Genomic DNA, 55,713 nt, shown 5'->3' with positions numbered 1-55,713 from the left:
GCCGACTGTGATCGGCGTGGTGCTGCTGAGCTTCTTCCTGCTGCAGGCCGTGCCGGGCGACGCCGCCGACGTGATCGCGGCCGAGTCCGGCTCGGCCACCGAGGCCAGCATGGCGGCGCTGCGCAGCCACTTCGGGCTGGACCAGCCGGTGCTGCAGCAGCTGGGCACCTACCTGCGCGACCTGGCCACGCTCAACCTGGGCGTGTCGCCGCGCTACAACCTGCCTGTGTCCGAGCAGATCTTCAGCCGCCTGGGCAACACCGTGCTGCTGATGGGCAGCGCGCTGGCCTGCGCGCTGGCGGCCGGCATCGCGTTGGGCGCGGTCATGGCCAGCTTCGCCGGCCGCTGGCTCGATCGCGTGCTGTCGCTGGCGGCGCTGCTGCTGTATTCCACGCCCGGTTTCTGGCTGGGGCTGATGGCCATCATCCTGCTGTCGGTCAAGCTGGGCTGGCTGCCGCCCGGCGGCGTGTCCACCATCGGCTCGGGCGCCACCGGCTGGGCCCATGCGCTGGACGTGGCGCGCCACCTGGTGCTGCCGACGCTGGCGCTGACCGGCTTCTACGTCGCCATCTTCGCCCGCCTGACGCGCGCCTCGATGCTGGAGGTGAACCGCCAGGACTTCGTGCGCACCGCCCACGCCAAGGGCCTGACGCCGCGCGCGGTGGCGCTGCGCCACGTGCTGCGCAACGCGCTCATCCCGGTCACCACCGTGGCCGGCCTGAACGTCGGCACGCTGCTGGGCGGCGCCGTGGTGGTGGAGACGGTGTTCAGCTGGCCCGGCCTGGGCCGGCTGGCTTACGAATCCGTGATGGCGCGCGACTACGTGGTGCTGCTGGGCATTCTGGTGCTGTCGTCGCTGCTGGTGATCGTGGCCAATATCGTCGTCGACCTGCTGCAGACCCTGCTCGACCCGCGCATCCGCGTGCGCTGACCTTTTTTTCCGATTCGCCATGACCGCTCAATCCGCTTCCGCGCCGGCGCCCGCCGCCCCCCTGCCCCGACTGCGCCGCGGCGCGCCGGGCCGCCTGCTGGCCAACCCGGCTGCCGTGGCCGGCGCGTTGCTGCTGCTCCTGATCCTGCTGGCCGCGCTGACCGCGCCCTGGGTCTTTCCGCACGACCCGCTCGACATGATGGGGCCGCCCATCCTGTGGCCCGGACAGGACCACGAGTTCTGGCTGGGCACCGACACCATGGGCCGTGACGTGGCCGCCGGCCTGGCCCATGGCGCGCGCGTGTCGCTGACGGTGGGCGTCACCGCGGCATTGTTGAGCCTGGTGATCGGCATCGCCATCGGCGCGGCGGCCGGTTATTTCGGCGGCTGGGTCGACGTGGCGCTGATGCGCGTGACCGAGCTGCTGCAGACCATTCCCGCCTTCTTGCTGGTGGTGGTCATCGTGGCGATCGCGCGGCCCTCGGTGACCGTGATCGCGTTGTCGATCGGCGTGGCCTCCTGGCCGGTGGTGGCACGGCTGGTACGGGCCGAATTCCGCACCCTGCGCGAATCCGAATTCGTGCAGGCGGCGCGCAGCCTGGGCTTCAGCCATGCCCGCATCGCGCTGCGCGAGATCCTGCCGAACGCGCTGCCGCCGGTGATCGTGACGACCTCGGTGTTGGTGGCCAACGCCATCCTGATGGAATCGGCGCTGTCCTTCATGAACATGGGCGATCCCAACGCCGTGTCGTGGGGCAGCATGATCGGCGACGCCCGCGAGATGCTGCGCACCGCCTGGTACCTGGCGGCGCTGCCGGGCGTGTCCATCATCCTGACGGTGCTGTCGCTGAACCTGCTGGGCGACGCGCTGAACGACGCGTTCAACCCCCGGCTGTCGCGCTGAAGCCCGGCCGGCCTGCCGCTCCCATGCGGCAGGAAACGGAAGTAGACAAACTTTTCTAGAACATTTATTCTAGATCGGCCTTTTGTCGACTTCCTTTTCTTCATGACCTCCAACCCACCCGCCGGCGCCAAGCCGACCAGCGCCGAACTCGACGTATTGCAGGCGCTCTGGGAAACCGGCCCCGCCACCGTCAAGCAGGTCCACGCCGCGATGGCGGCCGGGCGCGACAGCCTGACCTACGCCAACGTGCTGCGGCTGATGCAGATCATGCACGGCAAGGGCCTGCTCACGCGCGATGAAAGCGAACGTTCGCACGTCTATGCCGCCGCCCAGAGCCAGAAGGCGACGCAGGGCGGGCTGGTCAAGGACCTGATCGGCAAGGCGTTCGCCGGCTCGGGCAAGGCGCTGGTGCTGGCCGCCCTGCGCGAAGGCCACGTCAGCAAGAAAGAGCGCGCGGAAATCGAAGCCCTGCTGCGCGACGGCAAGCTGTGACCGACTTCCTGCTCGCCACGGCCTGGACCCTCGGCGGCAGCCTGCCGGCGGTGGCCTGGAAAATCCTGTGCCTGCACGCCGCCACGCTGGCGCTGCTGGCGCTGACGCGTCCCGGCGATGCCCGGCTGCGCTATGCGCTGCTGGCCGCGGCGTTGTTCGCCGGCGTGGGCATCGGCGTGACCGACGTGGCGTTGGCCTGGCGCGGCCTGCCGGCGCCTCTGCCCGCCGCGGCCGCGTCAGCGGCGGATGCGGCCGCCACGGCCTGGCCGCTGTGGCTGGCGCTGGCCTGGCTGGCCGGCAGCGCGCTCGCGGCGCTGCGGGTGCTGCTGGGACTGGGCTGGCTGCGCGGCGTGCTGCGCGCCAGCGAACCCTGGAACGATCCCGCCTGGCAGGTGCGCGTGGCGGACATGGCGCGCCGCCTGCGGCTGTCGCGCACGGTCGGCCTGCGGGTGGTGCGCCACCTGTCCACGCCGGTCACCGCCGGCTGGCTCAAGCCGGTGATCCTGGTGCCGGCCTCGCTCGTCACCGGCATGCCAGCGGACCTGCTGGCCGCGCTGCTGGCGCATGAGCTGGCCCACGTGCGGCGCCACGACTATCTGGTCAACCTGCTGCAGCATGCGGCCGAGGTGCTGCTGTTCTTCCATCCGTCGATCTGGTGGCTGTCGCGCCGCCTGCGGATCGAACGCGAACGCATCGCCGACCAGATGGCCGCGGCCCTGATCGGTGGCCCCATGCCGCTGGCGCGCGCGCTGCACGCCCTGGAAAACGCCGGCGCTGGCGCGCCGGTGCCGGTGGCGCCCGGCGCCCGCGACGGTGAATTGCTCGACCGCATCCGCCGCCTGGTGCGCCCCGATACGCTGCGCGCCCGGCGCGCGGTGGCCCTGCCGGTGCTGGCGCTGTCCTGCGCGCTGGCGGGCTTCGGCGCCTGGTCGGCGCTGACGGCCGGACCGCCGCAGCCGCTCTCCGCCCAGGAAACGCAACGCCTGCTGGCGCGGCTGCCGGGCGTCCAGGCGCTGATCGAGGCCAGCGGCGCCGCGCACGTGCTGTTGCTGGACAGCCGCTCGGGCGCCACGCTGCTTGGCCGCGCCGAACACGACGCCGTGCCGATCGCCTCGCTGACCAAACTGATGACCGCCATGGTGGTGCTGGACGCGGCGCCCGACCTGTCGCGCCCCATCCGCATCGACGAGCGCGATGCGCGCGCCACCGCCACCGGCGCCGCGTCGCCGCTGCCGGTCGGCGCCAGCGTGACGCTGGACACGCTGCTCAAGCTGGCGCTGATGGCGTCGGACAACCGCGCCGCCCACGCGCTGGCGCGCACCTACCCGGGCGGCGAGGCGGCCTTCGCCCAGGCCCTGCAACGCAAAACCGTCGCGCTGCGCCTGGAACACACCTCGCTGGAAGAACCGACCGGCCTGTCGAATGCCAATCGCGCCAGCGCCGCCGACATCGGCCGCATCGTCGGCGCGGCGGCGGCCTATCCGCAGATCGCCCGCGACACCACCGCGCTCGCCGAAACGGTCGACACGGCCGGCAACCAGCTCCGCTACCACAACACCAATCCGCTGGTCGGCGCGCAGGGCTGGGACATCCGCCTGTCCAAGACCGGCACCTCGACCGATGCCGGGCGCTGCCTGGCCATGCGCATCCACATCGACGACCGCGACCTGACGCTGGTCCTGCTCAACGGCCACCCCGATCGCGCCTGAGCGTCCTTCCCCGTTTTTCCCCACCACGCTTCATCGATCATGACCGTTCGCCTCTTTTCGACCGCTCTCGGCGCGGCCCTTTCCCTGTCCGCGCTGGCCGGCGCCCCCGCCCAGGCGGCCGTCCTGTGCACCGTGGTGGCCGACGCCGCCAACGGCCGCATCGTGTACCAGCAGGGCACGCAACAAGCCTGCGCCGCGCGCTACACGCCGGCCTCGACCTTCAAGCTGCCCATCGCCCTGATGGGCGCGGACGCCGGCATCCTGACAGGCCCGCACGCGCCGGTCTGGAACTACCAGCCCGGCTACCCCGACTGGGGCGGCGACGCCTGGCGCCAGCCCACGGATCCGGCGCGCTGGATCAAGTATTCGGTGGTCTGGTATTCGCAGCTGACCGCCCGGGCGCTGGGGCAGGAGCGCTTCCAGCGCTATGCCTCGGCCTTCCATTACGGCAACGAGGACGTCTCGGGCGAACCCGGCAAGCACAACGGCCTGGACGGCGCATGGATCAACTCGTCGCTGCGGATTTCTCCGTTGGAACAACTGGCGTTCTTGCGCAAGCTGGTCAACCGGCAATTGCCGGTCAAGGCGGCGGCCTACGACCTGGCCGAGAACCTGTTCGAGGTCGGCGAAGCCGGCGGCTGGCACCTGTATGGCAAGACCGGCACCGGCTCGCCTGGCAGCAACGGCGTCTACACGGCGGCCAACGCCTACGGCTGGTTCGTCGGCTGGGCGCGCAAGGACGGCCGCCAGCTGGTGTTCGCCCGCCTGGTGCAGGACGAGCAGGCCACCAAGCCCAACGCCGGCCTGCGCGCCCGCGACGACCTGATGCGCGACTGGCCCGCCATGGCCGACGCGCCGCGCAAATAAGGCGGCGCCGACCATGAACGCCGAGACGCGCGATGACGGCATCGACACCCTGCGCGGACTGTCGATCCTGCTGGTGCTGCTGCACCACTTCAATATCGCCTATCCGCTGCGCGACACGTTGCTGGCCGGCCTGCCCGGCTGGCCGCTGCCGCAGGCCATCGCGCGCAACGGCAACTACGGCGTGACGATCTTCTTCGTGATCTCGGGGTTTCTGATCACCCGCAACGCGCTCGAGCGCTGGGGCCGGCTGGACGCCATCCGGCCGGCGTCGTTCTGGCTGCTGCGCCTGGCGCGGATCCTGCCCACGCTGGCGCTGACGCTGCTGGCGGTCGACGCGCTGGCGCTGGCCGGCCTGCCGCTGTTCGGCAACCGCGCGGACAGCGGGGTCTCGCTCTGGACCACCAACGCCGCTGCGCTCGGCGCGTGGATGAACGTGCTGGTCATCCGCGCGGGCTGGATCAACTATGCCCTGGGCGTGATGTGGTCGCTGTCGGTCGAGATGGCCTTCTACCTGCTGTTTCCGCTGGCCTGCGCGTGGCTGCGGCGCGACGCGCGGCTGCTGGCGCTGGCGGCACTGCTGATCGTGGCCGGCCCGCTCTACCGCCTTGCCAGCCAGGGCGACGGCGAAGCGTACCTCTATGGCTATCTCGCCTGTTTCGACGCCATCGCCATCGGCTGCTGCGCGGCGATGCTGTCGCGGCGGCGGCCCTGGCCGGCGCTGCAAGGCCCGCTGGTGCGGCCGCTGGCGGCCATCACCATGGCCACGCTGTACCTGGCCTGGCCGATCAGCCAGAGCAACGTGCTGGGCGTCAGCGCGATGGCGCTGGGAACGGCGCTGCTGCTGCTCGGGGGAACAACGGCGCAACAGGCGCCGCCCGGGCTGGCGCGCCGCCTGTTGCGGCGCTGCGGCCGCGACTGCTACGAGATCTACCTGCTGCACCTGCTGGTGCTTGGGCTGCTGCGCGCCTGGCTGCCGCCGGCGCAATTCACCGGAGACGAGAGGCTCGGCCTGCTGCTGGCCTATTTCATCGGCGCGTGCCTGCTGGGCGCGTGGGTGGCGCGCGGCTATTCCACGCCGTTGAACCGTGCGCTACGACGAAGGTTCGGGGTGGAGCGCGGCGGGCCGCGCTAGCCAATGGCGCGCGCAGGATCAGCTACCGATGAGAAAAAACCCCCAATGATTCAATAATCGTTGTATTATCGAATCATGAATGAAGATCATGTCGTCTCCGCCCTCGGCGCCCTCGCCCATCCGCAACGCTTGCGCACCTTCCGCGCGCTGGTCGTGGCCGGCCTGCCCGGCCTCACGCCCAGCGTGCTGGCCGAGCAGCTCGGCGTGGCCCGCAACGCGCTCTCCTTCCACTTGAAGGAGCTGGCCCACGCAGGCCTGGTGACGGTCGAACAACAGGGCCGCAACCTGATCTACCGCGCCGACTACGCCCGCATGAACGGCCTGCTCGGCTATCTCACCGAACACTGCTGCCAGGGCGAACCCTGCGAAGTGAACGCCCCCGGCGCCTGCACCACCTGCTGAACTGGAGTTATCCCCATGTCATCCCGCCCCTTCAACGTGCTGTTCCTCTGCACGGGCAACTCGGCCCGCTCGATCCTGGCAGAGGGGCTGCTCAACGGCCTGGCCGGCGACCGCTTCCGCGCGTATTCCGCCGGCAGCACGCCCAAGGGCGAGGTCCATCCGCTCGCGCTGGCCACGCTCGTCTCGTATTCGCTGCCGGTCGACGGCTACCGCAGCAAAAGCTGGGATGAATTCGCCGCGCCCGACGCGCCGCGGATGGATTTCATCATCACGGTCTGCGACAACGCCGCCGGCGAGGTCTGCCCCTTCTGGCCCGGACATCCGTTGACCGCGCACTGGGGCGTGCCGGACCCGGCCGGCCATGCAGGCAACGAGGCGGAGCGCGCCAAGGCGTTCCATGACGCGGCGCGCATGCTCAAGCGCCGCATCGAACTGTTCCTGTCGCTGCCGCACGACAAGCTCGACGCCCTGTCGTTGCAGGCCGAACTGCGCGGCATCGGCAATACGCGGGAGTAGACCGATGACGTCGCAAACGCAGTCGGCGCCCGCCTCGCGGCGCGCGCCCGGGTTGAGCCTGTTCGAACGCTATCTCACGCTGTGGGTCCTGCTCTGCATCGTGCTGGGCATCACGCTGGGCCAATTGCTGCCCGCGCCGTTCCAGGCCATCGGACGGCTCGAGTTCGCGCGGGTCAACCTGCCGGTGGGCCTGCTGATCTGGGTGATGATCATCCCCATGCTGTTGAAGGTCGACTTCGCGGCGATGGGCCAGGTCGGCCGCCATTGGCGCGGCATCGGCGTGACGCTGTTCATCAACTGGGCGGTCAAGCCGTTCTCGATGGCCTTCCTGGGCTGGCTGTTCATCCGCCAGGTGTTCGCGCCCTGGCTGCCGGCCGAGCAGCTGGACAGCTACATCGCCGGCCTGATCCTGCTGGCCGCGGCGCCCTGCACCGCGATGGTGTTCGTCTGGAGCCGGCTCACCGGCGGCGACGCCCTGTTCACGCTGTCGCAGGTGGCGCTCAACGACGCCATCATGGTGTTCGCCTTCGCCCCCGTGGTGGGCCTGCTGCTGGGCCTGTCGTCCATCACCGTGCCGTGGGACACGTTGCTGGTATCGGTGGGGCTGTACATCGTGATTCCCGTGATCCTGGCGCAACTGTGGCGCCGCGCGCTGCTGCGCCGCGGGGCGGCCGTCTTCGATGCCGCGCTGGCGCGGATCGGCCCATTCTCCATGGCGGCGCTGCTGCTGACGCTGGTGCTGCTGTTCGCCTTCCAGGGCCAGGCGATCCTCGGCCAACCGCTGGTGATCGCCATGCTGGCGGTGCCGATCCTGATCCAGGTGCTGTTCAACTCGGGACTCGCGTACTGGCTAAACCGCAAGGTCGGCGAGCGCCACAGCATCGCCTGCCCGTCGGCCCTGATCGGCGCCTCCAATTTCTTCGAACTGGCCGTGGCCGCGGCCATCAGCCTGTTCGGCTTCCAGTCGGGCGCGGCGCTGGCCACGGTGGTGGGCGTGCTGATCGAGGTGCCGGTGATGCTGCTGGTGGTGCGGGTCGTCAACCGCAGCAAGGGCTGGTACGACGCCGGCCTGGCGCGCCATTGACCCGCCCCTTTTCACTCGGAGACATTGCTTGACCGACCTGACCAACCTCGATGCCGCCCTGTTCGCGCGGCCGGACGCCGCCGCGCTGTTCGACCCCGTCCGCGCGCGCCATGCGCCGCGCTTCCTGCTGTTGTACGGCTCGCTGCGCGAACGCTCCTACAGCCGGCTGGCCGCCGAGGAAGCCGCGCGCCTGCTGCAAGCCCTGGGTGGCGAGACGCGGCTCTTCGATCCGACCGGCCTGCCGCTGGTCGACGCCCCCGGCAGCGCCGACCATCCGAAGGTCCGCGAGCTGCAGGCGCTGGTGCAATGGGCCGAGGGCATGGTGTGGAGTTCGCCGGAGCGCCACGGCGCCATGACCGGACTGATGAAGACGCAGATCGACTGGATTCCGCTGTCGGTGGGCGCGGTGCGCCCGACGCAGGGCAAGACGCTGGCCGTCATGCAAGTATCCGGCGGCTCGCAGTCCTTCAACGCCGTCAACCAGATGCGGATCCTGGGACGCTGGATGCGCATGCTGACCATTCCCAACCAGTCGTCGGTGGCCAAGGCGCACCAGGAATTCGACGACGCCGGCCGCATGAAGCCGTCGCCCTACTACGACCGCATCGTCGACGTGATCGAGGAATTGATGAAGTTCACGCTGCTCACGCGCGACGTGGCCCCGTACCTGACCGACCGCTACAGCGAACGCAAGGGAAGCGCCCGGGCGTTGTCGACGTGGAACGAATCGCGCGCCAGGGCCGAATAGAATGACGGCATCCTTGCCGCCACTCGCCCCCATGACGCAACCGCCCGAACCCTACCTGCCCCGCCACATCGAACCGCTTGGCACCTGGCGCCTTGCCGGCCATGCCATCAAGGCTTATGGCATCCATCACGCGCCGGCGCAGGCGGCCCCGCTGCTCACGGACGCCATCGCCACGGCCGCGCGCGCCGCGGTCGGCGCGGCGCTGGAAGAACAGGCGCAAGACCCGCGCGGCCATGGCCTCGGCTTCTGCATGGTGCACGTGGGCCAGGAAGCCGTCTGGCTGCTGGTCGATTGGTGGATCACCGGCGGCATCGTGTGCCAGCGCATGCTGTCGGCGCCCCTGGCCCGGCCCGAAGCCTTCACGCCGGTCACCGCCCCGGCGCTGGCCTGCGTCTGGGAGCTGGTGGTGACCGCCCACGAGCGCGATGCCTGGGTGCGGCACATGCTGACGGCGCGGCCCGATGCGCCGGCGTATCTCGCGGACGCGCTTCCGCCGGGCCGCTATTGAACCGTCCCCAACCTGGGTGAACGGGCCGGGATTCCCGCCCCAAGCGTCCAAATGTAATATTCCCGCCAAGGCCGGGAATAAACCCGACCGTCAGTCGTCTTACGGCAACCCTGTACCCGTGAAAGGCTTGTTTCCCCATGACTGGCGGCTTTACCGACGATGATCTGCGCGAGGTGCTGCCGCGGCTGCGCCGCTTCGCGCTGTCGCTGACCCACGACGTGGCCAACGCCGACGACCTGGTGCAGTCGTGCATGGAGCGCGCGCTGTCGCGGGCCGGCGGCCGGCGCGCCGACGGCGATCTGCGCGCCTGGCTGTTCTCGATCCTGTACCGGTGCTTCCTGGACAGCCAGCGGCGCGGCAAGCGCTATGCCCGCATCCTCGACTTCTTCAGCGGCGCGCCCGAGCCGGTGGCGCCGTCGGCCGAGGACGTGGCCCTGGCGCGCGCCGCGCTGGGCGACCTGGCGCGCCTGTCCACCGACCAGCAGAGCCTGCTGCTGCTGGTGTCGGTGGAAGGCCTGGGTTACCAGGAAGCCGCCGACGTGCTCGATATTCCCATTGGTACGGTAATGTCCCGGCTGTCCCGCGCGCGCAAGGCGCTGCGCGATATCACGGAAGGCCACGTGGCCGCCAAGCCTGCCCTGCGATTGATGAAATGACCATGCCGACTCCCAGCGATCAAGAACTGCATGCCTACGCCGATGGCCAGCTGGACGCCGACCGCCGCCGCGAGGTCGAGCGCTACCTGGCCGACCACCCCGACGCCGCCCGCGAGGTCGACGCGATCCGCCAGCAGACCGACGGCCTGCGCCGCCAGCACGCCGACCTGGGCCGTTTCGTGGCGCCGCCGCGGCTGGACCCGGCGCAGATCCGCCTGGCCCAGGCGGCCCGCCGGCGCCGCGCCATGGCGCTGGCCGCCTCGCTGGTGCTGATGCTGGGCCTGGGCAGCGTGGGCGGCTGGCAGGTCCGCGACGCCGCCATCCGCGCCAACTACCTGCCCATGGCCGACGCGGTGCAGGCCTACCGCATGTTCGCCTCGGACGCGGCGCCGTCGATGGTCGACTTCCGTTCCAGCCAGCCGGCCGAGCTGCAGGCCTGGCTGAACCGGCACTTCGTGCAGCCGGCGCCGTTGCCCGACTTCAACGCTTTCGGCTTCCAGCCGGTGGGCGGACGCCTGATGTCATCGGAGTACGGGCCGGCGGCGATGGTGCTGTACCAGAACCCGGCGGGCGAGTCGGTGCTGTACTACGTGCGCCCGCCCGGCGGCGTGGTCAATTTCGGCGACGGCAAGCGGCGCGACGGCGACCTGACGGCGCAGTACTGGAAACAGGGGCGCTACTTCTACGGCGTGGTCAGTCCGAGCGATACGCCGGCCGCGCGCGCGGTGCAGCAGGCGGTGGCGCCGGACGCCTGAGTCAGCCCGACCAAGCCAGCCAGCCCAGACCGCCGCGCAAGGCCCGACATCCAGCCGCCCCGAACCGGGCGGCTTTTTTTTCATCTCGCGGGAATAAGCCCGCGGCCCGTTCGTCTTACGGCGGACAGGCAGACGCCGGCGACATCGCGCCGGACGCCCCTGGCCTGCATGCCCCTTACCGACCGAGAACCGAAGGACATCCCATGAAGATCAAGCACACTCTCATCGCCGCCGCGCTCGCCCTGGCCGGCGCCGGCCTCGCCCACACCGCGTCGGCCGCCGACGCCGCTCCCATCCGCAACGTCGTGCTGGTGCATGGCGCCTACGCCGACGGCTCGAGCTGGTCGGCCGTGATCGAGCGCTTGCAGAAGGCCGGCCTGCACGTGACCTCGGTGCAGAATCCGCTGACGTCGCTGGCCGACGATGCCGCCGCCACGCAGCGCGCCCTGGCGCTGCAGGACGGCCCGACGATCCTGGTGGGCCATTCGTGGGCCGGCACGGTGATCAGCCAGGCCGGCAACGATCCCAAGGTGGCCGGGCTGGTGTACGTGGCGGCGCGCGCGCCCGACGCCGGTGAAGACTACGGCGCGCTGGCCGCAAAGTTCCCCACGCCGCCGGCCAGCGCCGGTCTGGTCAAGTCCGGCGGCTTCGCGCAATTGAATGAACAGGCCTTCCTGCATGATTTCGCCGGCGACCTCGACCCGGTGCAGGCGCGCGTGCTGTATGCCGAACAGGGCCGGATCTCGGACACGCTGTTCGCCTCGCGCACCACCGAGGCGGCATGGCGCCACAAGCCCACCTGGTACGCGGTCTCGACCAACGACCGCACCACCTCGCCCGAGCTGGAGCGCTTCCTGGCCAAGCGCATGAACGCCCACACCATCGAGCTGGCGTCGGGCCACCTGTCGCTGCTGTCGCATCCCGACGAGATCACCAACCTGATCCTGCAGGCCGCCGGCCGCAAGGGGTGATCCGGCAAGCCCGGCCGCCTTGTGCCGGGCCGCCGCGCGCCGCTCACGGCGCCGGAGGGGCCGCGTCAACGCGGCCCGAACACCTCGGCCAGCTTGGCGGCCTGCGGCATGCCGTTGTACTTCTTGATCGCCCCGGTGTCGTCGCGCACGACGATGCCGGGCGTGCCGCGAAAGCCCAGCGACACCATCAACGCCTGGTTGTCGTCGAGTATCTTGCCGATATTGTCGGGCACGCTCTTGGCCGGGGTGATGCCGCCATTGTTGAACTTGTGCTCGTTCTCGATCAGCGCCGCGGACGGATCGGCCGCGCCCAGGATGGCCGCGGCCTTGGCCGGGCTGTCCTGCCGGATCACGCCCACCAGCACGTGCCGCAGCTGCACCTTGCCGGAGTCCACCCACGGCCGCGCCGCTTCCCAGAACTTGTGGCAATAGGGGCAGTTGGCGTCGCTGAAGGTATAGATGATGCGCGGCGCATCCTTCTTGCCGTCCAGCACCCAGGTCGATTTCTCGAGCTGCGCCCAGGCCTGGTCGCCCATGGGCTTGCTGACCAGCGCTTCCAGCTTGGCGTCGTCCAGCGGCTTGCCCTCGGCGTCCAGGCGGGCGCCGACAATGGCGTTGCCGTCGCGGGTGACGTAGATCGCCACGGGCTGGTCGCCCGCCACGCCGGCGAAGGCGCGCAGGTCGCCGCCAACCTTGAACTCTTCCACCACGCGCAGCCCGCGCCCCTCCAGCGCCTTCAGCACGGCGGGCCGGTCCGGGCCCTGGGCGTGGCTACCGGCGGCCGCCAGCAAGGCGACGACGGCGAAGAGGAAGCGGCTGGGCGCATGCGATCGAATCATGGGGACTCCTGGTTTCTGCTGAAATGGGGCGACGGGCGCGGCCGCCGCCAGCACACAAGGGTTGAATGATACCCACAGCCCTGTCATTTCATCGTACAGAGGCCAGGGCGACGCTACGGCAGCAGCCCGGCCTGCTGCAGACGCCAGCGCGGAATCTCGTATTCATACGAAGCGGCGGCCAGCGTGTCGTATTGCTTGAACCAGGGACCGACATGCCGATCGATGTCGGCCGGCAGCGTGGCCAGCCAGCCCGCCAGGTCGGCGGGCGAGCACAGCTCGACCACCGCGCCGCTGCCCAATGTGGCCTCGGCCACCAGGCCCTGACCCGGCACCAGGCAGGCGCGGCGGTAAAGCCGCCCCTTGTTCCACACGTCGGCCGGCACATAGACCGGCCACTCACGCTCGCAGGGAACCGACACGTACAGCCCCAGCGATACCAGTTGGCGGTTCTCGAACGAATCGCGGTAACGCAGCAGTTCCACGCCCTGCTCCACGCCGTCGGCCAGCGCCCGCCACAGGCAACGCTTGCGCCGCGTCTTCCAGCCCGCGAACGCCGGCTGCGCTCGCAGGGTTTGCATGAACGCCTGCTCGATCGGTTCGAAATCTATCGGCACGCACGACTCCCGTGTTTTTGTTTCGGCGAAACATTCAACACGGTTATGCCACGAGCGGAGCGGCAATTCAAGACGAACGCAACCGGATTTCCGCGCCGCGCGATCACCGGCTCCGCAGATACCCGTCGCGCGTCTGCGGCAGCTTCATGCCCAGGATCGAGGACGCCACCTGGGTCCGCAGGATCTGCGCGGTGCCGCCGGCGATGGTGAACATGCGGGCGTCGCGCACGTGGCGCTCCATCGGCAGGTCGCGGCCATAGCCCGACGAGCCATGCAACTGCAACGCGTCGTTGGTCACCCGTTGCGCCGTCTCGGCGGCCACGATCTTGGCCTGCGCGGCCAGCGAAAGGTCGGGAAAGCCGAAGGTCGCCGGCGTGCCGCTGTTGGCGGCGGCGTGCAGCATGTGGCGCGCGCAATTGAGCTGGATGGCCATGTCCGAGATCATCCATTGCAGCCCCTGGAATTCCGCGATGGGACGGCCGAACTGGTGGCGCTGCCTGACGTAGTCCACCGCTTCCTCGAATGCGCCCTGCGCGATGCCGAGCGCCACGGTGCCGGCGCCGACGCGCTGCGCGTTGTAGGCCTGCATCAGGCCGGCGAAACCGCGCTTGAGGCCCTCGGGCGGCACCACCAGCATCGATTTGGCCACCTTCAGGTCGGTGAAGCGGAGGTAGGTCTCGGGGATGCCCCTGACCCCCATCGCATAGGACCGCTTGGTGACCTCCAGCCCGTCGCGGGCGTCGGCATCATCCTTGATGTGGATGAAGGCGCCAATGCCCAGGTCGACGCCCTCCTCGATCACGCGGGCGAAGATCAGGTGCAGGCGCGACACGCCGCCGCCGGTGATCCAGTACTTCTCGCCGTTGATGAGGTAGTCGTCGCCGTGGCGCACGGCGCGCGTGGTCATCTCGCTGGCGGCGCTGCCCGCCTGCGGCTCCGAGATGCAGATGGCCGGCTTGTCGCCCGCCAGCACGCAGGCCGCGGCGCGCCGCTTCTGCTCGTCGGTGCCGTACTGCATGATGGCGCCGATCGCGCCCATGTTGGCCTCGACCGTGATGCGGCCCATGGTGGCGCAGGCTTTGGCCATCTCCTCGACCACGATGATCGTGTCCTGGTGGCTGCGGCCCTGCCCGCCGTATTCACGCGGGATGGTCATGCCCATGAAGCCGTGCCCGCACAGCTGCCGCACGTTGTTCCACGGATATTGCTCGCTCAGGTCGGTCTGGGCCGCGGTCGGCCTGAACACCTGCTGCGCCAGCTCGCGGGCGCGCTGCCGCAACGCCAACTGTTCCTTCGTTAGTACCACCATGATGACTCCTTGCCACCCTTGAAAAGAAATTTGCCGCGGCACGGACGGTCAGCGCCGCTTGATCCCGGCCGTCAGCCCACCTTGATGTTGGCGCCGCTGGCGACCTGCGCCCAACGCTCGACTTCCGTGCGCGTCAATTGCGCCAGTTCGGCCGGCGAGCCGCCGCCGGCATCCGCGCCCAGCTCCACCCAGCGGGTGACGAACGCCGGGTTGGAGAAGGCCTCGTTGATCGCCTTGTTCAAGGCCGCGACCATGGCCTCGGGCGTCTTGGGCGGCGCGTAGATGCCGTACCAGCTTGTGGCGTCGTAGTTGCGCGCGCCGCTTTCGGCGATGGTCGGCACGTCGGGCAGGCTGGGCGAGCGCTGCGACGAAGTCACCGCGATCGCCCGCACGCTGCCGGCGCGGATGTGCTGGATGGCCGACGGCATCGTCTCGAACATCATGTGCACGTTGCCGGCGATGATGTCGACGATGGCGGGCGCCGAGCCGCGGTACGGCACGTGCATCATCTGCGTGCCCGTGACGCTCTTGAAGTACTCGGCCATGAGATGCTGCATGGTGCCGGCGCCAGGCGTGGCGTAGCTGTACTTTTCCGGGTTGGCCTTGAGCAGCGCCACCAGTTCCGCCACATTGCTGGCGGGCAGGTCCTTGTTGACGATGAGCGCGTGGTTGACGCGCCCCAGGAAGCCCACCGCGGTCATGTCGCGGATGTCGTAGCCCAGCCGTGGATAGACCGACTGCGCGATCGCGTGGTGCACCGCGCCGAACAGGATGGTGTAGCCATCCGGACGCGCCTTGGCCACCGCGTCCGCGCCCAGCGTGCCGCCGGCGCCGCCACGGTTCTCGACGATCACCGATTGGCCCAGCCCGGCCCGCATGGGCTCGGCCAGCTGCCGCGAGAGGATATCCACGGTGCCGCCCGGCGCGTAGGGCGCGACCAGGCGTATCGTCTGCGCGGGATATCCGCTGGCGGCAAGGGCGCGCCCGAACGGCGCGGCGGCGGCAAGCAACAACAACTGTCTCCTGTCCATCTCTGTCTCCTGGTGGACCGGCCCTCGAAGCGGGGCCTGGTTTCTGCTGCAATGGATCTGTGTGGCCGGCGCTCAGGCGGCCCGCTGCGCCCCGTCTCCGTCCCAGTCGCGCAGGATCTCGTCGACGTGCTCGTCCAGTCGCGGCGGCGGACGCCGGTACGACACCGGCGTGGCCGACAGCTTGAGCGGATTCGCCAGCAGGTTCACCGCGCCGTCGCGGGCCCATTCGCAGTCCATCCGCAGATGGGCGCCGCGGGCCCGCACATGGGGATCGTCGAACACGTCGCGCAGGTTGTTGACCGGCCCGCAGGGCACGTTCACCGCCTCCAGGCTGCGCAGCCAGCTGCCGCGCGGCCGGGTGCGCAGCGCCGCCTGCACCCGTTCGCAGACCGCCTCGCGGTGCTGGATGCGGGCGACGTTGGTGCAAAAGCGGCTGTCGCGCGCCACGTCCTCGATCTGCGCCACTTCGCAGAAGCGGCGGAACTGCGCGTCGTTGCCCACCGCCAGGATCATCGGCTCGTCGGCCGTCTCGAACACCTGGTAGGGCACGATATTGGGATGGCCGTTGGCCAGGCGCGCGGGCAGCTTGCCGCTCGCCAGGTAATTGGTGCCCGCGTTCACCAGCCAGGCGATCTGGCTGTCCAGCAGCGAGATGTCGATATGCTGCCCCTGGCCGGTCGCATCGCGGTGGCGCAGCGCGGCCAGGATGCCGACGGCGGCGTACATGCCCGTCATGACGTCGGCGATGCCGACGCCGACCTTCATCGGCGTGCCGTCGGCCTCGCCCGTCAGGCTCATGATGCCGCCCATGCCCTGGATCAGGAAGTCGTAGCCGGCGCGCGTGGCGTAGGGTCCGGTCTGGCCGAAGCCGGTCACCGAGCAGTACACCAGGCGCGGGTAGCGCTCGCGCAGCGCGGCATAGTCCAGGCCGTGGCGGGCCAGCCCGCCGACCTTGTAGTTCTCCACCAGCACGTCGGCCCGCGCCAGCAGGCGGTGCAGCCGCGCGCGCCCGTCGTCGCTGGCGATGTCGATGGCGATCGAACGCTTGTTGCGGTTGGCGCTGAGGTAGTAGGCGCTTTCGTCCGTCTCACGACCGTCTTTGCCGACGATGTAGGGCGGTCCCCATTTGCGCGTATCATCGCCCTCCCCGGGCTTCTCGACCTTGACCACGTCGGCACCCAGGTCGCCCAGCAGCTGGGTGGCGCCGGGACCGGCCAGGATGCGCGAAAGATCGAGGATGCGCACGCCATCGAGCGCGCCGGGGGTCAACGACTGCATGCCTGTCTCCATGAATGATGTCGGGGCAGTCTAGAATTCACCTCGCTCACCTTCAATTGAGATTTTTTTCAAGAGCCGCACATGAAAAACGCATTGATGGCCACGCACCTGCGACTGGTCGGCATGGCCGCGCTGTGGGGCGCGTCGTGGTCGTGGGGCAAGGTGGTGGCCCAATCGATGGCGCCGCTGGCCGCGGCCAGCCTGCGCTTTCTGTTCGCCAGCGTGGTGCTGTTGCTGTGGATGCACCGGGCCTCGGCATTGCGCGACCTGCGCAAGCTGAGCGGCCGCCAGTGGTTCGGTCTGACCGCCGCCGCCCTGGCCGGCGTGTTCGGCTATTCGAGCTTTTTCATGCTGAGCCTGCAGCTGGTGCCGGCCGGCAAGGCCGCCATCGTGGTGACGCTGAATCCCGGCGCCACGCTGCTGCTGGCCGCCATCCTGTTCCGCGAGCACCTGAACCCGGCCATCCTGGCCGGCATGGTGCTGTCGGCCATCGGCGCCTACATCGCCATCAGCGGCGGCTCGAGCGCCGCCCTGCCGGGCACGCTCGGCATCGGTGAACTGCTGCTGCTCGGCTGCGTCGCCTGCTGGGTCGCCTACACCCTGATCGGCCGGCTGGTGCTCAAGGGCGTGGACGCGTTGACCACCACCACGGTCACCACCGTGATCGGCGCGCTGCTGCTGTTGCTCGCCAGCCTCGGCTTCGAAGGCCCCGCCGCCTGGCAGGCGCTCGGCAATGCGCCGCTGAACGCCTGGGGCAGCCTGGCCGCCCTGGCCTTCGGCGCCACCGCCATCGCCTACGCCTGGTACTTCGAGGGCGTGAAGGCGCTGGGCGCCGGCGCGGCCTCCGGCTACATCACGCTGGTGCCGGTGTTCGGCGTGCTGTTCTCCAGCCTGTGGCTGGACGAGGCGACCAGCCCGAGCCTGTTCCTGGGCGCGGCCCTGGCCATTTCCGGCATGGCGCTGATGCACCTGGGCCGGCGCCGCGCGGAGCGGCGCAGCCGGCAGCAGGCGTCCGCCGGCAAGACCTGAGTCCGGCCGCCGTCACGACGCCAGCAGACGCGCCAGCACGTCCTCGCACAACGCCAGCTGCGCCAGCGTGATGAACTCGTCGGCGGTATGGGCCTGGGCGATATCGCCCGGCCCGCACACCACGGTGGGGATGCCCGCGGCCTGGTAGAGCCCGGCCTCGGTGGTGAACGCCACGTGGCTGCCGCGCGCGGCCCCGGCCCGGAACAGGCGTTCGACGATCGCATCCTCGGCAGCCGTGGGCAGCAGCGCCGGCACCGCCGTGCGCCGCGACACCTCGACCCGCGATGACGCCACCCTGGCGCGCATGCGGCGCTGCAGATCGGCGGCATGCGCGTGGATCGGCGCCAGCACCGCGTCCGGATCCGCCGACGGCAGGAAGCGCAAGTCGAAATCGAACTCCGCGCGTTCCGGGATGACGTTGGTGGCCTGGCCGGCCTGCACCCGGCACACCGCCAGGGTCGAATACGGCACGTAGAAATCCGCGTCTCCTTCGCCCTGCGCCAGCTGGTCCGCCTGGCGCGCGATCTCCGCCACCAGGGCGCACGCCACTTCCGCCGCGTTCACGCCGGTGCCGCTCAGGGACGAATGCTCGGCGCGGCCGACCACGGCGCAGCGCAGGGCGTGGCGGCCCTTATGGGCCCGCACCACGCGCATCCCGGTCGGCTCCCCGACGACGCAGGCCTCGGGCCGGATGCCGAAGACATGCAGGTCTTCCAGCAGGCTGCGCACGCCGACGCAGCCGATCTCCTCGTCGAAGGTGAACGCCACGTGCACCGGCCGCCGCAGCGCCTTGCGGTCCAGGCGCTCCAGCGCCGCCAGCACGCAGGCCAGGAAGCCCTTCATGTCGCACACGCCGCGGCCGAACAACCGGTCGCCTTCGCGCGTCAGCGTGAACGGCGGCCGCGACCATTCCTGGCCGGCCACCGGCACCACGTCGGTATGGCCCGACAGCAGCACGCCGCCGACGTCGCCGCCCAGGCTGGCGTACAGGTTGGCGCGCTGGCGGTCGGGACTGTAGGTGTAGCGGATGGCGAAGCCCATGCCCCGCAGCGCGCCATCCACCCGGCGCAGCAGGTCCAGGTTGGACGCAGCGCCGGATACCGTTTCACAGGCCACCAGGTGCGCCAGCCAGGACAGCGCGGCGGCGCTGCAATCGCGGATCGGGGATTCCATCAGGCCTCCAGAGAAATGCCGGCCTTGCGGGCGACGGCGAGCCACTTTTCCAGCTCGGCGCCGATCTGCCGCGAAAACTCGGCCGGCGCATTGGCGCGCGGCACCGCGCCCAGTTCGGCGATCCGCGCCGCCACCTCGGAGCGGCCCAGCGCCGCGGTCACGGCGCCCTGCAGCCGCGCCACCTGCGCCGGCGCCATGCCGGCCGGCCCGACCAGGCCGAACCAGGCTGGGTCGTTCAGCACCGGGATGCCCGCCTGCGCGAAGGTGGGCACGTCCGGCAATTGCGCCACCCGTCCCGGCCATGCCACCGCCAACCCGCGCAGCCGTCCGGCCTGCACGTGCGGCAGCGAGGCCGGCAGGTTGTCGCACAGCACCGTCACGTGACCGGCGATGGCGTCCTGCAGCGCCGGCCCCGCGCCCCGGTACGGCACGTGCCGCAGGCGCGCGCCCGTCGCCTGCACGAACAGTTCGCCCATCATGTGCCCGAGCGAACCGACGCCGGGCGAGCCGAACATCAGGTCCTGGTCCGGCCGCCTGGCCAGGGCAATGAACGCCGCCATGTCGCCGGCCGGCACCCTGGGGTTGATCGAGATGATGTTGGGCACGTCGGCCAGGTTGGAGATCGGCGAGAAATCGCGCAGCGGGTGGTAGCCCGGGCGGGCCATGACGGCCGGCTGGATCGCATGGGTGCTGACGGTGGCCACGCCCAGCGTCAGCCCGTCCGGCGCCGACCGCGACACGTAGAGCGTGCCCACCGCGCCGCCCGCTCCCGCCTTGTTCTCGACGATGACGGTGTCGCCCAGGCTCTCGGCCATCGCCTGGGCCACCAGGCGCGGGATGAGATCCGCCGAGCCGCCGGGCGCGAACGGCACGATGATCCGGATGACCCGGTCCTGGCCCGCCCGCACCGCCGGCGCGACGGCCATCGAGACCGCGCACGCCTTGATGAAACTGCGACGCTTCATGGTTGTTTCCCCTTGTGGTTATGAAAAGGCCCCTCGCGAAAGGGGCCTGGTCGTCAAAGCGTGGGTCAGATGCGCCCGTCGTAGGCCTGTCTCGGAATGCGGCACGAGATCAGCGAGAAACGCGAGGACGCCAGCGATTCGCGGATCGCGGCGGCCAGTTCGACGCGGCTCCTGACGTCGAAGCCGAGGCCGCCCATGGCGCGCGCCACTTCGGCGAAATCGGTGCCGTCGAAATCGACGCCCAGGTTGGGCTGGCCGTTGGCGCGCTGCTTGATCTCGATCAGCGAAAGCGACTCGTCGGCGAACACGAACACGATCACCGGCGCCTGCGCGTCGCGCGCCGTCGCCAGTTCGCCCAGCGTCATCTCCAGGCAGGCATCGCCGGTGAACACGGCGACCGGCCGCGCGGGATCGGCCAGCTTGGCGCCGATGCCCAGCGGCAGCGAGCAGCCCATGGTGCACAGGGCCGACGACTGCATCAGCGAGCGCGGCTCGTGGCATTGCCAGACCTGCGACAGCAGGATGCGATGGGCGCCGCTGTCAACCGACGCCACGGTGTTCTCGGGCAGCTCGGCGCGCGCCACGTCGACGATCGCGGCGGGGCCCCATTCCTCGTCGGCGCGGTAGATGGCGGCGATGGCGCGCTTGAGGTCGGCGACGCCGGCCGCCGTCCACAGCGACTGCCCGGCGAGCCCGGCGCCGAGCGCGGCCAGGCTGTGGCGGATGTCGCCCACGAACGTCAGCGCCGACTGGTGCATGTAGTGGGTATTGCGCGTCGCCGACACCTCGATCACGCGCGCGTCGTCGGGCCAGATGTTGCGCCAGCCGACGCGCATCTCGATCGGGTCGTAGCCGGCCAGCACGATGACGTCGGCGTCGCGGATGAGCGGCAGCACGATCTTGTCGGCCTGCGGCGACAGGCCCATGCCGCCGATGACCATGTCGTCGCGCTCGTCGACGATGCCCTTGCCCTTGTAGGTCGTGATGAGCGGAATCTTCAGGTCGTGCACCAGCGCCCGGATCTCGTCCTCGGCATGATGGTGCAACGCCTCGACGCCGGCGATGATCACCGGCCGGCGGGCGGCCTGGAGCCAGGCGCGCGCCTGCTCGAACGCGTCGGTCGCGGCCGGCGCCACCGGCGCCGGCGCCGCGCGCCGCGCGCCCCGGGCCGGCGCGGCTTCCTGGATGGCCACCGAGATCGGCACGTCGATGTGCACCGGCCCCGGCGGATCGTCCATGGCGATGGCCAGCGCCTTGTCGATGATGGCCTCGGCGGCGCCCGCCGTCATGCGCAGCGACGCCTTGGTGATCGGCCGCATCAGCGCCGCGTGGTCGAACACCTGGTGCGTGTAGGTGGCGGCCTCGTCCTCGTCGACGCAGCCGGTGATGAACAGCATCGGCACGCGGTCCTGCAGGGCGTTGGCCACCACGTTGACGGCGTTGGCGACGCCCGGCCCGAGCGTGGCGACCAGCACGCCGGGCGCGCCCGACCGATGGAACACCCCTTCGGCCATGAAGCCGCCGGCGTTCTCGTGCTTGACCAGCGTGAACTTGACGCCGGCATCGTCCAGCCCGCGCATGACCGACAGCACCTCGCCGCCGGGAATGCCGAACGCGTGGCGGCAGCCGGCCTCATGGAGACGGCGGCCGATGACTTGGGAAACGGTAGACATGATGATTCCTGAATGAGGGTGTTGATCTGGAAGCGAAGCGGCCGTTCGGGGCCGCGGAGTCCGCCGCGCGATGAGGGATCAGCCGAGGTTGTTCAAGGCATGCGCCATGCGCTCGGCGGCAATGCGCAGGTTGTCGTCGGAGGTGGCGTACGAGAGCCGCAGGAAGCCCGGCATGCCGAAGCCCGAACCCGGCACCACGGCCACGCCGTTGTCGAGCAGATAGGCGGCCAGCGCCACGTCATCGGCCAGGCGCTGGCCGGCCGGCGTCGCGCGGCCGAGATAGGCGCGGGCATCTGGAAACAGGTAGAACGCGCCTTCCGGCTTCGGGGTTTGCAGCCCGTCGATGCGCGCGAACGCGCCGAGCAGGAAGTCGCGCCGCCGCTGGAAGACGGCGCAGCGCCGCCGCACCTCGTCCTGCGGGCCGTTCAGCGCCGCCACCGCCGCCGCCTGCGAAACGGACGAGGTGTGCGAATTGATCTGCATCTGCACCTTGGTCATCGCCTCGATCAGCGGCCGCGGACCGCAGGCGTAACCCACGCGCCAGCCGGTCATGGCGTAGGCCTTGGAGACGCCATTGACGGTCAGGATGCGGTCGGCCAGGTCCGGCGCCACCTGCGCCAGCGTATGGAACGCGCGGCCGTCGTACAGGATGTGCTCGTAGATGTCGTCAACCAGGATGAAGAAGCGCTGGTTGGCGTGGCGGCGGATGACCTCGGCGAACTCGGCCAGTTGCGCCCGGCCATAGGCGGTGCCGCTCGGGTTGCTGGGCGAGTTCAGCACCAGCCACCTGGTCCTGGCGGTGATCGCCGCGTCCAGGTCGGCGGCGCGCAGCGCGTAGCCCGTTTCCGGCGTGGTCATGATCGGCCGGAACACGCCGCCGTTCATCGCCACGATGTCGTGGTACGAGGCCCAGTAAGGCGCTGGCATGATGACTTCGTCGCCCGCCGCCAGCGTGGCCAGGAAGGCCTGGTAGATGACCTGCTTGCCGCCGCAGCCCACGCTGATCGCGGCGGGCGAGCAGTCGATGCCGTTGTCGCGCCGGAACTTGGCGACGATGGCCTCGCGCAAGGCGCTGGTGCCGTTGATCGGCGTGTAGCGGGTCTGGCCGGCGTGGATCGCCTGGATGGCCGCCTCGCCGATATGGGCGGGCGTGGGAAAGTCGGGCTCGCCCAGCGTCATGTCGATGACGCTGTGGCCTTGCTGGATGGCCTGGCGGGTCTTCTCCGCCATGACCTGGATGGGGGAAAGACGCAAGGCGGAAATGATGGGAGCGAACATGGGCGGGATCCTGAATGAGTGGAATCAGTCTAGAATTCACATGATTCAATCTCAATTGAATTTGAATTCAATATGAATCCTTCGCTCGGCCCCAACGCGCCCACGCTGCGCCAGCTGGAATTGCTGCTGTCCCTGGCCGGCGCCGACGGCATCGCCAGCGCCGGCGCCAAGATCGGCATGACCGCATCGGCCACCAGCCACGCGCTACGCGCGCTGGAATCGACGCTGGGCGTGATGCTGATCGACCGCAACGCGCCGCAGCTCGAACTGAGCCACGCCGGGCAGCAGATCCTGCCGCACGTGCGCGACCTGTTCGCGGCGCTGCAGCTGATCCAGGCCACCGCCAATGCCAGCGAGGGCCTGAAAAGCGGCGTGCTCAAGATCGGTTCGTTCGGCCTGAGTTCATCGCTGCGGCTGCTGCCGCCGCTGCTGCAGCAATTCCGCAAGCGCTATCCCGGCATCGACCTGCGCGTGTTCGAAAAGGCCGATGCCGACATCGAGCAGGACCTGATCGAGCGCCGCCTGGAGATCGGCGTGGTCACGCTGCCCAAGCCGCAGTTCGACACCCTGGCCATCGCCCACGACGAGCTGGTCGCGGTGGTGCCCATCGATCACGAGCTGGCCGGGTTGGACACGATCGAGGTCAGGCGGCTGGCGCAGTTTCCCTTCATCCTGACCCATGCCGGCTCGCAGGGCCTGGTGGCCAAGATGTTCAGCCGCGCTGACGTCTCCCTGAAAGTGACGCACGAACTGTCGCAGATGCTCTCGATCCTCGACTTCGTCGCGCGCGGCGAAGGCATCTCGGTGGTGGCGGCGCTGGCCTTGCCCGCGAAATATGACGGGGTGGTCTACAAGCCGCTGACGCCGCTGACCTCGCGCCGGGTCGGACTGGCGTGCCTGAATGAAGAACGGCTCTCGCCGGCGGCCGCGGCGTTCTGGAAGCTGGCCAAGTCGCTGGCCCGCAAGCGCGCCGCCTGACGCGGCCGCGCCCGCCTACATCACCGGAAACGTCAGGCCCGGCGCGGCGTCGCGCACCATCGCCCAGAACGCGTGGGCGGCCGGCGACAGTTTCCTTTCGTTCAGACAGGCCAGGCCGATGCGGCGCTTGGCGACCGGACTGATCTTGCGGTAGACCAGGCCGTCATAGCGCTGCGGCAGCACCAGCGACGCCAGCACCGAAATGCCCTGGCCGCGCCTGACGAATTCCAGGATAGACATGATCTGCGACAGGTCGTGCGCGATCCGCGGCGCGATGCCCGCGCGCTCGAACATGCGCGTGATCACCGGCTGCGAGCCGGCGCGCGTCATGATGAGCGGATAGTCGGCCAGGTCCTTGACGCCGATGACGGCGAGCCGCGCGAGGGGATGGCCCACGGGCAGCACCACCATGAGTTCATCGGTGACCAGCGGCAGGGTGTCGAAGTCGGGCTTGGGCAGCGCCACCACGCCGATCTCGATGCGGCGTTCGACCAGCGCCCGCTCCATCTCCGGGTCGGGCTTCTCGGTGACGAACACTTCCACGCCCGGATAGCGCGCCTTGAACATCTCCAGCAGCGGCGGCAGGATGTTGAGCGACGAGCTGGCCCCCAGCGACCCCAACGTCAGCAGGCCGGCGCGCAGCCCGGCGCTGGCGCTGGCGGTGGCGCGCACCACCTGCAACGACGTGAAGATGTCGCGCACGTGCGGCAGTATCTGCTGCGCCGCGTAGGTCAGCTGCACGCCGCTGACGTTGCGGTCGAGCAGGGGCGCGCCCAGCGTCAGTTCCAGCGTCTTCAACGCATGGCTGGTGGCCGACGGCGTCATCCCCAGGCGCGCGCCGGCGCTGGCGATGTTGTCGGAGGAGGCCAGCGCGATGAACAATTCCAGCTGCTTGAGCGACAGCGATTTGGCGGCCTTGTCAGTCATCCCCGACGGTTCTCCGATGTTGAGAAAAAACTCATATCGCGACGAGTCGCTTGAAACTGCGCATCGAGTATACGGCGGCGTGGCGGCATCCCCCTCCCCAACATGCGCGGGCGGAACGGCAATGCCGAATGCGCCAAGGCGTTGTCAAACAGCAAGTCAAAGCGGGGTTCACCGCCAAATTCGGAACATTGACGACCCCGCTCCGGCCGTCTAATGCCGGGTGAACCAATCACCGGAGAATGGACCGTGAACAAAGTCGAATCGACAGGCAGCGCCCTGGGTTCCTGGGCCGGCAAGCCGGCCATGGCTGGCGGCGCCGGCGGCAAATCGTTCGCCGCGACGCTGCAGGACGCGCAGGAAGCGGACGCCGGCCGCCACAAGCTGGGCCTGGCCAATCAGGGGCCGTCCGACGCCGAGCAGGAATTGCAGGATTACCTGACGATGTCGCCGGCGGAACGCCTGTTCACGCAGATCCTGCAGTCGCTCGGCATCACCAAGGAACAATATGCCGCGATGACGCCCGCGCAGAAGGAAGAAGTCGCCAGAAAGGTGCAGGAACGCATCAAGGAACTGGCCAAGCAGGAACAGGGCGCGGCCGGGCCGGTCTGACCCATCACGCACCGCGCCTCGCGCAAGACCGACAGGGCCGCCCCCGGGACCGCCCGCGCCCGCTTCAGGCCGCGTGGTCCGCGCGCGCGACCACTGTGTCGTAGCCGAGCGCGCCGCTGTTGATGTTCACCGTGCGGGTATAGCGCAACGTGTCGCCGTCGATCTCGCACAGTACCGTGTCGCGGAACGCCGTCTCCGGCAGGATCCACGTCATGTGCAGGCGGCGCTCGTCCAGCCAGGCGGCGCGCGCGACCACCACGCAATCGGGGATGTGATAACCGTGGTGCAGGTCGCGCCCCGGCATGTCGGTCACGCCCTCGATCCAGCGATCCCAGCCGGCCATGATGGTGTGACGGCCGTCGGCATCCGTCAGCGTGAAGCGGCAGCCCTCGGCGGACAGGTCCAGCTCGATGCCGGTGATGCCCTGGGCGTTGTCGGCGGCCGTGAAGCGCAGGCGCCGCGGCGGCTGCGCGGACAGGCCGGCGGCCAGGAACGGCGACTTCCATGGCGCGGCCGCCTCCTCGTGCTGCCAGGCCGCCAGGCGCGCGGCCAGGCGTTCATCCTTGGCGGCGTCGGGGCTCGACACGCCAAACGCCGCCGGGAAGTGCGCGTTCATGTGCGGCACCAGGCGCGAGCTGCCTTTCATCGCGCCGATCACCGCCAGCACCGCGCCATGCTCGGGATAGACGCGCACCATCTGCACGAACTTGCCGATGGCGGCATAGGTGGCGTCGTCGTACACCCACCACTGGTAGCCATAGCCGGCGGACGGCCCCTGCGCACGCGTCGCGGCCCGCACCCAGTCCGGCGGCAGCACCTGGCGGCCCTGCCAGGCGCCGTCCCGCAGATGGAGGATGCCCAGCTTGAGCAGGTCCGCCGTCGTCGCCACCAGGCCGTTGCCGCCCGGGTTGACGCCGTCCGGCCCCACGTCCCAGGCTTCGCCGGCAATGCCCAGCGGCTCGAACAGGCGCGGCTTGAGGTAATCGTGCATGGTCTGGCCGGTCAGGCGCGTCAGGATGGCCGACAGCATGTAGCTGGCGGCGCTGGTGTAGACGAAGCGCTCGCCCGGCGCGTACGCCAGCGGGATCTTGAAGAACTCGCGCACCCAGCTGGTCTTGATGCCGCGCCAGACCGCGCCCGAGGTTTCCGATTCATGGCCGACGCTCATGGTCAGCAGGTGCTCGACGGTCATCGCTTCCAGGCCCGGCTGCCGCGCCTCCTCGGCGAATTCAGGGAAGAAGCCGATGACCGGCGCGTCCAGGCGCAGCAATCCTTCCTGCACCGCCAGGCCGATGGCGCTGGCCGTGAAGCTCTTGGCCACCGAATGCAGATTGCGCGGCCGGTGCGCGGCGTAGGGCCAGCGCCAGCCCTCGGCCGCCACCGCGCCGTCGCGGAACAGCATGAAGCCATGCAGGTCCAGGCCGGCCTGTTCGACGTCGTCGAGGAATCCGATCACGGCATCGGGATCGACACCGGCCGCGCTGGCGGTCTTGCGGCACAGGCCGTCGTGGCGGGCCTTGGAGTCTTGGGCGGGAGAGACGGCGTCGAGCGGTGCGGACATGGGCGATGGCGAGGTGGACGTCCGGCGCCGGGCGGCGCAAGCGGCGCGGCGGGTGGACGCGTGGGTGGCGTCGGACCACCAGGACATGACGCGCGCGGCTCGGGCGCCATGTCCTGGCGGCATCGCGGAAATTTTCTCACAAAATTGGCGCCAAAAATACCTGGCCCTGCGCCGCGGCGGCATCGCGCGAGCCCGGCATCGCGGAACCGACTGAAAGAACTGCCTGCGCGCCGCCGCCGCTTTTCCGATGGCGGCCGGCGCAAGTCCTCCTACACTTTTCGCACGCCGCGACACCTTCGCTCGCGGACGAGACGAGGACCCCGCGCATGACCGCGATATCGAGACGCTGGCTGATCGCCGGCCTTTGCGCCACGCTGGCCGCGACGCCCGTTGCCGCGCAGGTCATATCCGACGCGGGCGACGGCGGCGTGCCCGCCTTCTACCGTTGGGACGGCGCGCCGCCCGCGCGGCCGGGTGAATTGCTGCGCGCCGAGGCATTGACCGCCCGCCAGAGCCTGCCGCAGGCCGGCAAGAACATCCGCCTGCTCTACAGTTCGACCGATGGCGTGGGCGGCCAGGCCCGGATCACGGTGTCCGGCGCGCTCTACCTGCCGCACGGCACGCCGCCGGCCGGCGGTTGGCCGCTGCTCGCGTGGGCCCATGGCACCGTCGGCATCGCCGACGTCTGCGCCCCATCCTTTGCCGGGCGCGGCGACCGCGACACGCGCTATCTCGACTATTGGCTGGACCAGGGCTATGCGATCGTCGCCACCGACTACCAGGGGCTCGGCACCCCGGGCGCGCATCCTTACGTGCACGTGCGGTCCGAGGCCTACAGCATCCTGGACAGCATTCGCGCCGTCCAGAAGCACTACCCCGTCTCCGCGCGCACGGTGCTGATCGGGCAATCGCAAGGCGGCGGCGCGGTGGTGGCGACGGCCACCTTCGCCAAGGACTACGCCCCCGAACTCGATATCGCCGGCGCCGTCGGCACCGGCGTGAACCTGTCGGCGCGCGACTACGCGGCGCCGATGAACAACACCAAGCGGGTCGCCTATTTCCTGGTGTACCTTAACGCGATCCAGCTGGTCGATCCCGCCATCAAGCCGGAGGAATACGTGTCCGACAAGGCCCTGCCGGCGTTCGAGCTGACCCGCACGGCGTGCTTTCCGCAGGTCGAGCAGCGGGCCCGCTTCGATCACCTGGACAAGGACAACAGCTTTCGCCAGGACCTCTCGGCCATCACGCGCAAGCTGGCCGGCTTCAAGCATCCGCCGACCCTGCACACCGATATCCCCATTTTCTGGGGCACCGGCGGCAAGGACACCGACGTCTTCCCCGAAGCGCAGCAGTCCGGCGTGAAGACGGCCTGCGCGGCGGGCAGCCGCGTCGAGTGGCATGTCTATCCGGGGTTCGACCACTCCGCCACGGTGAACGGATCGCTGCCCGACTCCACCGCCTTCATCAAGCGCGCCTTCGCGGGCGAGAAGATCGAAGGCAATTGCGCGGCGCCGCCAACGCTGCCGGCCCCCGGTCCGGCCTCCTGACAGCGACGCACCAACTCGGTGCAATCCGTCCCCATAGCAATCACGCAACACGTCACGGCAAGGGTTCGAAACTGCGAACAATTCTTGGTATCATTTCCTGCATATCGGCCGCTGGACCTGGCACAGGGACGCGGGTTCCTCGTGTCCTCCCCGCCGCTCGCGGGGACTCCCAAGCATGTCCAATCCCCTCCAGCTATTCTGCGAAGATCACTACGATTGGCTTTGCCAATGGTGGCGGCATCGGCTTGGCCATGGCGATGAGGCGGCCGACCTGGCGCACGACACTTTCCTGCGCGTCCTGCGCAAGCCCCACGAAGTCAGCGCGCTGCGGCAACCGCGCGCCTACCTGACCACCATCGCGCGCGGCCTGCTCAACGATCATTGGCGCCGCCGTTCGCTGGAGCGCGCGTGGCTGGAGGCGGTGGCGGCGCTGCCGCCCGAAATGGAAACCTCGCCCGATGCCTTGCTGGAAGTGCAGCAGGCCTTGCAGCAGCTGGACCAGATGCTCGCCAACCTGGCGCCCCAGGCGCGCGAGGTCTTCGTCCTGTCGCAACTGGAAGGGCTTTCCTACGTCGAGATCGCCGCCCGCACCGGGTTGAGCGACCACACCGTGAAACGCTACATGGCGCAGGGTTTCGAGATCTGCCTCACCCTGATGGACCACTGATCCGCCGTGGCCGCCATCAACACCACGCCCCCTGACGCCGCGGTCATCCGCGAGGCCGCCCGCTGGCTGGTGCGATTGCATTCCGGCGAAGCCGGACCGGAAGACCATGCCGCCTTCGAGCGCTGGCGCCAGGGCGATCCCGAACGCGAGGTCGCCTGGCAGCGCGCGCAGCGCCTGAGCCAGCAATTCAACGCGGTGCCGCCCGCCCTGGGCGTGCCCCTGCTGACGCGGCAACGCCGCGCCAACCGCCGCGCGGTGCTGCGCACGGTGGCGGCGCTGGGCGTGACGCTGCCAGCGGCCTGGCTGGGCTATCGCCTGGCGGCCTCGCCCTCCGGCGGCGAGGCCTACCGCACCGCGGTCGGCGGCCACCAGGACCTGACGCTGGCGGACGGCAGCCAGGTGCAGATGAACACCGATACCGACGTCGACGTGCGTTTCTCCGAACACACCCGGATGCTGCAATTGCGCGCCGGCGAAGTCTACGTCCGGACCGCATCCGATCCCACGGGCACGGCGCGGCCCTTCATCATCGAAACCCCGCAGGGACGCCTGCGCGCCCTCGGCACCCGCTTCGTGGTGCGGCGGCCGGAAGGCGATGACGCGACGACCGCGCTGACGGTGCTGGAACACCGCGTCGAGGTCACCCTGCGCGGCGGCGGCGCCCCCCGCATCGTCAACGCCGGCGAGTCGCTGCGCTTCACCGCGAACGCCTTCCTGCCGGCCCGACCCGCCGGCCCCGAGGCGCCCGGCTGGACGCGAGGCGTCATCGAGGCCAGCAACATGCGGCTGGATGCATTCCTGGCGGAACTCTCGCGCTACCGGCGCGGCGTCGTCCGCTGCGATCCGGCCGTGGCCGGCTTGCGCGTCTCGGGCGTGTTCCGCCTGGCGGACACGGACGCGGTGCTGGCGATCGTGGCCAGGACGCTGGGATTGCGCGTGGTCGAGCGCACCCGCTATTGGGTGACGCTGTCGAGCGGGGCCGCGTGACCCGCCGCCCAGCCATTGGTTTCATTTAGTTTCAATTCAATTTTCCTTCCCCTGTCCCTTTTCCCATCGCTTGTCCGGCATAGCGGGCATTGATGATCAACCAGGGACGTGAACCGTGGCCTTTCGACTCCAATCCCCCCGCGCCCGCCAATCGGGACAAGGCGCCCGCCTGGCGGCGCTGACCTTCGCCCTGGCGGCCGCCTTCGCGGCGGCGCCGCCGGCCCGGGCCCAGGCGGCGCAACAGGCCACGGCACACGACTTCCACATCGCCGCGGGACAACTCGACCAGGCCCTGAACGCCTTCGCCAAGGCGGGCGGCATCACGGTGTCGTTCCGCCCCGAGGACGCGGCCGGCCAGACCACCCGCGGCCTGCAGGGCAGCTACACCATCGACTCCGGCCTGGCGCAACTGCTGGCCGGCACCGGCCTGAGCGCGGAGCCGCAGCCGGGCCAGGGCTACGTGGTGCGCCCGCCGCGCGCCGCCGGCGCCAACACCATGGAAGCGATCCAGGTCAGCGCCGACTGGCTCGGCACCGGTCTTGAAAACAGCGTCCAGACCTTCGGCGGCGCCCGCACCCTGCTGCGCAGCGACGACATCAACAACAGCGGCGCGACCAGCGTGGCCGACGTCCTGCGCCGCGTGCCCGGGGTGCAGATCAGCGGCAGCACCAGCGCCAGCGGCAGCTCGGTGGGCCTGCACGTCGGCATCCGCGGCCTGAACCCGCGCAACTCGTTCCGCACCACCATGCTGCTGGACGGCATCCCGATGGCCATGGCGCCCTATGGCCAGCCGAACCTGGTGATGTCGCCGACCAGCCTGGGCAACATCGAATCGATCGACGTGGTGCGCGGCGGCGGCGCGGTGCGCTACGGCCCGCAGAACGTGGGCGGCGTCATCAACTTCAAGACGCGCTCGATCCCCAACACCAGCGGCCTGACCGCCGACGCCTCGGCGCGCTACAACATCTTCAGCCACGGCGGCACCAACACCCAGTACACCGGCTTTCTCGGCACGCAGTTCGACAACGGCCTGGGCGTGGCGCTGATGTATTCGGGCATGGACGGCGAGCAATGGCGCGACAGCAGCCACGACCGCTACAACGACGTGGCGCTCAAATGGCGCTTCGCGCTGACCCCGACCTCGGAAATCTACGGCAAATTCGCCCACTACGACGTCAAGTCGATGACGCCGGGCGGCCTGACCGTGGCCCAGTACCGCGACGATCCGTTCCAGAACACCCGCCCCACCGACTACTGGAAAGGGCAGCGCGACCAGGTCGACGTCGGCTACCTGAACTCGCTCTCGGACACGCAGGAATTCGAGGTGCGCGTCTACCACTACGACAGTTCGCGCCAGAGTTCGCTGATCAACACCGCCACCGGCCGCAACGACTTCCAGCCGCGCAACAACCAGGTGCTGGGCATCGAACCGCGCTACACCCAGCGCGTCGAATGGGGCCCGACCACGCACGACATCACCGTCGGCTACCGCTACATCCGCGAGACCGGCCAGGACCGGCGCTATTCGGAATCGCTGGCGACCGGCCGGCAGGTCGGCGTCACGCAGGTCTTCGACAACGAGACCGAGGCCCACTCGATCTACCTGGACGACCGCATCGCGTTCGGCAACTGGCGCCTGACGCCGGGCGTGCGCTACGAGCGCATCCACAGCAACCGCAATCCCAGCGGCACCCCCGACGACACGCCGTTCGACGTGCGCAACAACCGCGCGCTGCCGTCGCTGAACGTCGCCTACCTGGTCGACGACGCGCTCACGCTGTACACCAACTACAGCACCTCGTTCGGCGCCGTGCAGTACACCCAGCTGAACTCGATGTCGGCGACCAACCCGCTGAACCCCGAGGTCGCCAAGACGCTGGAGGCCGGCCTGCGCTATTCGGGCGAACAGGTCCATACCGAATTCACCGCGTTCAATCTGCGCTTCGACAACCAGATCCTGTCGATCCCCGGCACCAATCCGGCCGTGTTCCGCAACCTGGGCGCCACCACGCACAACGGCGTGGAGTTCGCGATCGACTACGACTTCGACAAGGCCGGCCCGCTCGCCGGGCTGAACGTCTACGCCAACTATACCTACGTGCGCGCCATCCAGAAGTCCGGCGAATTCGAGGGCAACGACGTGCCGTTCTACTCGCGCCAGACCGGCACGCTGGGCGGGCGCTACAGCCTGCGCGACTGGACCTTCAACGTCTTCACCACGATGCAGAGCGGCCAATACTCCGACACCGCCAACACCGAACGCGAGACCGCCGATGCCAGCAATGGCCGCGTGCCGGGCTTCAGCGTCTGGAACGCCCAGCTCAGCTACAAGATTCCGCAATGGAAGGGCAGCGAACTGGCGTTCGGCGTGAACAACGTGTTCGACCGCCGCTACTACACCCGCAACGTCGACAGCAATGCCGGCCGCATGGTCGGCGCGCCGCGCATGGTCTACGTGCAGGCGCGCCTGGCGTACTGAGCGCGGAGCGGGCATGGCGCGTCGCCTGTGGCTGTCCTGCCACCGCTGGATCGCGCTCGGCCTGGGCGGGATCCTGATCCTGTCCGGGTTGAGCGGCGCGTTGCTGGTGGTGGCGCGTCCGCTCGACCAGTGGCTGCATCCGGCGTACTTCGTCGCGGCCGGCGCCGCGACGGCGCAGCCGGCCTCGCTGGAATCGATGCGCGCCACGCTCGCGGCCGAGTTCGGCCCGCAGGCCGCATTCACCTTCAGGCCGCCTCGCAAGCCGGGTGAAACCGTGCAGGTGCGGGTACGCGCCGCCTGGCGCGGCACCGTCTACCTGGATCCCGCCAGCGGCCGCGAACAAGGCCGGCGCGGCGACAACGACGGCTTTGTCGCCGTGGCCTACAACCTGCACAGCGCCCTGCTGCTCGACCGGACCGGCAAGGCCGTGCTGGCCTGGGCCTCGCTGGCCTATCTGCTATTGATGCTGTCCGGGCTGGTGCTGTGGTGGCCGCGCAAGTGGCCGCCGTCGTTGCGCATGGTGTTCGACAAGGGCGCCCTGCGCGCGCTGTTCGACGTGCACCGCAACGGCGGCGCGCTGCTGGCGCTGGCGCTGTCCATCTGCATCGCCAGCGGCGCCTACCTGGCCTGGCGTCCGATCGGCGGCTGGATCACCGCCGCCAGCGGTCAGCCGCGCGTCGTCGCGCCCAAGCTGGCGCCGGGCCAGGCGCCGATGCGCCCGCTGGATGAACTGGCGGCCGCGGCCCAGGCGGCCTACCCCGATGGCGCCATCGGCTTCTTTCTCTATACCCCGCACGTCGACCGTCCGCTGGCGGTGCGCATGCGCCTGCCGGACGACCCGCATCCCAACGGCCGCTCGACGGTCTGGCTCGATCCGCGCACGGCGACGGTGGTGGCGGCGCAGCGCTGGAATGAACTCGACCCCGGCGTGCGGATCAACTCCATCCTGTATCCGCTGCACACCGGCGAGCTGGGCGGCGTGGCGGGTGAAGCCGCCGTCGCCCTGCTGGGCCTGGGGCTCGGCGCGCTCGGCATCAGCGGCATCTGGCTGTGGTGGCGCCGCCGCGGGCTGCGGCGCGCGCAGGCGCCGGCCGGCCAGCGCGTTGCCCGCGCGCCGCGTTGAGCGCGCGTCAACCCCGCGCCTACGCGACGACCTCGGCCAGGGCCTTGGCCAGTCCCGCTTCCACCCGGTCGACGTCGGCCGAACCGTTGTAGCCATGGAAACTGATGCGCAGGCGGCCGCGCCCGTTCCAGGTCAGCACCTGCTCGCGGTCCAGCGCTTCATGCAGCGCGCGGGCGTCGGCACGGGCAACGCAGACGCTGGCGCCATGCCGGGCCGGATCGGCCGGCGTCGACGGCTCGATGCCCAGGCCCGCCAGGCGGCCGAGCAGGTCGGTGGTCAGGCGTTGCACGTGCGCCTGGACGGCGGCGGCCTCGAACCGCGCCAGGTAGTCGAGCGCGCTGGACAGCACGTACAGGCTGGCGTGGGCCGGATTGCCGCGGGTGAAGCGCAGCGCGTCGCCGCGCAGCGTGATGCCGGCGTCGAAGCGGGTATTGTCGTTGGCCAGCGAGTACCAGCCGGCGGTGGCCGGGGCCCAGTCGGGCTGGCGGCGGCGGTTCCAGCAGGCGGTGGCGACGCCGGTCATGCCCAGCATCCATTTGTAGCTGGCGCTGAAGGCGAAGTCCGCCACCTCGGCCTCAATGGGCAGGTAGCCCGAGGCCTGGGTGAAGTCGACGATCAGCAACGCGCCCACCGCGTCCGCCGCCCGCCGCAGCGGGCCGAGATCGAAGCGCTCGCCATTCAGGTACGACACGTAGCTGACCAGGATCACGCGCGTGCGCTCGTCGACCCGCGCCGCGACGCCCGCTGCGCTGGCGGGATCGGCGAACCGCAGCTGGTAGGGCGCGTCCCGCCGCGCCAGGAACGGCGCCACCAGCGAGGGATATTCGGTGGCCATGGCGCAGATGTTGTCGCCCGGGCGCCAGTCGATGCTCTCCAGCACCAGCGACACGCCTTCGGCGACGCAGCCCACCCAGCCGATGTCGCCGGCCGGCACGCCCCATAGCGCCGCGACCTGCTCGCGGGCGCGCTCGACCTGCGCCTCCTGCGCGGCGCGGCCGCGGGCGCCGCTGGATTTGTCGCGGACATAACGGCCATAGGCCTCGTCGTGCCGACGCAGGAACGCCGTCTCGCCGGCGGCGCACACGTGGGAAACGCCCTCGGGGATGCGGAAGTCGCGAGGGTCGAACAGCGGATGAACGGTCATAGTGGTGAAAGTGGCAGGAGGAAATGGCGCTCAGGCGAGCGCGATGGCATTCAATTCGATCAGCGCGCCGTCGCGCAGCGGACTGATCGGCACGACGGTGCGGGCGGGGCGGTGGTCGCCGAAGTAGTCGGCGCAGGCCTGGTTGACGACCGGCCACAGGGCGCTGTCGCACAGGAACACCTGCAGCGACACCACCCTGCCCGCCTCCGAACCCGCGGCGCGCAGCACCGCGTCGAGACTGCGCAGCACGCGCGCGATCTGCGCCGCGCCGTCGGCGCCGACGATGCGGCCGGACTCGGGATCGACCGGCAGCAGGCCGCAGACATGCACCATGCCCGCGGCCACGATGGCCTGCGAATAATGGCCGCGCGGCGTCGGCGCGCCGTCCGTGACGACGCGGCGCAACACGGGCTGCGCGAGGCTGGCGGCGGCGTTCATGCGTGCCCCTGCGCGGGACGCATCAGCTTGCCCAGGAAGGCCTGCAGGCGCGGCGAGCGCGGGTTGTCGAACAGTTCGTCCGGCGCGCCCTCCTCCACGATCTGGCCCTGGTCCATGAAGACCAGGCGATCGGCCACCTTGCGGGCAAAGCCCATCTCGTGCGTGACGCACAGCATGGTCATGCCGCTTTCGGCCAGTTCCATCATGGTGTCCAGCACCTCGTTGACCATCTCCGGGTCCAGCGCCGAGGTCGGCTCGTCGAACAGCATGACGCGCGGCTGCATGCACAGGGCGCGCGCGATCGCCACGCGCTGCTGCTGCCCGCCGGACAGCTGGCTCGGATACTTGCCAGCCTGGTCCGGGATACGCACCTTTTCCAGGTACTGCATGGCGGTGCGCTCGGCGCTGGCGCGGTCCAGGCCGCGCACGCGCATCGGCGCCAGGATGCAGTTCTCCAGGATGGTCAGGTGCGGGAACAGGTGAAAGCCCTGGAACACCATGCCCACCTCGCGGCTGATGCTGCGCAGCACCTTCGGGTCGTCGGACAGCGCGATGCCTTCCACCGTGATGCTGCCGCGCTGGTGCGCCTCCAGTTGATTGATGCAGCGGATCAGCGTCGACTTGCCGGAGCCCGACGGGCCGCAGATGACCAGTTTCTCGCCCGGCGCGACGTCCAGCGTGATGCCGCGCAGCACATGCATGCGGCCGTACCATTTCTCGACGTCCTTGAGCCGGATGGCCAGGGCGGCGCCTTGATTGTCGTGTTGAACCATCGTGTTCTCCATTACGGCGTCTGCCCCGCGGCGGGCGCGGGCGCCACGGCCCCGCCGCGGCGACCTTCCAGCCAGGCCGAATAGCGGCTCATGGCGAAGCAGATGCAAAAGTAGGTGGCGGCGGCGAAGGCATAGCCCTCGACGTCGAAGCCGAGCCATTCGGCGTCGCGCGAGCCGGCGGACACCGCCCGCAGGAAATCGGTCAGGCCGATGATCACCACCAGCGAGGTGTCCTTGAAAAAGCTGACCACGGTGTTGACCTGCATCGGCAGCGAGCTGCGGACGCATTGCGGCAGGATCACGTCGCGCATCGTCTGCCAGTAGCCCATGCCGAGCGCGTGGGCCGCCTCCGTCTGGCCGCGCGGCATGGCCAGCAGCGCGCCGCGGAAACCCTCGGCGAAATAGGCGGCGGCCACGAAGCTATAGGCGATGTAGGCGCGCAGCAGCTTGCCCGGCGTGGCCGCTTCCGGCAGCAGCAACGGCAACGTCACGCTGGCCATGAACAGGATGGCCACGAACGGCACCCCGCGCAGTCCCTCGATGAAGACCACCGCCACGTAGCGCAGCAACGGAATGCTGCCGGTGCGGGCCAGCGCCAGCAGGATGCCCAGCGGGTAGCCCAGCGCCAGGCCGTAGGCGGCCAGCAGCAGCGTCAGCGGCAGGCCGCCCCAGCTGTCCGAGGCGACCGGCGCCAGGCCGGCGCCGCCGCCCATCAGCCACAGCACCACGGCCACGCTGGCCGCCCATACCGCCAGCAGCGGCGCGCGCCAGAAGCGCGGCAGCAGGCTGGCGACGATCACCAGGGCCAGGATGGCCATGGCGATGCCGGCCCGCCACTGCTGCGCCGGCGGAAAGAAGCCGAACAGGAAGAAATCCAGCTTGACGCCGACGTAGCTCCAGCAGGCCCCGGCGGCGGCGCGGCAGGCCTGGGCGTCGCCCGTCCAGACCGCGTCGGCGATGGCCCAGCGCCAGACCGGCGCGGCCAGGCTGTAGAGAATGAGCAGGCTGCAGACCGTCAACAGGGTGCGCCCGGCCGTGCCGAAATACGGCCGCAGGAAAAGAGGCAATGTCATGGAATCATCCTTTGCGGCGCAGCCGTGCGTACCACAGGTTCAACGCCCACGAGGTGCCCAGCGTCAGCACCAGGTAAGCGCCGGCCAGCAGCAACACCCCTTCGATGGCGTGCCCCGTGATGTTGATGGTCGTGAACACCGACCAGAACAGGTCCGGATAGCCGATGGCGATGGCCAGGCTGGAGTTCTTGATCAGCGACACGTACTGCGCGATCAGCGCCGGCGCCATCATGCGCAGGGCTTGCGGAAACACCACCTCGCGCATCGTCGTCAGGCCCGACAGGCCCAGCGCCTGCGAGGCTTCCCACTGGCCGCGCGCGACCGAGTCCACCCCATTGCGCACGATCTCGGCGATGAAGGCCGCGAAGTACAGCGTCAGGGCGATCAGCATGGCGGCGAACTCCGGCGACAGGCTCGCGCCGCCCTGGAAGTTGAAGCCGCGCCGCACCGGCACGCTGGCTTCGAACACGCCCAGCGCCGCGCAGCACGACGCCAGGACGGCCAGGCCCGCCACCGCCGCCCCTCCCATCCACAGCGCACGGCCCGCACCCGGCCGCAGGCGGCGCAAGCCGGCCCGCACCGCCACGGCGGCGGCCAGCGCGGCGGCCACGCAGGCCGCCAGCGCCATGCCCTGCCCGGCCACCAGATGCAGCGACGGGAAATAGATGCCGCGCTGGCTCAGCGTCAGGCCGCCCCATTGCAGCGCCTTGGCCGCGGGCGGCAGCTTGAGCAGCACGGCCGACCACAGCAGGATCTGCATCAGCAGCGGCGTGTTGCGCAGCAGTTCCACGTAGCCCAGCGTCAGGCCGCGCACCAGCGGATTGACGCTGCGGCGCGCCAGCCCGATGGCCACGCCCAGCACCGTGGCGCAGATACCGGCCAGCACCACCAGCATCACCGTGTTGAGCGCGCCGGTCAGGATGGCATAGGCGATCGAATCGGTCGGCGCGTACGGCAGCAGCGACACGCCGATCTGGAAGCCCGCCGGCCGTTGCAGGAAGTCGAAGCCGACCGTCAGCCCCAGCCGCTGCAGGTTCTCGCGCAGGATGAAGCCGCTGGCGAGCACCAGCAGCGCCAGCGCCACGCCGACCGCGCATTGCCACAGCTTGCGGCGCAGGGCGCCAGGCGTCAGGCCGGCGGCGCGCAGCGGCGCCGGCGCCATCGTCGTCGCGTCCGTCATGGCGTGGCTCACAGGAACGGCGGGGCGTACTGCAGCCCACCCTCGGTCCAGAGCTTGTTCAGGCCGCGCGGCAGCTTGAGCGGCGATTTCTCGCCCAGCGAGCGGTCATAGATCTGCCCGTAATTGCCGACCTGCTTGACGATCTGGTAGGCCCAGTCGTCGGCCAACCCCAGCTGCTTGCTCAGGCCCGGCGTCTTGCCCAGCAGGCGCGCGACCTCGGCATTGGCGCCGTCGGCCCGCTTGGCCTCGACGTTGGCGCTGTCGACGCCGTTTTCCTCGGCCAGCAGCGTCGCATAGATGGTCCACTTGACGATGTTGAGCCATTGGTCGTCGCCCTGGCGCACGATCGGGCCCAGCGGCGACTTGGCCAGCACTTCGGGCAGGATGACGTAATCGTCGGGCTTGGGCGCGACCGAACGGTTGGCGGCAAGCTGGGCGCGATCGCCCACGTAGACATCGCAGCGGCCCTCGAAGAACGCGCGGCGCAGGGCGTCGGCGTTGTCGATCGAGATCGGCTTGTAGCGCATGCCGTTGGCCTGGTAGAACGTGGCGATGTTCTGTTCCGTGTTGCTGCCCGGCAGCAGGCAGATGCTGGCGCCGTCCAGCTCCTTGACCGAGGTCACGCCCATGTCCTTGCGCACCATGAAGCCCTGGCCGTCATAGACCGTGATGCCGGCCCACAGCAGCCCCAGCTGCGAATCGCGCGTGAAGGTCTGGGTGGTCTGGCGGATCAGCACGTCGACGTCGCCCGACTGCAGCACGGAAAAGCGGTTCAGCGGCGAAGTCGCCACGAAGGTGACCTTGTTGGCGTCGCCAAGGGTGGCGGCGGCGATGGCGCGGCAGAAGTCGACGTCGATGCCGCGCAGCGTGCCCTGGCTGTCGGGCGAACCGAAGCCCGGCATGTCGTTCAGGGCGCCGCAGCGCAGGGTGCCGCGGCTCTTGACGGTGTCCAGCGTGGACGCCGCGTGCGTGGAAACGGAAATGACAGCCAGCGCGAGGCCGGCCAGAAGACTGGGCAGACGCATGAATTCCCCTTGTATATGTGTCGTCTCGGCGGAAGCGAGAACGTGCAGGCAGTGTAGGGAGCGCCATGGCGCGGACCTAGCCGATTGCGCTACTATCAGCCATGCATTATTTGCATACCTTGCAGCAGGCGCGGTCGTGTCGACCCGATATGCATGGCGCAACGGATCGGTCGATCATGAACACGCAGCAACTCGAATACCTCAGGGAGGCGGTGCGGGCGGGCAGTTTTTCCCGCGCCGCCGACACGCTGGGCCTGAACCAGTCCGTACTGAGCCGGCAGGTGGCCGCGCTGGAACAGGAGATGGGCTGTCCGCTGCTGCGGCGCCATGGCCGCGGCGTGATTCCCACCGCCGCCGGCGAACGCTTGCTGGAGCTGGCCGCCGGCTTCCTGCAGCAGGTGGCCCAGATCAAGGCCGAGGGCAAGGCCGCCGACCGCGACCTGGCCGGCGTCTTCAAGCTGGGCGTGCCGATGTTCTTCTCGCAATCGATCGCCCCCAAGCTGATGGCCAGCGTGCAGCGCCAGTACCCTGCCCTGACCTTCGTGGTGCGCGAAGGGCACAGCGGCGACCTGCATGACTGGCTGCTCGCCGGCGAGCTTTCCGCCGCCGTCATCTATGAACCGAAGCGGCCGCGCCAGCTGGCGGGCGACCTGCTGTTCCTGGAACCCGTCTACGTGGTCGGCTCGCGCGACCTGGCGCGGCGCCATGGCCTGGACCTGGACCAGGGCCTGACGCTGGAACAGCTGGCGCGGCTGCCGCTGCTGATCCCCACGCGGCGCCATGGCACCCGCCTGGACCTGGACCAGGCGATGAAGCAACTGCAGTTGACGCCGCACATCGTGCACGAGGTCGACGCCCTGGGCGCGCGCATGCTGCTGGTGCGCGACGGCGTCGGCGTCACCATCTTCGAATCGGCCGGGCTGCTGAGCGAGCGGCGCGATCCGCATCTGTTCGTGGTGCCCATCGTGGCGCCGCCCTTCTTCCACAAACTGATGTGGGTGGACGGCCGCGAGCAGCAGGCCGGCGCGCCCTGGCGCGCCTTCACCCACGCCGTCAAGCGCGACATCGTGCAACTGCGCGCCGGCCTGGGCGATATCGACCTGCCGGCGACGACCGGCCGCTGACGCCCGCCTAGCCGGCCGCGCGCGGCGCCGTCAGCTGGCGCCGGGTCTCGTCGGCCAGGCGATGGATGCTGTCGGGATCCAGGCTCGACATCAGGCTGTAGCCCAGTCCCTGGTCGGCCCAGGAATAGCCCGCCACCCCATCCTGCCGGTGTGGCACCATCTTCATCTCGCCCTCGACCTTCATCGGCCGCACCAGCATGGTCACGCGCGTGCCGCGGTCGTCGTCGTACATGAACAGCGCCGCCGGACCGTGCTCGGTGGCGACCAGCCGCCCGCCCATGTAGCGGTAGCCCGACTGGCTCAGGTCCGGCACCGACACCGTGCGGTTCAGCCGCTGCGACACCCAGTCCACCAGTTCCCGCGTATTGTCGGCGCGCAGCTCCACCGGCCGGGTGTGATCCACCGCGTAGACCTGGTAGCTGCTGACCGCCTCGCGCGCCAGCGCCGCGACGCCGGCCTGGTCCACCGGGTCGCCGCGCAGCAACCAGCCGCCGGTGCCGCCCAGCGTGAACGCCAGCGCCACCGACGCCGCGATCTTCCATGGCACGCGGCGCGCGGAACGATGCGCATCGACCAGCCGCGACAGGTTGAGCGCGGCCGGGATCGGCTCCTGCGCGATCGGCGCCAGCGCGGCGCGCAGGTCGTCGCGTTGCGCCAGGTAGCCCTGCACGCGCCGGGCCGCCTCGGGATGGGTGTCCAGGTATTGTTCGACGCGCGCGCGCATGTCGGCGTCGAGCGCGCCATCGACATACGCCAGCAGGTCATCCTCGAGTAAAGGTCGGTCCATGTTCATTTGACTCTCCGCAAGGCGGGACGAGCGGGCGCGGCAACGTCGCCCTGTATCAGGTTCAGCAGTTTTTCACGGCCGCGCGACAACCGCGACATCACCGTGCCGATCGGCACATCCAGCACCTTGGCCGTTTCGGCATAGGACATGCCCTCCACCGACACCAGCAGCAGCACGCTGCTCTGCTCCTTGGGCAGGCTGTCCAGCGCCCGCAGCAGCTCCCCGTAGCGCAGGCCGTCTTCCTGCGTGGCGCGGGTGGTCAGCACGGCCTCGTCGATCTCATCCAGCGGCAGGTGATGGCCGCGCGAGCGGGCCTGCCGCAATACGTTCATCGCCAGGTTGTGCAGGATCGCGAACACCCAGCTGCGCGTGCTGCCGGCGTCGCGCCGCTTGTGCCACTGCGCGATGACGCGTTCCAGGCAGTCCTGGACCAGGTCGTCGGCCACCGCCTGGTCGCGCAGCAGCGCCCTGGCGTAGCGGCGCATCGCCGGGATCATCGGCTCAATCAGTTGGACCAGATCGTCCATACAGGGACTCTCTCCATGCTTGCCTTGCATTATCGCGCCGGCCGCGCATGGCCGCATGGCCATGCGCCGCCGGCATTCACAGCGCCTGGACCTGCACCGGCGCGCCCGGCTTGCCGTCGCGCAGCGGGGCGATCACCAGGTAGCGCCGCGCGTCCGGCGCCGCGCCGGCGCCCTGCACGATCTGGCGGATCGGCCCGATGGCGTTGACGATGGCCGACCCGGCCGGGTTGGTCATGAAGTTCGACAGCGCCTGCAGCTCGCCCGAGCCATCCACCTGGCCCGACAGCGCCAGCACATACGCCTGCCTGGGCTGCAGGCCGGTGGCCGACGCCTGCAATACCTGCGTCAGGCCCTGGTCGAACAGCGTGACGCTGGTCGGCGCCGAGGCCGTCACCTGGCGCTTGCAGTCGGCCCAGGCCTGCAGCTCCAGGTGCGCGGCCTGGCCGGCCACGCCCAGCGGCTGCAGGTTCTGCATGCCGTCGCCCCGCGGCACCGCGTCCGGCACGTAGTTGATCGCCTGCGGCGCCTGGCCGACCGGCACGCTGGCCACCACCTTGTTGGTCGCCGTATCGATGGCGGCCAGCTGGTCGGCATTCTCCAGGGCGACGTAGACGCGGCTGCCATCACCCGACGGCCACACGCCGTGCGGCAGCTTGCCCACGGCCACCGTCGCCACGCGCGAGAAGTCATCCGTGCGGTACACCTGCACCTGATTCAAGCCGCCCACCGTGATGTAGGCGTAGGTCGCCTTGTCCTTGCCGGCGCGGGCGAAATTCACGTGGTTGGTGATGGGACCGGTGTCGAACGTCTTGAGCAGCTTGAACGGCGGGCGCGCATCGAACACCTGCGTCTTGCCGACGTCCTTGAGCGTGAACCACACCTGCCTGCCATCCGGCGTGGCGGCAATGTTGGGGCAGAACGGACTGGCCTGCGGGACCTTGCCCACGATCTTGTGGTCGCTGACCGTCACCACCACGGTTTCCGGGTTGAACGACGAACAGATATAGCCGTACTTCCCATCCGGCGAGAAGATCTGCATGCCGGGGCCGGCCGCCGTCTTGATGCGGTCGGTTTCCTTGAACGTCGTGGCGTCGATCACCGAGACGTAGTCCTCGCCGCGCACCGTGACCCAGACCTCCTTGCCGTCCGGCGTGTAGAACGCCTCGTGCGGCGAGCGGCCGACGTAGGTGGTGTGCTTGACGGTGTTGGTCTGCGTGTCGATGAAGGTGACCGAATTCGAGCCGATGGACACCACCGCCAGCGTGCGATGGTCGGGCGCGAAACCCATGCCATGCACCAGCACCTGGCCCTTGTACAACGGGCTGAAGTTGCCGGGCGCCGGGTCGCCCAGGCGGATCACCCCCAGCAGTCTGTTGTCCACCGGATCGGTGACCGACACGGTATTGGAAAACTGCTCGGCGGCGTAGATGCGGTCGCGGTGCGAAACGGGAATATCGGGCGCGGCCGCCGCGCCGGGCGCCTGCCCGGCGAAGACGGCGGGGGCCAGGGCCAGCGCGACGGCGCCGGCCAGCAGATTGAGGGACGAACGATTGAGGGACGAACTACTGGGCATGGGAGGCTCCGTGGTGGGACTGGGCGGGGGCTGGGGCCGGCCGCAGATCGGCGGGCTGGTCGGGCGCGGGACGCGATTCGGGCAGCGGCTGCCCCAGCGCCAGGCGCATGGCGGCGATTTCCTGTTGCTGCTCGACGATGATTTCCTGCGCGATGCGGCGCAGCTGTTCGTTCTTGCCATAGCGCAGTTCGGCCATGGCCATGTCGATGGCGCCCTGGTGGTGCGGCGCCATCATGGCGACGAAATCCTGGTCGATGTCGCCGCTGGGATGGGGCGCCATCGCGTCCATCATGCGGTTCATGGCGGCGTCGTTCTCGGCCAGGAACGCCGCTTCCTCGGCGGACGGGGCGGATTGCGACCAAGCCTGGCCGGCGCCGGCGCCCGCCAGCAGGGTCAGCGCGCAGGCGAGCGCGCGCCTGCGCCACCGGGGATGGATTCGGGACATGGCGGCTCCTGTCTGTTGCGGGGTCCCCAATGGACCCTCATCAACGCAGACAATCGAGCCGGGCGGTTTATTCCACGGGGTGCGAAGCCGCGCTGCCGGCCACGGCCGCCGGCGGCGGCAACGGCGCGACGGCCTGCTCGAACGCCTCGGCCGCGTGCAGCAGGTCCAGGTCGCCATGCAGTGGCGCCACCAGTTGCAACCCCAGGGGCAGGCCGTCCGTCCCCAATCCACAGGGCACGCTGATCGCCGGGTGCCCGGTCAGATTGAACAGCATGGTCCACGGATACCAGTGGGCGCGGATGTCGTCATACGCGCGGCCATCGATGTCGAGGGTATCGAAGATGTCGGTGCCCAGCGGCAAGGCGGTGCGCGACATCGTCGGCATCGCCAGCAGGTCGGCCTGGCCGAACAGCGCCTGCACCTGGCGGTAAAGCGTGGTGCGGGCGAACATGGCTTCCTGGTACTGCTGCGCGCTGAACTGCGCGGCCGAGGCGATCTGGCGCTGGAACGTGGGGCTGTAGGCGTCCGGCTCGCGCGCGATCAGCGGCAGGAAGCGCGTGCGCCAGACCGTGTGGTTGATGACGCGCCAGACCGGCTCGATATCGAAGCCGGCGCCATCGAACGGCTCCACCTGCGCGCCCAGGTCAGCCAGGCGCGCCAAGGCCGCCTCGAAGGCGCGGCGCGCGTCGGCGGCCACCGGCCGGCCCGGCGGCGCGAGGCAGTAGCGGACACGCTTGCCGCGCAGTGCGTCGGGATCGGCGGCGGCCCGATAGTTGGCGGGCGGCGTCCCCAGCGACCAGGGGTCGCAGGCATGCGGCCCGGCCATGGCCGCCATCATCAAGCGGGTATCCGCGACCGTGCGCGTGGTGGGCGTGACGTAGGTCTGGTTGCCGATGGCGTCCTGCGCCTGGCTGTGGGGAATCGCGCCCAGGCTCTGCTTGAAGCCGACCACGCCGTTGCACGCGGCGGGGATGCGGGTCGAACCGCCGCCGTCGGTGGCCACGGCCAGCGCGGTGATGCCCGCCGCCGTCGCGGCCGCGGCGCCGCCGCTCGACCCGCCGCAGGTGCGGTCCAGGTTCCACGGGTTGCGGGTCTGGCCGAACAGCGGCGAATCGGTCATCGACTTGGAGCCGAACTCGGGCGTGGTGGTCTTGCCGATCAGGATTGCGCCCTGCGCGCGCAGCCGCGCCACGGCGACGGCGTCTTCGGCCGGCACGTTGTCGCGGAACGGCACCGCGCCGAACGTGGTCCTGACACCGGCGGTATTGACCAGGTCCTTGACCGAGAGCGGCAGGCCGTGCAGCAGGCCCACCGGTTCGCCACGCATCAGGGCCGCCTCGGCGGCGCGGGCCTCGTCCATGGCGCGCTCGGCGCACAGCGTGATGAAGCAGTTCAAGGCGGGCTGCAACCGCTGCGCCCGCGCCAGCGCCGCCGCCACCAGTTCGACCGGCGAAACGGAGCGCTCGCGGACACGCCGCGCGGCCTCGACCGCGCTCAGTTCACACAGGGATTCGTTCATCGGAGTCGCGCCTATTCGTCGAAGGCGATGCCGGCGGCCTTGACGATCGGCGCCCAGTGCGCGCGTTCCACGCCGATGCGGCGCTTGGCCGCCTGCGCGTCCTGCGGCTCGACCACGAAGCCAGCGGCTTGCAGCCGTTCGATCAATGCGGGCTGCTTGCCGGCGGCGACGAAGGCCTGTTCGAGGCGGGCCACGGTGGCGTCCGGCGTGGCCGCCGGCGCGTAGATGCCGTACCAGCTGGCGGCATGCTGGTACTGCGGGAAGCCCTGCTCCAGCAAGGTCGGCACGTCCGGCAGCATGGGCAGGCGGCGGCTGCCCGCCACGCCCAGGAACTTGATCTTGCCGGCGTTGTACAGCGGCAGCATGCTGGCCACGGCATCCCAGCCCATGGAGACCTCGCCGCCGGCCACGTCCACCAGCATCGGCGCCGCGCCGCGATACAGCACGGGCACGACCTCCAGGCCGTTCTGGCCGCCCATCTCGATCGTGCCCAGCTGGCCCGGGCTGCCCTGCGTCGCCAGGCCCAGCGTCGCCTTGGCGCGCGCCTGCCGCGCCCATTTCACGTACTCGGCCATGCCGCCATAGGGTTGGGCGGCGCCCGCCACCGCGGCCGTGGGCACATCCGCCAGCAGCGCGACCGGGCGCAGGTCGTGGTCCGGGTCGTAGCCCAGCTTGCGGTAGGTCAGCGGAAAGATCACGAACATCGGCGACGAACCGAGGTACAGCGTCAGGCCGTCCGGCTTGGCGCGCTTGACCACGTCGAAGCCCAGCCGGCCCGAGGCGCCGGGGCGGTTCTCGACGATGACGTTGCCGTAGCCCGCCGCCTGCAACTGCTCGGCATAGGCGCGGGCCACGGCGTCGGCCGCGCCGCCGGCGGCGTAGCCGACCACCAGCCGCACCAGCTTGTCGCCGCCGGCCGGCTCCTGGGCCAGAACGTGAGATGGCAGGCATGCCGTCGTCGCGACGGCAAGGAGCAAAGCGAGCAAGCGGGTGCGGTCAAACATGGCGGTCTCCTGTTCGCGCGGTCTCTCTCGCGGCGGGCCTGGCGGCGCCGGCCCGGCCCATGGCCACGCGTCGTGCGCCTATGATCGGGCCGCTTGGGGTTACCGTATAGTGAATTATTCGCTCAAGGGGTTGAGAAAATGGTCAAGCCGCCAACCGTCGAATCGCTGGCCGCGCGCCTGAAGCTGCGGCACCTGCAGATCGCGCTGGCGCTGCGCGATGCGGCCTCGGCCAAGGAGGTCGCGGCGGCGGCCAACGTCAGTGAATCCGCCGTCTCCAAGACCCTGGCCGAGCTGGAATCGCAGCTGGGCTTCAAGCTGTTCGAGCGCGTCGGCAACGCCAGGCGCCTGACGGAAATGGGCCGGCAGGTCCTGCCGATGATGGAGCTCGTGCTGGCGCAGGCACGCGGCCTGGCGCAAAGCGTCATGGACGTGCGCGATGGCCGCCAGGGCGACCTGCGCATCGGCGTGGCCACCGACATGGGCAAGCTCAGCCTGGCGCCCTTGATCCATGCCTTCAACCAGGCGCGGCCGGGCGTCGCGCTCGACGTGCAGGCCGGCGGCTATCGCGCCATGGCCGACCTGCTGCTGGACGACAAGCTGGACGCGCTGGTGTGCTACGACAGCGCCGAACTGATCGCGTCGGGCCTCGGCCGCCTGCGCCTGGTGCCGCCGCAGCCGCTGGTGGTGGTGGCCAACGCCAGGCTGTCGCCGCTGGCGCGCAAGCGCCGGCTGACGCTCACGGACCTGCACCGGCAGCCCTGGTGCAAGCCGCGCGCGGGCACCATGATGCATGACCGGCTGACCGCGCTGTTCCTGGCCTGCGACCTGGGCCTGCCGCCCCTTGGCATCCAGGTCAGCGACCTGCTGCTCACCGATGAATTCATCCGCGGTACCGACTACCTGGTGATGCTGCCGCAGGCGGCGGCGCAACGGCTGGCCGCCTCGGGCGACGCCGTGATCCTGCCGATCGACCTGCAGGCGCACAATCCGCCCACCATGGTGGCCTGGCAACGGGCCGCCGAACGGCAGCCCACGCTGCGCGAGTTCCTGCGGTTCTGCGGCGAGCAAGTATCTATAGGAAATACCTGAGAATCTTTATACAATTTCCTGGTTCCCGCCCGGCGCGGGCTCCCGAGCGACTTTCTTCCATGAGCCGTCCCGACCCTCTCTTCGTCCAATCCCTGGCCAAGGGCTTCGAATTACTGGAAGCCTTCGCGCAGCGGCCGTCCACCCTGAGCATGAACGAGCTCATGGAAATCACCGGCTTCGACCGCAGCACCACGCAACGCATGACGCACACGCTGGTGACGCTCGGCTACCTGGAACGGGGCGCCGGCGGCAAGGGCTACACGCCGGGCAAGAAGATCCTGCAGCGCAGTTTCGACTACATGCGCAGCGTGCCGCTGCTGGAACGCGCCACGCCGCTGATCGCCGAAATGCAGCGCGAGACCAGCGAACGCGTCGAGCTGAGCCTGTTCAACGACCTGTACATCATCTTCGCGCTGCGCCGCCAGACCAAGCGCCAGACCTTCAGCAGCACGCTGGCCGGCCGCGACCTGCCCATGGTGCAGACCGCCGGCGGCCGCGCCATCATGTCGCACCTGCCGGAAGACGAGGTCGAGGACATCCTGGCGCGCTCGGCCGACATGCCGCGCGCCACCATCCCCACCACCCCCAAGACCAACAACGATCCGGACCGCATCCGCGCGCTGGTGCAGCAGGCGCGGCACGACGGCTACGCCACCGCGATCGAGGAAAGCCTGCTGGGCGAACTGAACCTGGCCACCGCCATCCTGGATCACCGCCACCGTCCGGTGGCGGCCATCCAGATCGCCGGGCTGGTGTCGGAATGGGCTTCGCCCGAGGAATTCGCGCGGCGCTACTCGCCGCTGCTGATGACCGCCGCGCGCGCGCTCAGCGGCAAGGTCGGCATGTCCTGACGGCCCGCCGCGGGCCGCCGGGACCGCCGGCCGCGCGTCAGTTGCCGCGCCAGAACAGCGGCAGCGGCGCCGCCACCATGTCCTTGAACTTGGCGTCGTAGGCCTTGAATTCCGAATAGCCGCCCAGCGGCACGAACATCACCTGTTCGTAGGCGCGCTGCTGGATCTCGGCGGCGATGCGCTTCTGGTCCTCCAGGCTCGACACCGATTCGAATTCGGCGCGCAGCTGCTGGATCCTGTCGTCCCGGGTCCAGCCGGGATAGCCGCCGTCGCCGCGCCCATCCAGGTTGGGATTCACGATCGGGTTGAGCAGGTCCATGCTGGTCAGGCTGGAATGGAAGATGCTCCAGCCGCCATCGGCCAGCGGCGCGTCCTTGCTGCGCCGCGACAGCAGCGTGGCCCAGTCCATCGACTGCACCTCGACGTTCATGCCGATGCCGCGCAGCGCCTGCGCGGTCACCGGCGCCAGCCCCGACAGGCTGCGCACGTCCGTCGGATGCAGCACCACGATCTTCTCGCCGGCATAGCCGCTCTCCTTGAGCAGGGCGCGCGCCCGCGCCAGGTCGGCGGGCCGCGTCTGCGTCGCGCCGGCTTCCGTCTGGTAGGCGGAGAGACAGCTGAGCATCGCGCCGCACAGCTTGTAGAACTTCGGATCGCCCAGCGAGGCATCCAGGTAGTCCGCCTGGTACAGCGCGGCCAGCACCGCGCGGCGCACCTTGACGTTGTCCAGCGGCGGCTGCTTCCAGTTCATGCGCAGGGTGTAGGTCTCGGTGCTATCGCCGTAGCTGCGCACCGTCACGTGCTTCACGCCGTCCAGCTGCGGCAGCAGGTCCGGGGCGACATTCTCGACGAAGTCGATCTCGCCCTGTCGCAGCGCGTTCACGGCGGTCTGCGCGTCCGGCACGTTGACGACGTCGATGCGGTCGAACAGCGCCACCTTGCCGCCGGCGAAGCGGCTGGCCGGCTCCTTGCGCGGCACGTAGTCCGTGTTCTTCAGGTAGACGGCTTTCACGCCCGCCTGGAACTCGCCCGCCACGAACTTGTAGGGCCCCGAGCCGACCGTTTCCTTGATGGCCTCGGACGCGGGCGTCTGCGCGATGCGCCTGGGCATGATGAACGGCACTGGCGAGCCCGGCTTGGCCAGCGCGTCCAGCAACAGGCCGAAGGGTTGCTTGAGCACGATGCGGAAGCTGTCCGGCGCCGGGCTGTCCATGCGCTCGGTGGCCGCCGCCAGGCGCGTGCCCACGGGGTCGCGCTGCGCCCAGCGGGCCAGCGAGGCCACCACGTCCTCGCCGGTGACCGGCGTGCCATCATGGAACTTCAGGCCCGGGCGCAGCGTGAAGACGTAGGTCAGCTTGTCCGGCGACACGGTCCAGCTCGCCACCATCTGCGGTTGCGGCAGCGAGGCCGCATCGAGCGAGAACAGCGTGTCGTACACCAGATAGCCGTGATTGCGCGTGATGTAGGCGTTGGTCAGTACCGGGTCCAGCACGCGCAGCGGCGCGTGCATCACGACCTTGGCGTTGACGGGATCGGCCTGCGCCGCGCTCAGGGGCAAAGCCGCCGCGATGGCCGTCAGCACGGCCGCGATCAAACCACGTTGTCTCATTTTCTTGTCCTGGTGGGGAGGGAGGGAACAGCGGGCGTAGCGGGGAACCGCGCGGCGCCGGCCCTTGCGGACCGGCGCCGCGCATTCCCGGAAAGGCGATTCAACCGTTCAGCGCTTCGATCGCGCGCGGCAGCGCGCCCTCGCCAATGGCGATGCCACAAGCGCGCAGGGCCGCCTCGACCCCGGCCAGCGCGCCCAGCGCCATGGCGGGATGCACGTCGCCCAGATGGCCGATGCGGAACATGCGGCCGGCATACGGACCCAGTCCGCCCGCCACGGCCACGTGAAAGCGCTCGCGGGCGACGCTGCGCATGGCCTCGATATCGACGCCGGGCTGCACCGCGATGGTCGTGACCGACACCGCGCGCGCGGCCGGGTCGGTGACGAACAGGTCCAGCACGCCGGCCGCCGACCAGGCGTCCACGGCGGCGTGCACCGCCGCCGCCACGCGACGGTGGCGCGCGAACACGGCGTCCTCGCCTTCTGCGGCGATCAGGTCCAGCGCGGCCCGCAGGCCGGCCAGCAAGCCCTGCGGCGGCGTGCCGCAGAACTTGCGGTACAGCAGGTCGCTCTTGCGCTTGTTCCAGTCCCAATAGGCGCGCGGCGCGGCATTGTCGCGGGCGACCTGCAGGGCGCGCGCGTCGACGGCCGTGAACGACAGCCCCGGCGGGCCCATCAGCGCCTTCTGCGACGCGCCGATGGCCACGTTCACGCCCCACTCGTCCATGCGGAACGGCGTGGCGCCGAGCGACGCGATCACGTCGGCCACCAGCAGCGCCGGATGTCCGCTGGCGTCCATGGCGCGACGCACCGCCGCGATATCGCTGGTGACGCCGCTGGCCGTGTCGGTATGCACCGCGAACACCGCGACGATGCGGCGTTCGGTGTCCTCGCGCAGCGCCGCCTCGATCAAGGCCGGATCCAGCGCCTGCCCCGGCCGCGTGGTGGTGCGCAGCGCCTCGACGCCCAGCGCCTCCGCGTGCACCGCCCAGGCCTCGGCGAAATGGCCGCTGCCGGCCACCAGCACGCGCGCGCCGGGCGCGGCCAGGTTGGCGATGGTCGCTTCCCAGGCGCCGTGGCCGTTGGCCGCGTACATCAGCACGTCCGCCTCGCGAGTGCCGAGCAATCGCGCCAGGCCGCGCTCGCAATCGCCGACCAGCGTCGCCAGGCGCGGATCGGACAGATCCATGCACTGGCGCGCCATCGCCTCGCGCACGGCGTCGGGCACGTGCGTGGGGCCGGGGGTATGCAGGAACTGCGGACCGGCCAGGAAGCCGCGGTCCGTGGTCAGGCTGTCTTTCATGTGGGTGTCTCCAGGTCCGGTTCCAGCAGGCGTCGCGCCGCCGTCCAGACACGTTGTGTATAGATGGGTGCCGTGGGCCGCTCGTACTGGCCCGCGGTGCGTTCGCACACCGCCTCGGACGGCAGGACCAGGGGCGCGCCACACGACTGCGCCTTGACCTGCGCCTGGCAGGCGCGCTCCAGGTAATAGATGTTGACGAACGCCTCGGCCACCGACGACCCGGCGGCCAGCAGGCCGTGGTTGCGCAGGATCATGGCCTTGTGCGGCCCCAGGCTGGCGACCAGGCTTTCGCGTTCCTCCAGGTCGAGCGCGATGCCCTGGTAGTCGTGGTAGCCCAGCCGCTTGTAGAAGCGCAGGGCGTGCTGCGTGATGGGCAGCAGCCCGTCGCGCTGGCAGGCCACGGCGATGCCGTCGGCGGTGTGGGTGTGCACCACGCAGGCCAGGTCGTGGCGGGCGGCGTGCACGGCCGAATGGATCGTGAAGCCGGCGGCGTTGACCACCTGGCTCTCGGCATCGCCCGGGTCCACCGGGTTGCCGTCCAGGTCGATCTTCACCAGGTCCTGCGGCCGCATCTCATGGAACAGCACGCCATAGCGGTTGATCAGGAAATGCGGTTTATCGCCAGGCACGCGCGCGCTGATGTGGGTATCGATCAGGTCGGTCATGCGAAAGTGCGCGACCAGGCGGTACAACGCCGCCAGTTCTTCGCGCACGCGGGCTTCTTCTTGGTTCATGGATCGCTCCGGTTGGGGTCAGGCCTCTGTGTCGGGACAAGCCGGACGAATGTACATCGCTCGGGCCTCCCCTTTACGCGGCCTTGGCGTGCAACCAGCGCGCGGTATCGTCGAAGGCCTCGCCCGCCACGGCGGCGATGGACACCGCTTCGAGGAAGCTGTGGGCGGTGCCGGGGTAGACCTTGGCGGCGACGTCCACGTCGGCCGCGCGCAGCTTGCGCTCCAGCTCGACGCTGTCGTCATGCAACGGATCGCACTCGGTCACCACCATCCACACCGGCGGCAGCGCCTTCAGGTCGGCGCGCAGGATGTCCACGCGCGGGTCGAAGAAATCCTTGCCGTGGCGGATGTGCATGCCGCGGAACCAGATCATCATATGCAGCGACAGGCCGTAGTCGCCGGCGCCGTAGCGCACCACCGAATTGCGGAACAGGTTGCTGCCGAAGCCGCCGTAGTTCAGCACCAGGCCCTTGACGAGGTCCGGCTGGCCCTCGTCGCGCAGCGTCAGCGCCGAGCCCATGGACAGGTTGGCGCCGGCCGAATCGCCGCCGACGAACAGCTGGCCGGCGTCGATGTCCAGCGCGCCGGCGCTGGCGGCGACCCAGCGCACCACGTCGACGCATTCCTCCAGCGGCTGCGGGAACTTGGCTTCCGGCGCGCGGGTGTAGTCCACGCCCACCACCACCACGCCGGCGCGCTCGGCGTACTCGCGCATCACGCGGTCATGCGTGTCGATGCTGAACAGCACGAAGCCGCCGCCGTGGATGTAGATGAACGCGCCGGGCAGGCGGCGTTCGGCCGGGTAATAGACCCGCACCCGCACGTCGCCGTGGCGCGTGGCCACCTGGTGTTCCTCGGTGCGGGCCATGGCCGGGCCGCCCTGCGCCCACGGCAGCCGCACCTTCTCGGCGTTGGCGCGGCCCTGTTCGATCGACAGGGTGTCGCGGCGCGGATACTGCGCCGCGTCCGCCGCCATGCGGCGCAGGAACTCGGCGATCTGCGGATCCAGGGGAGCCGGCGAGCCGGTGGGAATCGTGAAGGCGGGATCTTCGAAGTACATGGAGCGTCTCGTAGTCTTGGGGTCTGTGAGGAAATGAGGTGGCGGGATCAATAGCCGCGCGCGGCGTCGACAGTGTTGGCCAGCGCCGCGCCCTGGCCCAGCCGCCGGATGTTGGCGACGACCTGTTCGGCCACGGTGCCCGCCGTGGGCATCGTCGCCATGTGCGGGGTCACGATCACGCCCGGCGTGGACCAGAGCGGATCGGTCGGCGCCAGCGGCTCGTGCGCGAAGACATCGAGCACCGCGCCGCGCAGGTGGCCGCTGGCCAGCGCCTCGATCAGGTCGAGCGCGACCAGGTGCTCGCCGCGTCCGCAATTGACCACCGCCGCGCCGCGCGGCAGCGCCGCGAAGGTCTGGCGGTTGAGGATGCCGCGGGTGGCGTCGGTGAGCGGCACCAGGCAGATCAGCACGTCGGTGTCGGCCAGGAAGTCGGCGAAGCCCGCCTCGCCGGCATAGGTCCGCACGCCGTCCAGCCGGCGCGGGCTGCGCGACCAGCCGTTGACGCGGTAGCCCAAGCCGGGCAGCACGGCGGCGATGGCGCTGCCCAGTTCGCCCAGCCCCATCAGGCCCACGCGGCATTCCGAGGCCGGCGTCTGCGGCGGCCGATGCCAGCGCGCCTCGCGCTGGTTGGCGAGCGCCAGGTCGAGCTTGCGGTGGAACGTCAGTACGCACCACAGCACGTACTGCAGCATGCCCTGCGCCAACTGTGGATCCACCACGCGGCAGACCGGCAGGCCGCGCGTGCGCTGCCCGTCGAGCAGGTTGTCGACGCCGGCGGCGATGCTGTGGATCAGCTTCAGGTTGGGCATGTCGTCGTAGACGCCCGCCGGCGGGTTCCAGCACACCGCGACGTCGGCGTCCAGGCTGCGCGGGTCGGGCCAGACGGCCACGTCCAGCGCCGGGTCCAGACCCTGCAACAGCGGCTGGAAGTAAGACAGGTTGGCCGAACGGCTCAACAAGGCAACACGAGTCATCATCAAGGGTTCCTTCAAGCGCCGGCCATCGACAGGGCCGGGGCGCGGCTGCCCAGCCCGTCCTTGCCGGGAATGGCCGCCAGCAGTTCCTGGGTGTAGCCGCAGCCGGGCCGGGTGAAGATCTGCTCGGCCGGACCGATCTCCATGACGCGGCCGCGTTGCATCACGGCGATGCGATGGCACAGCCTGGCCGCCACCCGCAGGTCGTGGGTGATGAAGATCATGCTCAGGTTGAGCTGCCCGCGGATCCGCTCCAGCAGGTCCAGGATCTGCGCCTGCACCGACACGTCCAGCGCCGACACTGCTTCGTCGGCGATCAGGATCTCGGGCTCCATCATCAGCGCCCGCGCGATCGAGATGCGCTGGCGCTGGCCGCCGGAAAACTCGTGCGGATAGCGTTCCAGCGCGCTCGGATCAATGCTGACCAGCGCCAGCATGTCGCGCATGCGCGCCTGGACCCGGGCGCGGTCCTCGCCGTAGTTCATCGGCCCCTCGGCCAGCGTGGCCTCGATGGTCAGGCGCGGGTTGAAGGACCGGTACGGATCCTGGAACACCATCTGGATGCGCTTGCACCAGTCGCGCCACGCGGCCCGCGAAAGGCGCGAGACGTCCTGCCCGTTCATGACGATGCGGCCGGACGTGGGACGGGCGAAGTGCGCCAGGCAGCGGCCCAGCGTGGTCTTGCCCGAGCCGGATTCGCCGACGATGCCCAGGGTCTCGCCGCGCGCCAGCGACAGCGACACGCCGTCGAGCGCGTTGACCTCGCGGCGCTTGGCCTTGAACAGGCTCGGCGTCACGAAGCGCATGCCGAGGTTTTCCACCGAGATGACCGGATCGCCGCCAGCCAGCGGCGCGCCCGCGCCGAACTGGCCCTTGGGCACCGCGTCGATCAGCTTGCGGGTGTAGGCATGGCGCGGGTTCGCCAGCACCTCGGCGGCGCTGCCGGCCTCGACGATGCGGCCTTGCTGCATGACGATGACGCGGTCGGCGATCTCGGCCACCACGTCGAAGTCATGGGTGATGAACAGGATGCCGGTGTCGTGGCGCTCGCGCAGGCCGTGCAGCAAACGCAGCACCTGCGCCTGCGAAGTCACGTCCAGCGCGGTGGTGGGCTCGTCGGCGATGATCAGCGCCGGCTCCATCGCCAGCGCCATGGCGATCATCACGCGCTGGCGCTGGCCGCCGGAAAGCTGGTGCGGATAGGCGTGGCGCAGGGTCTCGGGCGACGGCAGGCGCATATCGGTGAGCAGCGCCAGCACGCGCTGGTCGACCTCGCGGCGCGACAGCGACGGGCCATGGAACTGGAAGATTTCCGCGATCTGGTCGCCGACCTGCATCAGCGGGTTGAGCGCGGTCATGGGTTCCTGGAAGATCATGGCCATGCGGTCGCCGCGCAGCTCGCGCAGTTCGGCCAGCGGCGCGCGGGTGATGTCACGGCCGGACAGCAGGATCTGGCCGCTTTCCAGCGTCAGCACGTTCTTGGGCAGCAGGCCCATGACTGCGCTGGCGGTCACGGACTTGCCCGAGCCGGACTCGCCGACGATGCAGACGATCTCACGCGCGCCGACGGTCAGGTTGATGCCTTCGGCGGCGTAGTGGCGGTCGCCGGCGCCGGGCAGGCGGACCTTGAGATCGCGGATTTCCAGGATGGGTGCGGAGGACATTTGCTTCAGCCCTTGCGTTGCCGCGCCATGCGCGGGTCCAGGCGGTCGCGCAGCGCGTCGCCGAACAGGTTCACG

The 55,713-nt window shown here is 69.9% G+C and carries 55 protein-coding genes (2 of these 55 only partly in view); 25 read left to right on the top strand and 30 right to left on the bottom strand.

Going from position 1 to position 55,713, the window contains the following annotated elements; translation table 11 throughout:
* The 14 genes from AC1HFW_RS25995 to AC1HFW_RS25930 form a co-directional block, all read left to right on the top strand.
* Positions 1–931, top strand: partial view of an ABC transporter permease gene (locus tag AC1HFW_RS25995; RefSeq protein WP_479285653.1) — the 3' portion only. Its footprint begins 53 nt before the window's first position; 931 of the gene's 984 nt are visible here — the last part of the coding sequence; its start codon lies beyond the left edge, outside the window; it ends in the stop codon at positions 929–931.
* A 19-nt stretch (positions 932–950) separates the two neighbouring features.
* Positions 951–1,835 carry an ABC transporter permease gene (locus AC1HFW_RS25990; RefSeq protein WP_479285652.1) on the top strand — a complete coding sequence of 295 codons (885 nt, stop codon included), beginning with the start codon at positions 951–953 and terminating at the stop codon, positions 1,833–1,835.
* Between the two features lie 102 nt (positions 1,836–1,937).
* Entirely contained in the window at positions 1,938–2,327 is a 390-nt protein-coding gene (locus AC1HFW_RS25985) for a BlaI/MecI/CopY family transcriptional regulator (protein ID WP_006391195.1), read from the top strand.
* Positions 2,324–4,036 (top strand): M56 family metallopeptidase, encoded by a 1,713-nt coding sequence (locus AC1HFW_RS25980; protein WP_479285650.1) that lies wholly within the window; start codon positions 2,324–2,326, stop codon positions 4,034–4,036. The genes AC1HFW_RS25985 and AC1HFW_RS25980 overlap by 4 nt, the downstream gene beginning before the upstream one ends.
* A gap of 39 nt (positions 4,037–4,075) precedes the next feature.
* On the top strand, positions 4,076–4,903 hold the full coding sequence (gene blaOXA / locus AC1HFW_RS25975) for a class D beta-lactamase (protein WP_479285649.1): 828 nt from the start codon (positions 4,076–4,078) through the stop codon (positions 4,901–4,903).
* Positions 4,904–4,916: 13 nt separating this feature from the next.
* A complete protein-coding gene (locus tag AC1HFW_RS25970; RefSeq protein ID WP_479285647.1) occupies positions 4,917–6,035 on the top strand; it encodes an acyltransferase family protein in 1,119 nt (372 codons plus the stop codon).
* 75 nt (positions 6,036–6,110) lie between these two features.
* Positions 6,111–6,437, top strand: a complete 327-nt coding sequence (locus AC1HFW_RS25965; protein ID WP_006391200.1) for an ArsR/SmtB family transcription factor — start codon at positions 6,111–6,113, stop codon at positions 6,435–6,437.
* Between the two features lie 15 nt (positions 6,438–6,452).
* Positions 6,453–6,953 carry an arsenate reductase ArsC gene (locus AC1HFW_RS25960; RefSeq protein WP_479285646.1) on the top strand — a complete coding sequence of 167 codons (501 nt, stop codon included), beginning with the start codon at positions 6,453–6,455 and terminating at the stop codon, positions 6,951–6,953.
* A gap of 4 nt (positions 6,954–6,957) precedes the next feature.
* Positions 6,958–8,037, top strand: a complete 1,080-nt coding sequence (arsB, locus tag AC1HFW_RS25955; protein ID WP_479285645.1) for an ACR3 family arsenite efflux transporter — start codon at positions 6,958–6,960, stop codon at positions 8,035–8,037.
* 28 nt (positions 8,038–8,065) lie between these two features.
* Positions 8,066–8,785, top strand: coding sequence for an arsenical resistance protein ArsH (arsH, locus tag AC1HFW_RS25950; RefSeq protein ID WP_479285644.1), 720 nt, complete (start codon positions 8,066–8,068; stop codon positions 8,783–8,785).
* Positions 8,786–8,816: 31 nt separating this feature from the next.
* Entirely contained in the window at positions 8,817–9,293 is a 477-nt protein-coding gene (locus AC1HFW_RS25945) for a hypothetical protein (RefSeq protein ID WP_116519725.1), read from the top strand.
* Between the two features lie 137 nt (positions 9,294–9,430).
* The gene (locus AC1HFW_RS25940; RefSeq protein WP_006391205.1) at positions 9,431–9,949 is read left to right on the top strand and encodes a sigma-70 family RNA polymerase sigma factor; all 519 of its coding nucleotides are present in this window, start codon (positions 9,431–9,433) and stop codon (positions 9,947–9,949) included.
* Positions 9,950–9,951: 2 nt separating this feature from the next.
* The gene (locus AC1HFW_RS25935) at positions 9,952–10,704 is read left to right on the top strand and encodes an anti-sigma factor family protein (protein ID WP_225856558.1); all 753 of its coding nucleotides are present in this window, start codon (positions 9,952–9,954) and stop codon (positions 10,702–10,704) included.
* Positions 10,705–10,907: 203 nt separating this feature from the next.
* Positions 10,908–11,675 (top strand): alpha/beta fold hydrolase, encoded by a 768-nt coding sequence (locus AC1HFW_RS25930; RefSeq protein WP_061073412.1) that lies wholly within the window; start codon positions 10,908–10,910, stop codon positions 11,673–11,675.
* A gap of 65 nt (positions 11,676–11,740) precedes the next feature.
* On the opposite strand, the gene dsbG is transcribed toward AC1HFW_RS25930, so the two are convergent.
* From dsbG to AC1HFW_RS25905, 5 genes are all read right to left on the bottom strand, one after another.
* Positions 11,741–12,514, bottom strand: a complete 774-nt coding sequence (gene dsbG, locus AC1HFW_RS25925; protein ID WP_479285642.1) for a thiol:disulfide interchange protein DsbG — start codon at positions 12,512–12,514, stop codon at positions 11,741–11,743.
* Positions 12,515–12,627: 113 nt separating this feature from the next.
* A complete protein-coding gene (locus tag AC1HFW_RS25920; RefSeq protein ID WP_479285640.1) occupies positions 12,628–13,092 on the bottom strand; it encodes a hypothetical protein in 465 nt (154 codons plus the stop codon).
* 139 nt (positions 13,093–13,231) lie between these two features.
* Positions 13,232–14,437, bottom strand: coding sequence for a 3-sulfinopropanoyl-CoA desulfinase (gene acdA / locus AC1HFW_RS25915; protein ID WP_479285639.1), 1,206 nt, complete (start codon positions 14,435–14,437; stop codon positions 13,232–13,234).
* A 71-nt stretch (positions 14,438–14,508) separates the two neighbouring features.
* On the bottom strand, positions 14,509–15,468 hold the full coding sequence (locus AC1HFW_RS25910) for a Bug family tripartite tricarboxylate transporter substrate binding protein (RefSeq protein WP_479285637.1): 960 nt from the start codon (positions 15,466–15,468) through the stop codon (positions 14,509–14,511).
* Between the two features lie 72 nt (positions 15,469–15,540).
* The gene (locus AC1HFW_RS25905; RefSeq protein ID WP_479285635.1) at positions 15,541–16,746 is read right to left on the bottom strand and encodes a CaiB/BaiF CoA transferase family protein; all 1,206 of its coding nucleotides are present in this window, start codon (positions 16,744–16,746) and stop codon (positions 15,541–15,543) included.
* Between the two features lie 81 nt (positions 16,747–16,827).
* On the opposite strand from AC1HFW_RS25905, the gene AC1HFW_RS25900 reads away from it, so the two are divergent.
* Positions 16,828–17,775: a DMT family transporter gene (locus AC1HFW_RS25900; protein WP_035359496.1), complete on the top strand. Its 948-nt coding sequence runs from the start codon at positions 16,828–16,830 to the stop codon at positions 17,773–17,775.
* Between the two features lie 12 nt (positions 17,776–17,787).
* Here AC1HFW_RS25900 and argE read toward each other — a convergent pair whose 3' ends face one another.
* From argE to AC1HFW_RS25880, 4 genes are all read right to left on the bottom strand, one after another.
* On the bottom strand, positions 17,788–18,948 hold the full coding sequence (gene argE, locus AC1HFW_RS25895; protein ID WP_479285632.1) for an acetylornithine deacetylase: 1,161 nt from the start codon (positions 18,946–18,948) through the stop codon (positions 17,788–17,790).
* Entirely contained in the window at positions 18,948–19,913 is a 966-nt protein-coding gene (locus AC1HFW_RS25890) for a Bug family tripartite tricarboxylate transporter substrate binding protein (protein WP_479285631.1), read from the bottom strand. The genes argE and AC1HFW_RS25890 overlap by 1 nt, the downstream gene beginning before the upstream one ends.
* Before the next feature lie 65 nt (positions 19,914–19,978).
* The gene (locus AC1HFW_RS25885) at positions 19,979–21,586 is read right to left on the bottom strand and encodes a thiamine pyrophosphate-binding protein (RefSeq protein ID WP_479285629.1); all 1,608 of its coding nucleotides are present in this window, start codon (positions 21,584–21,586) and stop codon (positions 19,979–19,981) included.
* A gap of 78 nt (positions 21,587–21,664) precedes the next feature.
* Positions 21,665–22,864 (bottom strand): pyridoxal phosphate-dependent aminotransferase, encoded by a 1,200-nt coding sequence (locus AC1HFW_RS25880; RefSeq protein ID WP_479285627.1) that lies wholly within the window; start codon positions 22,862–22,864, stop codon positions 21,665–21,667.
* A gap of 72 nt (positions 22,865–22,936) precedes the next feature.
* Between AC1HFW_RS25880 and AC1HFW_RS25875 the strand changes: the two genes are divergently transcribed.
* Positions 22,937–23,842: a LysR family transcriptional regulator gene (locus AC1HFW_RS25875; RefSeq protein ID WP_479285625.1), complete on the top strand. Its 906-nt coding sequence runs from the start codon at positions 22,937–22,939 to the stop codon at positions 23,840–23,842.
* A gap of 15 nt (positions 23,843–23,857) precedes the next feature.
* Here AC1HFW_RS25875 and AC1HFW_RS25870 read toward each other — a convergent pair whose 3' ends face one another.
* On the bottom strand, positions 23,858–24,769 hold the full coding sequence (locus tag AC1HFW_RS25870; RefSeq protein ID WP_479285623.1) for a LysR family transcriptional regulator: 912 nt from the start codon (positions 24,767–24,769) through the stop codon (positions 23,858–23,860).
* A gap of 246 nt (positions 24,770–25,015) precedes the next feature.
* Here AC1HFW_RS25870 and AC1HFW_RS25865 point away from each other — a divergent pair, with 246 nt between their 5' ends.
* Entirely contained in the window at positions 25,016–25,378 is a 363-nt protein-coding gene (locus tag AC1HFW_RS25865) for a hypothetical protein (RefSeq protein ID WP_006391226.1), read from the top strand.
* 64 nt (positions 25,379–25,442) lie between these two features.
* Here AC1HFW_RS25865 and AC1HFW_RS25860 read toward each other — a convergent pair whose 3' ends face one another.
* Positions 25,443–26,939 carry a serine hydrolase domain-containing protein gene (locus AC1HFW_RS25860; protein ID WP_479285622.1) on the bottom strand — a complete coding sequence of 499 codons (1,497 nt, stop codon included), beginning with the start codon at positions 26,937–26,939 and terminating at the stop codon, positions 25,443–25,445.
* Positions 26,940–27,265: 326 nt separating this feature from the next.
* On the opposite strand from AC1HFW_RS25860, the gene AC1HFW_RS25855 reads away from it, so the two are divergent.
* From AC1HFW_RS25855 to AC1HFW_RS25835, 5 genes are all read left to right on the top strand, one after another.
* Positions 27,266–28,486: an alpha/beta hydrolase gene (locus tag AC1HFW_RS25855; RefSeq protein ID WP_479285620.1), complete on the top strand. Its 1,221-nt coding sequence runs from the start codon at positions 27,266–27,268 to the stop codon at positions 28,484–28,486.
* A 175-nt stretch (positions 28,487–28,661) separates the two neighbouring features.
* Positions 28,662–29,153 carry a sigma-70 family RNA polymerase sigma factor gene (locus tag AC1HFW_RS25850; RefSeq protein ID WP_479285619.1) on the top strand — a complete coding sequence of 164 codons (492 nt, stop codon included), beginning with the start codon at positions 28,662–28,664 and terminating at the stop codon, positions 29,151–29,153.
* Positions 29,154–29,159: 6 nt separating this feature from the next.
* Positions 29,160–30,140: a FecR domain-containing protein gene (locus AC1HFW_RS25845; protein WP_479285617.1), complete on the top strand. Its 981-nt coding sequence runs from the start codon at positions 29,160–29,162 to the stop codon at positions 30,138–30,140.
* A gap of 115 nt (positions 30,141–30,255) precedes the next feature.
* On the top strand, positions 30,256–32,619 hold the full coding sequence (locus AC1HFW_RS25840) for a TonB-dependent siderophore receptor (protein WP_479285616.1): 2,364 nt from the start codon (positions 30,256–30,258) through the stop codon (positions 32,617–32,619).
* Positions 32,620–32,632: 13 nt separating this feature from the next.
* The gene (locus AC1HFW_RS25835; RefSeq protein ID WP_479285615.1) at positions 32,633–33,742 is read left to right on the top strand and encodes a PepSY-associated TM helix domain-containing protein; all 1,110 of its coding nucleotides are present in this window, start codon (positions 32,633–32,635) and stop codon (positions 33,740–33,742) included.
* A 19-nt stretch (positions 33,743–33,761) separates the two neighbouring features.
* On the opposite strand, the gene AC1HFW_RS25830 is transcribed toward AC1HFW_RS25835, so the two are convergent.
* Genes AC1HFW_RS25830 through AC1HFW_RS25805 form a run of 6 tightly spaced genes read right to left on the bottom strand, consistent with a single transcriptional unit; the run spans position 33,762 to position 39,375 of the window.
* The gene (locus AC1HFW_RS25830; RefSeq protein WP_479285613.1) at positions 33,762–34,886 is read right to left on the bottom strand and encodes an aminotransferase class V-fold PLP-dependent enzyme; all 1,125 of its coding nucleotides are present in this window, start codon (positions 34,884–34,886) and stop codon (positions 33,762–33,764) included.
* Between the two features lie 30 nt (positions 34,887–34,916).
* Positions 34,917–35,324, bottom strand: coding sequence for a RidA family protein (locus AC1HFW_RS25825; protein WP_479285612.1), 408 nt, complete (start codon positions 35,322–35,324; stop codon positions 34,917–34,919).
* Positions 35,321–36,097: an amino acid ABC transporter ATP-binding protein gene (locus AC1HFW_RS25820; RefSeq protein WP_479285610.1), complete on the bottom strand. Its 777-nt coding sequence runs from the start codon at positions 36,095–36,097 to the stop codon at positions 35,321–35,323. Before AC1HFW_RS25820 ends, AC1HFW_RS25825 begins: the two co-directional genes overlap by 4 nt.
* Positions 36,098–36,108: 11 nt before the next feature.
* Positions 36,109–37,170 (bottom strand): amino acid ABC transporter permease, encoded by a 1,062-nt coding sequence (locus tag AC1HFW_RS25815; protein ID WP_479285608.1) that lies wholly within the window; start codon positions 37,168–37,170, stop codon positions 36,109–36,111.
* A gap of 4 nt (positions 37,171–37,174) precedes the next feature.
* Positions 37,175–38,350, bottom strand: a complete 1,176-nt coding sequence (locus AC1HFW_RS25810; RefSeq protein ID WP_479285606.1) for an ABC transporter permease subunit — start codon at positions 38,348–38,350, stop codon at positions 37,175–37,177.
* 8 nt (positions 38,351–38,358) lie between these two features.
* Entirely contained in the window at positions 38,359–39,375 is a 1,017-nt protein-coding gene (locus tag AC1HFW_RS25805; protein WP_241075729.1) for an amino acid ABC transporter substrate-binding protein, read from the bottom strand.
* Between the two features lie 176 nt (positions 39,376–39,551).
* Here AC1HFW_RS25805 and AC1HFW_RS25800 point away from each other — a divergent pair, with 176 nt between their 5' ends.
* The gene (locus tag AC1HFW_RS25800) at positions 39,552–40,499 is read left to right on the top strand and encodes a LysR family transcriptional regulator (RefSeq protein ID WP_479285604.1); all 948 of its coding nucleotides are present in this window, start codon (positions 39,552–39,554) and stop codon (positions 40,497–40,499) included.
* A gap of 7 nt (positions 40,500–40,506) precedes the next feature.
* On the opposite strand, the gene AC1HFW_RS25795 is transcribed toward AC1HFW_RS25800, so the two are convergent.
* The 6 genes from AC1HFW_RS25795 to AC1HFW_RS25770 all read right to left on the bottom strand — a co-directional run bounded on the left by AC1HFW_RS25795 (position 40,507) and on the right by AC1HFW_RS25770 (position 46,354).
* Entirely contained in the window at positions 40,507–41,286 is a 780-nt protein-coding gene (locus AC1HFW_RS25795) for an anti-sigma factor family protein (protein WP_479285602.1), read from the bottom strand.
* Positions 41,287–41,288: 2 nt separating this feature from the next.
* Positions 41,289–41,813, bottom strand: a complete 525-nt coding sequence (locus AC1HFW_RS25790; protein ID WP_006391234.1) for an RNA polymerase sigma factor — start codon at positions 41,811–41,813, stop codon at positions 41,289–41,291.
* Positions 41,814–41,889: 76 nt separating this feature from the next.
* The gene (locus tag AC1HFW_RS25785; protein ID WP_479285600.1) at positions 41,890–43,386 is read right to left on the bottom strand and encodes a YncE family protein; all 1,497 of its coding nucleotides are present in this window, start codon (positions 43,384–43,386) and stop codon (positions 41,890–41,892) included.
* Positions 43,376–43,831, bottom strand: coding sequence for a DUF305 domain-containing protein (locus AC1HFW_RS25780; protein WP_479285599.1), 456 nt, complete (start codon positions 43,829–43,831; stop codon positions 43,376–43,378). The genes AC1HFW_RS25785 and AC1HFW_RS25780 overlap by 11 nt, the downstream gene beginning before the upstream one ends.
* A 67-nt stretch (positions 43,832–43,898) precedes the next feature.
* Complete coding sequence (locus AC1HFW_RS25775) at positions 43,899–45,350, bottom strand: amidase (protein ID WP_479285597.1); 1,452 nt, start codon at positions 45,348–45,350, stop codon at positions 43,899–43,901.
* 11 nt (positions 45,351–45,361) lie between these two features.
* A complete protein-coding gene (locus AC1HFW_RS25770) occupies positions 45,362–46,354 on the bottom strand; it encodes a Bug family tripartite tricarboxylate transporter substrate binding protein (protein ID WP_479285596.1) in 993 nt (330 codons plus the stop codon).
* Between the two features lie 138 nt (positions 46,355–46,492).
* On the opposite strand from AC1HFW_RS25770, the gene AC1HFW_RS25765 reads away from it, so the two are divergent.
* Positions 46,493–47,443: a LysR family transcriptional regulator gene (locus AC1HFW_RS25765; protein WP_479285594.1), complete on the top strand. Its 951-nt coding sequence runs from the start codon at positions 46,493–46,495 to the stop codon at positions 47,441–47,443.
* Between the two features lie 59 nt (positions 47,444–47,502).
* On the top strand, positions 47,503–48,294 hold the full coding sequence (locus AC1HFW_RS25760; protein ID WP_479285593.1) for an IclR family transcriptional regulator: 792 nt from the start codon (positions 47,503–47,505) through the stop codon (positions 48,292–48,294).
* A gap of 37 nt (positions 48,295–48,331) precedes the next feature.
* On the opposite strand, the gene AC1HFW_RS25755 is transcribed toward AC1HFW_RS25760, so the two are convergent.
* The 7 genes from AC1HFW_RS25755 to AC1HFW_RS25725 form a co-directional block, all read right to left on the bottom strand.
* On the bottom strand, positions 48,332–49,903 hold the full coding sequence (locus AC1HFW_RS25755) for an ABC transporter substrate-binding protein (RefSeq protein WP_479285591.1): 1,572 nt from the start codon (positions 49,901–49,903) through the stop codon (positions 48,332–48,334).
* Positions 49,904–50,003: 100 nt separating this feature from the next.
* Positions 50,004–51,206 carry a pyridoxal-phosphate-dependent aminotransferase family protein gene (locus AC1HFW_RS25750; protein WP_479285589.1) on the bottom strand — a complete coding sequence of 401 codons (1,203 nt, stop codon included), beginning with the start codon at positions 51,204–51,206 and terminating at the stop codon, positions 50,004–50,006.
* Positions 51,203–51,940 (bottom strand): class II aldolase/adducin family protein, encoded by a 738-nt coding sequence (locus AC1HFW_RS25745; RefSeq protein WP_479285587.1) that lies wholly within the window; start codon positions 51,938–51,940, stop codon positions 51,203–51,205. The genes AC1HFW_RS25750 and AC1HFW_RS25745 overlap by 4 nt, the downstream gene beginning before the upstream one ends.
* A 73-nt stretch (positions 51,941–52,013) precedes the next feature.
* The gene (locus AC1HFW_RS25740; protein WP_479285585.1) at positions 52,014–53,000 is read right to left on the bottom strand and encodes an alpha/beta hydrolase fold domain-containing protein; all 987 of its coding nucleotides are present in this window, start codon (positions 52,998–53,000) and stop codon (positions 52,014–52,016) included.
* A gap of 47 nt (positions 53,001–53,047) precedes the next feature.
* Positions 53,048–53,977: a 2-hydroxyacid dehydrogenase gene (locus AC1HFW_RS25735; RefSeq protein ID WP_479285583.1), complete on the bottom strand. Its 930-nt coding sequence runs from the start codon at positions 53,975–53,977 to the stop codon at positions 53,048–53,050.
* A gap of 11 nt (positions 53,978–53,988) precedes the next feature.
* Positions 53,989–55,638: an ABC transporter ATP-binding protein gene (locus AC1HFW_RS25730; RefSeq protein WP_479285581.1), complete on the bottom strand. Its 1,650-nt coding sequence runs from the start codon at positions 55,636–55,638 to the stop codon at positions 53,989–53,991.
* 5 nt (positions 55,639–55,643) lie between these two features.
* A protein-coding gene (locus AC1HFW_RS25725) for an ABC transporter permease (protein ID WP_479285579.1) crosses the window boundary here: on the bottom strand, positions 55,644–55,713 show its end. It continues 794 nt past the right edge of the window; 70 of the gene's 864 nt are visible here — the last part of the coding sequence; its start codon lies beyond the right edge, outside the window — the gene reads right to left on this strand; the stop codon is at positions 55,644–55,646.

Source organism: Achromobacter sp. ISS7 (genome assembly GCF_056523125.1).
The sequence above is the reverse complement of the archived record's forward strand: the minus strand, read 5'-3'. Positions and strand labels throughout refer to the sequence as shown.

Coding starts and splice junctions, on each gene's coding strand:
- arsB (WP_479285645.1), top strand. CDS start 6,958: ATGACGTCGCAAACGCAGTCGGCGCCCGCCTCGCGGCGCGCGCCCGGG.
- AC1HFW_RS25820 (WP_479285610.1), bottom strand. CDS start 36,097: ATGGTTCAACACGACAATCAAGGCGCCGCCCTGGCCATCCGGCTCAAG.
- AC1HFW_RS25945 (WP_116519725.1), top strand. CDS start 8,817: ATGACGCAACCGCCCGAACCCTACCTGCCCCGCCACATCGAACCGCTT.
- AC1HFW_RS25750 (WP_479285589.1), bottom strand. CDS start 51,206: ATGAAAGACAGCCTGACCACGGACCGCGGCTTCCTGGCCGGTCCGCAG.
- AC1HFW_RS25780 (WP_479285599.1), bottom strand. CDS start 43,831: ATGTCCCGAATCCATCCCCGGTGGCGCAGGCGCGCGCTCGCCTGCGCG.
- AC1HFW_RS25935 (WP_225856558.1), top strand. CDS start 9,952: ATGCCGACTCCCAGCGATCAAGAACTGCATGCCTACGCCGATGGCCAG.
- AC1HFW_RS25855 (WP_479285620.1), top strand. CDS start 27,266: ATGACCGCGATATCGAGACGCTGGCTGATCGCCGGCCTTTGCGCCACG.
- AC1HFW_RS25775 (WP_479285597.1), bottom strand. CDS start 45,350: ATGAACGAATCCCTGTGTGAACTGAGCGCGGTCGAGGCCGCGCGGCGT.
- blaOXA (WP_479285649.1), top strand. CDS start 4,076: ATGACCGTTCGCCTCTTTTCGACCGCTCTCGGCGCGGCCCTTTCCCTG.
- AC1HFW_RS25910 (WP_479285637.1), bottom strand. CDS start 15,468: ATGGACAGGAGACAGTTGTTGTTGCTTGCCGCCGCCGCGCCGTTCGGG.
- AC1HFW_RS25810 (WP_479285606.1), bottom strand. CDS start 38,350: ATGACGGACGCGACGACGATGGCGCCGGCGCCGCTGCGCGCCGCCGGC.
- AC1HFW_RS25795 (WP_479285602.1), bottom strand. CDS start 41,286: ATGGACCGACCTTTACTCGAGGATGACCTGCTGGCGTATGTCGATGGC.
- AC1HFW_RS25930 (WP_061073412.1), top strand. CDS start 10,908: ATGAAGATCAAGCACACTCTCATCGCCGCCGCGCTCGCCCTGGCCGGC.
- AC1HFW_RS25815 (WP_479285608.1), bottom strand. CDS start 37,170: ATGACATTGCCTCTTTTCCTGCGGCCGTATTTCGGCACGGCCGGGCGC.
- AC1HFW_RS25765 (WP_479285594.1), top strand. CDS start 46,493: ATGGTCAAGCCGCCAACCGTCGAATCGCTGGCCGCGCGCCTGAAGCTG.
- AC1HFW_RS25850 (WP_479285619.1), top strand. CDS start 28,662: ATGTCCAATCCCCTCCAGCTATTCTGCGAAGATCACTACGATTGGCTT.
- AC1HFW_RS25825 (WP_479285612.1), bottom strand. CDS start 35,324: ATGAACGCCGCCGCCAGCCTCGCGCAGCCCGTGTTGCGCCGCGTCGTC.
- AC1HFW_RS25730 (WP_479285581.1), bottom strand. CDS start 55,638: ATGTCCTCCGCACCCATCCTGGAAATCCGCGATCTCAAGGTCCGCCTG.
- AC1HFW_RS25785 (WP_479285600.1), bottom strand. CDS start 43,386: ATGCCCAGTAGTTCGTCCCTCAATCGTTCGTCCCTCAATCTGCTGGCC.
- AC1HFW_RS25890 (WP_479285631.1), bottom strand. CDS start 19,913: ATGAAGCGTCGCAGTTTCATCAAGGCGTGCGCGGTCTCGATGGCCGTC.
- AC1HFW_RS25790 (WP_006391234.1), bottom strand. CDS start 41,813: ATGGACGATCTGGTCCAACTGATTGAGCCGATGATCCCGGCGATGCGC.
- AC1HFW_RS25745 (WP_479285587.1), bottom strand. CDS start 51,940: ATGAACCAAGAAGAAGCCCGCGTGCGCGAAGAACTGGCGGCGTTGTAC.
- AC1HFW_RS25970 (WP_479285647.1), top strand. CDS start 4,917: ATGAACGCCGAGACGCGCGATGACGGCATCGACACCCTGCGCGGACTG.
- AC1HFW_RS25880 (WP_479285627.1), bottom strand. CDS start 22,864: ATGTTCGCTCCCATCATTTCCGCCTTGCGTCTTTCCCCCATCCAGGTC.
- AC1HFW_RS25940 (WP_006391205.1), top strand. CDS start 9,431: ATGACTGGCGGCTTTACCGACGATGATCTGCGCGAGGTGCTGCCGCGG.
- AC1HFW_RS25735 (WP_479285583.1), bottom strand. CDS start 53,977: ATGATGACTCGTGTTGCCTTGTTGAGCCGTTCGGCCAACCTGTCTTAC.
- AC1HFW_RS25830 (WP_479285613.1), bottom strand. CDS start 34,886: ATGACCGTTCATCCGCTGTTCGACCCTCGCGACTTCCGCATCCCCGAG.
- AC1HFW_RS25875 (WP_479285625.1), top strand. CDS start 22,937: ATGAATCCTTCGCTCGGCCCCAACGCGCCCACGCTGCGCCAGCTGGAA.
- AC1HFW_RS25920 (WP_479285640.1), bottom strand. CDS start 13,092: ATGCAAACCCTGCGAGCGCAGCCGGCGTTCGCGGGCTGGAAGACGCGG.
- AC1HFW_RS25755 (WP_479285591.1), bottom strand. CDS start 49,903: ATGAGACAACGTGGTTTGATCGCGGCCGTGCTGACGGCCATCGCGGCG.
- acdA (WP_479285639.1), bottom strand. CDS start 14,437: ATGGTGGTACTAACGAAGGAACAGTTGGCGTTGCGGCAGCGCGCCCGC.
- AC1HFW_RS25770 (WP_479285596.1), bottom strand. CDS start 46,354: ATGTTTGACCGCACCCGCTTGCTCGCTTTGCTCCTTGCCGTCGCGACG.
- AC1HFW_RS25760 (WP_479285593.1), top strand. CDS start 47,503: ATGAGCCGTCCCGACCCTCTCTTCGTCCAATCCCTGGCCAAGGGCTTC.
- AC1HFW_RS25885 (WP_479285629.1), bottom strand. CDS start 21,586: ATGTCTACCGTTTCCCAAGTCATCGGCCGCCGTCTCCATGAGGCCGGC.
- AC1HFW_RS25900 (WP_035359496.1), top strand. CDS start 16,828: ATGAAAAACGCATTGATGGCCACGCACCTGCGACTGGTCGGCATGGCC.
- AC1HFW_RS25860 (WP_479285622.1), bottom strand. CDS start 26,939: ATGTCCGCACCGCTCGACGCCGTCTCTCCCGCCCAAGACTCCAAGGCC.
- AC1HFW_RS25965 (WP_006391200.1), top strand. CDS start 6,111: ATGAATGAAGATCATGTCGTCTCCGCCCTCGGCGCCCTCGCCCATCCG.
- AC1HFW_RS25835 (WP_479285615.1), top strand. CDS start 32,633: ATGGCGCGTCGCCTGTGGCTGTCCTGCCACCGCTGGATCGCGCTCGGC.
- AC1HFW_RS25800 (WP_479285604.1), top strand. CDS start 39,552: ATGAACACGCAGCAACTCGAATACCTCAGGGAGGCGGTGCGGGCGGGC.
- AC1HFW_RS25740 (WP_479285585.1), bottom strand. CDS start 53,000: ATGTACTTCGAAGATCCCGCCTTCACGATTCCCACCGGCTCGCCGGCT.
- AC1HFW_RS25905 (WP_479285635.1), bottom strand. CDS start 16,746: ATGCAGTCGTTGACCCCCGGCGCGCTCGATGGCGTGCGCATCCTCGAT.
- AC1HFW_RS25805 (WP_241075729.1), bottom strand. CDS start 39,375: ATGCGTCTGCCCAGTCTTCTGGCCGGCCTCGCGCTGGCTGTCATTTCC.
- AC1HFW_RS25990 (WP_479285652.1), top strand. CDS start 951: ATGACCGCTCAATCCGCTTCCGCGCCGGCGCCCGCCGCCCCCCTGCCC.
- AC1HFW_RS25985 (WP_006391195.1), top strand. CDS start 1,938: ATGACCTCCAACCCACCCGCCGGCGCCAAGCCGACCAGCGCCGAACTC.
- argE (WP_479285632.1), bottom strand. CDS start 18,948: ATGGAATCCCCGATCCGCGATTGCAGCGCCGCCGCGCTGTCCTGGCTG.
- AC1HFW_RS25960 (WP_479285646.1), top strand. CDS start 6,453: ATGTCATCCCGCCCCTTCAACGTGCTGTTCCTCTGCACGGGCAACTCG.
- dsbG (WP_479285642.1), bottom strand. CDS start 12,514: ATGATTCGATCGCATGCGCCCAGCCGCTTCCTCTTCGCCGTCGTCGCC.
- AC1HFW_RS25870 (WP_479285623.1), bottom strand. CDS start 24,769: ATGACTGACAAGGCCGCCAAATCGCTGTCGCTCAAGCAGCTGGAATTG.